The organism is Janthinobacterium sp. FW305-128 (assembly GCF_020858135.1).
In the GTDB taxonomy this organism is placed as follows: Bacteria; Pseudomonadota; Gammaproteobacteria; order Burkholderiales; family Burkholderiaceae_D; genus Janthinobacterium.
In genome coordinates, this window is record NZ_JACYMK010000010.1 from 229,497 (window position 1) to 287,167 (window position 57,671).

Genomic DNA, 57,671 nt, shown 5'->3' on the forward strand with positions numbered 1-57,671 from the left:
TGCGCAACTTTTGGCCAGCGCCGAAACGGAAACCCTGGCCTTTCCCACCAGTATCAACACGGCCCTGCTCCTGCAAAAGGAACTGGCCAACCCGGATTGCCACTCGGCCGACATCAGCCGGCTGCTGCTGTGCGAACCCACCTTGTCGGCGCGCGCCGTGGCGCTGGCCAATTCGGCCATGTTCGCGTCCGGCCACACGCCCGCCATCACCAGCGTGCGCGCCGCCGTCGAGCGGCTGGGCCACCGCAACCTGTATGCGCTGGCGACGGCGGCCGTCATCCGCCAGCTGAACGCGGGCATCCGCGACGAAGCCTTGCGCGCCCGCGCCACCCAGCTGTGGGCGCACACCGTGCATGTGGCGGCGCTGGCGCATGCGCTGGCAGGCGCCGTCACGCAGACGGATGCCGATACGGCGCTGTTCGCCGGTATCGTGCATGAAGTAGCCGGATTTTATTTGCTGGCCCAAGCCGACAAGACCCCGGGCCTGTACGCCGAGCTGGAAACGCAGATGGCCTCCACGCTGGAAGTGATCGGCCGCGCGCTGATGCGCCAGCTGGGCGTGCCGCTGTCGGTGGCCGATGCCGTCAACGCCTTGCCCGGCTCCACCATCATGTTGCCGCCCGAAGGCTTGCGCGACACCCTGCTGCTGGCCAAGGCGCTGGCGCCCGTGCCTTCGCCGCTGCCGCAGGCCTACGTCACCATCAGCGCGCCGCTGCAGGCCTACCTGGAGCACGACCCCGTGCTGCAGGCCCTGCGCACGCAGCCGTCGGCCGAAGCGAAGGCCCTGATCAAGGTGCTGCTCAGCTGACGGCCGATCTGCTATGATGGCGCAGGCCCGGACGGACCCGGCCCGCTTTCATTGACGTGCACTGGAAAACTGCCTTGACTACCTCCCTACGCATGCTCGGCCTGGCCGCAGCTCTGACCATGGCGTGCAACGCCAACGCCGACAGTTTCGTTTCCTCGGCCTCCAGCGCCGGCTCCCAGTCGAGCGGCAGCATATCCGATTCGCTCAACGGTTCGAGCAACAGCTCCTCGCGCGACAACAAGGTGGCCAATGGCCCCTACCGCATCATCGACGTGGCCGCCGTGCCGGGCCGCGACGGCATGACGCGCTTGACCATGCAGGCCGAGGCCACAGCGACGCCGCTGGTGCTGGACTTGCCGCAGGCGGCGCTCGACAAACAGCAGCTGGCGCAAGGCGACATGGTGCATGCGCAAAACCGCGCCTACGGCATCGAATTCTCGCGCAACGACACGCGCGCCGCCTTCTTCCTCGTGCTGGCCGACGACTGGTACGGCGAACTGGCCACGCGTCCCGTCAGCCTTTGATTCGTTTTCTCCCGCACCGCCCGGCACTGCTGCTGGGCGTTTGCGCCATCTTCAGCGCTGGCGCCGCCCAGGCAGGCACCTCGCTGGCCTCGTCGCGCTTTTGCGACCGCGCGCAGGAACTCACGGCCACGGAACAGGACCGGCTGCTGCGCTTTGCCGCCGTCGTGCGCGAGGAACTGGCCGCCAGCGAAGGCAGCGTGGCCCTGATCAGCCGCTCCGGCCTGGACCTGGCGCGCTTCGGCATCCGCTATTCGCACGCGGCGCTGGCCTGGCGCCACGACAACGACAGCGGCTGGTCCGCGCGCCAGCTGTACTACGCCTGCGACGAGGGCCGTCCGCGCATCTTCGACCAGGGCACGGCCGGTTTCGCCATGGGCACGGCCAATCCATCGCTCGGCTACATCGCGCTCGTGAAACTGCCGGCCGAAACCGTGCCGCCCCTGCGCCGCGCCCTGCTCGACCCCGTGCGCGTGCAAGAACTGCTGGCAGGCCGCTACAGCGCCAACGCGTATGCCTTCAATTTGAAATACCAGAACTGCAATCAGTGGGTGGCGGAAATGCTGGCCGCCGCCTGGGGGGAGCTGGCCGCAGGCAGCGACTTGCGCGCGCGCGCCCAGGACTGGCTGCGCGCCGCCCCGTATCAACCAGCGCCCGTCGACGTGGGCGCCCGCTGGCTGATGCTCGGTTCCATCTTCGTGCCCCTGGTGCACATGGACGACCATCCGCCCGAAGCCATCGGCACGATGCGGCTGGCAGTGAGCCTGCCGGCCAGCCTGGAAGCGTTCGCGCGCCAGCGCCTGCCGGCCAGCGAGCGCGTGGAAATCTGCCACGACGGCAAACAGGTGGTGGTGCACCGGGGCTGGGAACCGGTCGCCGACGGCTGCGTGCCCGGCCCGCACGACCGCGTCATCGCCCTCGACGATACGCCGCACGACACGCCCTAAGCAGTCAAGACGGCCAGCGCCGCTTCGACCTGATCGAGCAAGTGCGCCGGCTGCGGCCCCTGCCCCATCCGGCGGGCCACCTCGCCGCACGCCAATTGAACCTCGGGCGCGGCCAGCAAACGTGCCAGCTGGCGCCGCATGCGCCCGGCCGACAAACGCCTGGCCAGCAAGACATCCCCCACGCCGAGCCGCTTGATCCGCCAGCCATTGTCGAACTGGTCGTAGGCGAACGGCACGATCAGTTGCGGGATGCCCGCGCGGAAGGCATCCGCGCTGGTGCCGATGCCGCCATGGTGCACCACGGCCGCCACGCGCGGCAGCAGGGCCGCGAACGGCGCGTACGCCTGCCACATGACGCTGGGGGGCAAGTGCTGCGGCAGCTGCGCCGCATGGGACGTGAGGAACAAGCCGCGCCGCCCCAGCCGCCGCAACACGTCCAGGGCGATGCTGAAATAGCGCTGCGCGTGCTGGTGCCCGGTCCCGGGCGTAAAGACGATGGGCGGCTCGCCCTCGCCCAGAAAGCGTTCCAGCTCCGGCGGCAGCGCCGCGGCGCCATGCGGGGCGGCGCCGGCGAAACCGGCTTGCACGAAATGCGGCGGCCAGTCCGCCTGCGGGGCGGCGAACCAGGCGGGAAACAGCCCCAGCGAGGCATCGGGCGCGGCCAGCATGTGCGCGAAAAAATGCGCTTCGGGCGGCAGTCCGTGCTGCGCGCGCGCGCCGTTCAGGCCAGGCAGCAGCACCGGGTCGACCATGCCGCGGTGGATCAGCCGCCACAGGGCCTGGCGCCAGGCGAGCGGCACCCAGGCGGGAATGCGCAGCGAGCCGGCCGCCAGGAAATCATGGCTGCTGCACAGGTTCGATGGCGCCAGATAGGCCGCGACGATGCGCAGGTTCGGGCGTACCGAGCGTGCCAGGGCGGCCATCGGCACGAGGAAGGGATGGCACAGCACCACGCACTCTTCACCGTCCGGCAAGCCTTGCACGACGTCGCGCACGGCGCCCAGGTACGGCACGAGGCCGCGCCACACCACGCCCCAGCCCTTGCGCTCATCCCACAGGCCCGGGTCGCCCAGCATGGCCTGCCCCTCTTCCTGCGTGCCGAAGGTGCGATACGGCAGCCTTGACGCCTGCGCCGCCGCTTCCTGCCAGCCCGGCACCAGCAGCAGCACGCGCCGCCCCCGTTGCCGCAAGCCCTGCGCCAGCGCGATAAATGGTTGCATGTCGCCGCCGGTGCCGTTGCTGGCAACGATGACGAGCGGCGCCGGCGGGTGGCGGTCATCCGCCATGGAGGCCTCCGTGTCTGGCGGCGCTCATCGGTGCGCCCCACGCGCCGGCAGTTGCAACATCATGTCCCACTGGTCGATGCCGGGTCCGAAGCCATCGGGCGTCACCTTGACCGGCACGAAGCCGAAGCGCGCATAAAAGCCCTGCGTGTGCTGGCTGGTGTTCATGCTCACCCTGGCCACTTGCGGCACGGCGCGGATGGCGTCCAGGCGCGCCTGCGTCAGCGCGCGGCCCAGTCCCTGGCCGTGCACGTCCTGCGCCACCATGCCCCAGCACAGGCTGGCGACCGTGCCGCCCGCCTCGATCGCATGGCCGCCGCAGGCGACGATGCGCGTTGTTCCCTCGACCGCACGTTCGATGACCAGATACGGCTGCGTTGATGCTTCCAGCCAGGCGACGAAGGCCGCGCGCTCGGACGGGTCGAAAAAGCGCGGCGTATTGCCGTCGAAAAGAGCCAGGCAGGCGTCGCGGTCGCCGGCCCGGTAAGGACGTACTGTTTGCATTTTGCGTACTCAAAAGAACATGAACGCCGATTATACGGGCTGCGCGTTCAGGCCAGCTGTTCCGACCCGACGATATGCACGCCCGGCGCGGCGGCCAGCGCCGCTTCCAGCAGGGCGGCGGCGATGCGCGGCGCGGGATTGATGCGCCAGCGGCGCGGCAGCACGGGACCCAGCACGCGCAGCAGGCGCAAGGCGGCGCCCTCGCCCGCGCGCGCCACGTCGCGCTCGCCGCCGATCAGCCCGGGCCGCACGTGCGTGAGCGACGCAAAACCCAGTGCTTCCAGGTCGCGTTCCAGTTCGCCCTTGACGCGGTTGTAGAAGATACGCGAGCCGGGATTGGCGCCGGCGGCGGAATTGAGGGCGTACGCGCGCGTGCCGGCCGCCAGCGCCAGGCGCGCCACGGCCAGCGGATAGTCGTGGTCCACGCGCCGGAACGCCTGCCGCGTACCGGCCGCCTTCATGGTCGTGCCCAGGGTGCAGATGACGGCATCCATCTGCCACCAGGGCGCGCCGGGCGGCAAGCGGTCGAAATCGACCAGGGGCGCATCGAGTTTGGGATGCGCGGGCAAGGGCTTGCGCACGGGGGCGACGATCTGGCTGACGCGCGCGTCACTGAGCGCCAGGCGCAGCACTTCGCGGCCCACGAGGCCGGTGGCGCCCACAAGCAATAATTTCATGGCTTTCCCGTTAAAGTTGCTGTCAGCCACCACCATACACGGAACTCAGGACAGGCGCAGCGCCAGCGCCGCCAGGGTCGCCAGCAGCACGGGCACGGTCAGCACGATGCCGACGCGGAAGTAATATCCCCAGGAAATGTGGATATTCTTGCTGTCGAGCACATGCAGCCACAGCAAGGTAGCCAGGCTGCCGATGGGCGTGATCTTCGGGCCCAGGTCGCTGCCGATGACGTTGGCGTAAATCATCGCCTCGCGCACGGCGCCCTGCGCCGTCGTCGGGTCGATGGCCAGCGCGCCCACCAGCACCGTCGGCAGGTTGTTCATCACGGACGACAACAAGGCCGTCAATACGCCCGTGCCCATGGCCGCGCCCCACACGCCGTACTGGGCACTATGGTTCAGCAGTCCCGTCAGGTACGCCGTCAAGCCCGCATTGCGCAAGCCGTACACGACCAGATACATGCCCAGCGAAAAGACGACGATTTGCCATGGCGCATGACGCAGCACATGGCGCGTGGAAATCACGTGCCCCTTGCCCGCCACGCCCAGCAGCAGCGCGGCGCCCACGGCGGCGATCAGGCTGATGGGCACGCCCAGGGCTTCTTGCGAAAAAAATCCTACCAGCAGCAGCGCCAGCACCAGCCAGCCGGCGCGGAAGGTACCGAGGTCGCGGATGGCGGCGCGCGGGCGTTTCAGCTGCGCCACGTCATAGTCGCGCGGGATATCCTGGCGGAAAAAGATCAGCAAGGCCGCCAGGGTGGCGCCCACGGCGACGACGTTGACGGGCACCATCACGGACGCGTACTCGGCAAAGCCGATCTTGAAATAGTCGGCCGAGACGATATTGACCAGGTTCGACACCACCAGCGGCAGGCTGGCCGTGTCGGCGATGAAACCGGCCGCCATCACGTAGGCCAGGGTGGCTTTGGCGGAAAACTTCAATGCCCGCAGCATGGCGATGACGATGGGCGTGAGGATCAGCGCGGCGCCGTCGTTGGCGAACACGGCGGACACCAGCGCGCCCAGCAAGACCAGCAAGGTAAACAACTTGCGCCCGCTGCCGCCGCCCCAGCGCGCCACGTGCAGCGCCGCCCACTCGAAGAAGCCGGCCGCGTCGAGCAGCAGGCTGATGATGATGACGGCAATAAACGTGCCGGTGGCATTCCACACGATATGCCAGACGACGGGGATGTCGCCCCAGTGGATCACGCCGGCCAGCAGCGCCGCGCCGGCGCCGATAACGGCGCTCCAGCCGATGCCCAGGCCGCGCGGCTGCCAGATGACGAGGGTTAAGGTGGCGAGAAAGATCAGGAAGGCGGTGAGCATGGGGGCAGTGGTCCAGGAAAAAGCGCGAATAAATATTCAATATTTCAATAATACTGGAATTATCAAATAAATGTAAAGCGAGAAATGCCCATGCCCGTGCTATCACTGGCTATACTGGCCCAATGCGTGGCCCAATGCGTGGCCAGATGCGTGACCCGATGCAGCCCCGCTCCCTCTGACCAACCAGGAAAGCATGCACATGGCGCAATACAAGACTCCCGGCGTGTATATCGTGGAACAAAACGCGTTTCCCAATGCCGTCGTTCAAGTGGAGACGGCCGTGCCGGGCTTTGTCGGCTACACCGCCAGCGCCAGCCACGACGGCCGCTCCCTGCGCAAGCAACCATGGCGCATCAGCTCGATGGCGGAATTTAAAGCCTGCTTCGGCGGCGCGCCCGTGCCCGAATTCATGCTGGAGGCGGGCCGCACGGCTGGCGCGTCGTGCACGCTGCGCCAGGCCGCCGGCCGGTTCCTGCTGTATCACAGCATACTGCTCTTCTTCATGAATGGCGGCGGCGCCTGCTATATCGTCTCCGTCGGCGATTATCATGACACGCCGGACATCGGCGCATTGTGCGCCGGCATCGATGCGCTGCTGCGGGAGCCGGGCGCGACGCTGCTGGCCGTGCCCGACGCCATGCTGCTGGCGTTGGACGACTGCCATGCGCTGCAACGGCACATGCTCATGCATTGCGGCCAACAGATGCGGAACCGCTTCGCCATCCTCGACATCCACCATGGCGCGGCGCCGTTGACGGATGGACCCGTGACCGCTTTCCGGGATGCTATCGGCAGCGACTCGCTGGCCTTTGGCGCCGCCTACTATCCGTGGGTACAGGCCACGGTCGTTTCGCTGGAGGAACTCAATTTCACCCACATCCGCCGTAGCCAGTGGGGTGCGCTGCAAGACGTGCTGCTGCAGCCGCTGGACGCCGGCGGGCAGCGGCAAGTGTCGGCCCTGTTCGAGCAAATGGCCATCGCGCAGTCTTCAGAAAACGGTCAGGCCGGCCGCATCGCCGCCATCGATCGTGCACTGCGCGACGTGAGTCCCCTGTACCGGCAACTACTGCTGGCCATGCACGGCCAACTCAATCTGCTGCCGCCAGGCGCCGCGATGGCCGGCCTCTACACCATGACTGACAACGCGCGCGGCGTGTGGAAGGCGCCGGCCAACATCGGCCTGGTGGCAGTGAGCGCGCCGGCCGTCAACATCACGCACGAGGACCAGGAAGACCTCAACGTGAGCAGCAGCGGCAAGTCGGTCAACGCCATCCGCAGCTTCGAAGGCGAAGGCACCCTGGTGTGGGGCGCGCGCACCCTCGACGGCAACAGCCTCGACTGGCGCTACATCAACGTGCGCCGCACCATGATCATGCTCGAGGAGTCGCTGCGCCTGGCTATCAAGGCGTATGTGTTCGAGCCGAACGTGGCCGCTACCTGGGTCGCCGTGCACAGCATGGCGTGCAATTTCCTGACCGCCATCTGGAAGCGCGGCGGCCTGGCGGGCGCCACACCGGACGATGCCTTCAGCGTACACGTCGGCCTGGGTGAAACCATGACGCCCGACGACATCCTGGAAGGCATCTTGCGGGTCACCGTCCTGGTCGCCATCAGCCGCCCGGCCGAGTTCATCGAACTCACCTTCCAGCAGCAAATGCAGAAGTCGTGAGGCAGCGGGCGCAGCCTGCCGGGCTTACCCCGCTCACTTGAGGGCGATGGCGATATCTGTCAGTCAGCGAAATCGATCTGGAAAGCCATCCCGACGACATGCCGTCCGGTCAGTTCAAGCTGAACTTTAGGGAAATCCTCTGGAGCGACCACGTGCAGCAAGCGGGCTGAGCCTGACGCGCAAGCGCCCGATCGGGGCGTTTACGGCTTGACGCCGAGCACGGCTTCAACTTCAGCCTTGCACTGCAATAGCGCCGACAGCAGCTGTTCCCGCTGGGCGTGGAAACGCAGGGCCGGCACGCCCAGCGACAGCGCGTAGCGCTCGCTCGTCCCCGTGTTCAGGGCCACGCCGATGCCGCACACGCCCGGCGCGTGCTCTTCCATATCGACGGCGTAGCCCTGCGCGCGTACCTGTTCCAGGTGCGGCAGCAGTTGCGCAAGCGCCGTGATGGTCTGGTCCGTGCGCGCTTCCAGGCGCTCGCCGAACAGCCGGGCCAGCGCGTCTTCCGGCATCTGCGCCAGCAAGGCCTTGCCATGCGCGGTGCAGTGGATCGGGTAGGCCGTTCCCACGGTCGACACGACGCGCAGTTCATGGTCGGAACAATACTGGTCCACCGACACCGCATGCAGGCCGCGGTACACGCACACGTCCACCGTTTCGCGCGTGCGCCGGCCCAACGCTTCCGCATACGGCCGCAGGACCGCCACCACGTCCGTATGCGCCGACGCCGCCAGACGCGCGATGGCCGGACCCAGCTTCACCCCGCCGGCGCCGGAACTGACCAGTTGCTGGGCTTCCAGCGCGGCGACGATGCGGTGCACCGTAGTGCGCGGCAAGTCCGCGCCCTTGGCGATCTGCGCCAGGCTCAGGCCGCCCGTCTGGTTTTCCAGCGCGCGCAGCACCGCCGCCGCGCGCGCAATGACTTGCTTGCCGCTATTGCCTTCGTTTTCTTCACTCATTTCTTTACCCAATTGTGCATGACGATAGCTGCCGTGATGGCATTGACCGGCATTGTACATGGCCCTATAATTGTTCCATCATTCGGAACAGTGTTCCGATTAACGGTTTTTTAACATAAGCACCGGGGAGGCGCATGTCCAGCCGCAGTATATCGAAGACAGCAACGTGCACGCTCCTTTCCGTTGCCAGCCTGACCATCATGGTGGGATGCGTGCTGGTCCCGGGATTGCCGTCCATCGCCGCGCGGCTCGGCGTGGCCGACGCCGCCAGCTGGCTCGTCACGCTGCCCTCGCTGGGCGTGGTGCTGTCCGGCCCCTTCGCCGCCATGCTCATGCAGCGCCTGGGACTGCACCGCAGCCTGCTGGCGGGGCTGTTCCTGTACGGCTTGCTGGGCGTCTCGGGCATGTTTTTGCATGGCCACCTGGCCGTGTTCGCCAACCGTTTCCTGCTGGGCGCGCCGACGGCGCTGGTGATGGCATCGGGCACCGGGCTGATCTCGGCCCTGTTCAGCGGCCAGGCAAGGCTGCGCATGATCGCCAGGCAAGGCATGACGATCGAACTGGGCGGCGTGCTGTTCCTCGCGCTGGGCGGCCTGCTGGCCACAGCGGGCTGGCGCTATCCCTTCCTGCTGTATCTGGCTTCGTGGGTGCTGCTGGCATGCGCCTGGCGCTGCGTGCCGGCACCTGCCCCTGCCCCGGATGCCGGCATGGATGGCGCGCCGCCAGCGCCCGGCCCGTCGCGCGCCCTGCTCTTCGTCCATGCGCTGGCGGCGCTCTCCATGACGGTGTTTTTCGCCGCCATCATCATCCTGCCCCTGCGCCTGCAGCAGCTGGGCTGGAGCGAGGACCGGGCCGGGTATTTGCTGTCCTTCGTGTCGCTGGTGGCCGTGGCGGCCGCCTGGCTGATGCCCCAGGCGGTCCGGCGCCTGCATGAACACGGCACCCTGGGCGCCGCCTTCGCCTGTTATGCACTGGCACACCTGTTGTTTGCGGGGGCCGCCGCGCTGCCCATGCTGCTGGCCGGCGCCGTGGCGCTGGGGATGGGCTTTGGCCTGTCCGTGCCCCTGTGCACGCACATGACGGTCGAGCGCAGCCACTTGCCCAGCCGCAACCGCAACCTCGCCTATCTGTCGATGGCCATCTTCGGCGGGCAATTTCTCTCTTCCTTCATGACGTATCTGCCCGGCAGCCACGCCACGATGTTTGCCGCCACGGCCGCGCTGGCCCTGCTGGGCGCGGCCGTGGCGGCCGCCCCGCTGCTGCGCCGCCGCCCGGCCGGCACCACCGCTGTTTCCACCACCCACACTGAAAGGTAAGACCATGGATCTCAACGACGTCCACGCCCTGCTGCAGCCCGCTCCCCTGGCGCTGGAAACGGGCTTTGAACGGCTGCCCAGCGGCGTGCTGCACGTGGCGTGCCGCACCGACTTGCCAAATTGCACTGGCGAGATGTTTGAATGGTGGTTCCGCTCGCGGCCCGACACGGAGCGCTACCTGATGTGGCACCCGGTCGACCACCTGGCCAGCGGCTGGGCTGAAGGCAGCGCCGGGACGCACGTCGGCTCCATCCATCTGGCGGAAGAATTTTTCAGCGGCATGCCGGCCGAACAGCTGGCCATCCAGTTCCGCGATCCCCGTGAATTCTTCGAGGGAAGGCAATACGAGGCGGCGCGGGCCGAGGGCCGCATTTCTGCCGCCGTGTGCGCCAGGGTCGGCATGAGCTATGCGCCGCCCCGCACCGCGGACGGCGCCGTCATCGGCGGGCGCCTGCTGCACATGGGCCGCGACACGGCCTGGGGCATGACCTTGCGCAGCCATTTCTACATGGGCCAGGACTTGCCGGACGCCGGCCACAGCCCGCAAGAGATCGCCGCCCTCTTCCCCGATGCATTCGCCCGCGCCCTGCTCATGCATTGCTACAACGAATTCACCTTCCTGGCGCAATTCCTGCGTTCCCACTACCAGGCGAAGCACCGAGACAGCGTGCCCGTGACGCTGCCCTGGTAGACGGAGGTTTACTCCTCGAGGCCGCCGCCCAGCGCCTTGTACAGCGCCACGGCCGACTTGAACTGGTCGCGCCGCGCGTCGAGCAGGGCTTGCTGGGCCGCATACGACTGGCGCTGCGCGTCGAGCAATTCCAGGCGGCTGTCCTGGCCCGCGTCGTAGCGCAGCTGCGACAGGCGCTGGCGCTGCCGCGCCGCCGCCACCACGCGCTCCTGCGCGGCGATCTGCTGCGCAAACGTGGCGCTGCCGGCCAGGCCGTCGCGCACCTCGCGGAACGCCGCCTGGATCGCCTGTTCGTACTGCAACACGGCCACGTCCTTGCGCAGGCGCGACAGCTGCAGTTCCGCGCGCAGCTGGCCGCCCTGGAACAGCGGCTGCGTCACTTGCGGCGCGAACGACCAGCTGCGCGCGCTACCGCGGAACAGGTCGCCCAGCTCCGGGCTGGCAAAGCCCAGCGACGCCGTCAGCGACAGGCGGGGGAAGAAGGCGGCGCGCGCGGCGCCGATTTCCGCATTCGCCGCCGCCAGCGCATATTCGGCTTGCAGGATGTCGGGCCGGCGCGCCAGCAAGTCCGACGGCAGGCCGGGCGGCAGCTGCGTCAGCACGGGCTGGCCATCGAGCGCGCGGCCCGCCGGCAGATCGGCCGGCAGCGGCGCACCTAGCAGCAGTTCCAGGTTGTTGCGCGCCAATGAGCTGGCCCGGACGCGCGCCTGCACGTCCGCTTCCGCCGTGGCGGCCTGGCCTTCGGCTTGCGCCACGTCCAGGCCGCTGCCCTGCTGCGCGCCGTGCAGGCGCTGCGTCAGGACCAGCGCCTGGCGCCAGTCAAGCAGGGTTTGCCGGGCCAGCGCCAGCTGTTCCTCGGCCAGGCGCTGCTCCAGATAGGCGTCGGCCACGGCGCCGATCAAGGCCATATGCGCGGCGCGCTGGCCCTGCTGCGTGGCCAGATAGCGGGCAAACGCCGCGTCCGACAGCGAGCGCAGACGGCCGAACAGGTCGATCTCGAACGCGCTCATGGCGATGCCGGCAGTGAACTGATTCTGTGTCACAGCGTCGGCGCCGCGCTGGCGCACGCCGCCCGCATTCGCGCCGATGGCAGGATAGCGGCCCGCATCCTGGATCTGGTACTGCGCCCGCACGGCTTCCACATTGAGCGAAGCCACGCGCAAGTCGCGGTTGTTTTCCAGCGCGATATCGACCAGGCGCTGCAGGCGCGCATCGAGCAGCATCTGGCGCCAGCCCAGGTCGGCCGCGGTGTCGGCCGCGGCTGGCGCGGCAGATTCGGCATAGCTGGCCGGTATCGGTGCCGCCGGCTTGACCAGCGGCGGCGTCAGGGAACACGCCGACAAGGCCAGCGCGGCCAGGGGCGTGAGAAAAAAGAAACGCATTACAACTCTCCTTCCACCGCCTTGACGGCGATGCGATCACTGCGTTTGTTGAAGTACGTACCCATCTTGTCGACGGCGCCCAGCACCACGACAAAGAACACGGGCACGAAAAACACGGCCAGCACGGTGGCGGTAATCATGCCGCCGAACACGCCCGTGCCGATCGCGTGCTGCGTCTCGGCGCTGGCGCCCGTGGCCAGCATCAGCGGCACCACGCCCAGCGCGAACGCCAATGACGTCATCAAAATCGGGCGCAAGCGCAGGCGCGCCGCTTCCACCGTCGCCTCGACCAGTCCACGCCCTTGCGCCTGCAGCTGGCGCGCATATTCGACGATCAGAATCGCATTCTTCGCCGACAGGCCGATGATGGTGATCATGCCCACCTTGAAGAACACGTCGTTCGGCATGCCGCGCAGCATCACGGCCAGCACGGCGCCCAATAAGCCCAAAGGCACCACCAGCATCACGGAGACGGGAATCGACCAGCTTTCATACAGGGCCGCCAGCACGAGGAAGACCACCAGCATCGACAGCGCCATCAGCATGGGCGCCTGCGACGCCGATTCCTTCTCTTGCAGCGACTGGCCCGTCCACGCCAGCGCGAAGCCCGGCGGCAACTGCTTCACGAGCCGCTCCATTTCCAGCATGGCGTCGCCGCTGGACACGCCGGGCGCCGCGCTGCCGGAAATGCGCGCCGACGGGTAGCCCTGGTAGCGCACCAGCTGCAGCGGCGACTCGCTCCACACGGGACGCACGAGTTCGCCCAGGGCCACCATGCCGCCCGCGTTATTGCGGATGCGCAAGGCCAGCACGTCGTTCAGTTGCATGCGCGACGGCGCGTCGGCCTGGATGATCACCTGCTGCATGCGGCCCGCGTTCGGGAAATCGTTGACATAGGTCGACCCCATGGCCGCCGTCAGCATGTCGGCAATCGCCGTGAACGATACGCCCAGCGCTTCGGCCTTGGTGCGGTCGATATCGAGGCGCACGCTGGCGCCGGGCGGCAAGCCGTCCGGATACACGCCCGCCACCTTGCTGCTTTGCGCGGCCAGGCCCAGCAGCTGATTCTGCGCCGCCTGCAGGGCCGCGATGCCCTGGCTGGCGCGGTCTTGCAGGCGCATCGAAAAGCCGGACGAGTTGCCCAGTTCATCGATGGCGGGCGGCATCAGGCTCATGATCACGCCCTCCTTCGCCTGCGACATGGCCGCCTGCGCCAGCGCCACTTCTTCCTGCGCCGTGGCGCCGTTGCGCTGTTTCCAGTCCTTCAGCATGGTGAAGGCCAGGCCCGCGTTCGGTCCCGCGCCGGAAAAGCTGAAGCCGAGGATCGACTGGTTCACTTCGATGCCGGGGCGCGTGGCCACGTGCTGCTCGTACAGCTTGACGACATCGAGCGTGCGCTCCATGGTGGCGTCGGACGGCAGCTGGATCGAGGTGATGAAGTAGCCCTGGTCTTCCTCGGGCAGGAAGGCCGACGGCAGCTGCATGAAGGCTACGCCCAGCGCCGCGACGATGGCGCCGTACAGCACCATCGAGCGGCCCGCGCGTTTCAGCATCGCCACCACGCCTTTTTCGTAGCGCGCCGTCATGCGCTCAAACTGGCGGTCGAACCACAGGAAAAAGCCTTTTTTATCATGGTCATGCGGTCCGATCGGTTTCAACATCGTGGCGCACAGGGCCGGCGTCAGGGTCAAGGCCAGAAACGCCGAGAACAGGATCGACACGGCCATGGCCAGCGTGAACTGGCGGTAGATGGCGCCCACGGAACCGCTGGCCAGGGCCATCGGGATGAACACGGCCGTCAGCACCAGGGTGATGCCCACGACGGCCCCCGTGATTTCGCGCATCGCCTTCGACGTCGCTTCCTTCGGCGACAGGCCTTCGGTCGCCATCAGGCGCTCGACCGCTTCCACCACGACGATGGCATCATCGACGATGATGCCGATGGCCAGCACCATGCCGAACATGGTCAGCACGTTGACGGAGTAGCCGGCCAGCAGCATCACGGTAAATGTGCCCATCAGGGCGATCGGCGCGACGATGGCGGGAATCAGGGTGTAGCGTATCTTTTGCAGGAACAGGTACATGACGAGGAAGACCAGCACCATCGCCTCCAGCAAGGTGACGACGACCTTTTCGATCGATATCTTCACGAACGGCGCCGTATCGAACGGCACCGAGTACTTGATCCCGGCCGGCATGGTGTGCGCCAGTTCGGCCATGCGCGCACGCACGGCGGCCGCCGTCTGCACGGCGTTGGCACCGGGCGACAGCATGATGGCGGCGCCCGACGCGGCTTGGCCGTTTTCGCGTATGCTGAAATTGAAGCTTTGCGCCCCCAGCGACACTTTCGCCACGTCGCCGATGGTCACTTTCGAGCCATCCGCATTCGCGCGCAGCACGATGGCGGCAAATTCGGCCGGGGTTTGCAGCTGGCCCTGCACCGTCAGCGGAATCGTCACGCGCTGGCCGTGCACGGCGGGCGAATCGCCGAGGCGGCCCGGTGCGATCTGCGCATTTTGCTGCGCGATGGCGGCCGTCAGCTCGCCCATGGCGATGTTGTACGACACCAGCTTGGCCGGGTCGACCCAGATGCGCATGGCCCGCTCGGAACCGAACAGCTGCACCTTGCCCACGCCGGGAATGCGGCGCAGCTCTTCCGTCACGTTGCGCGCCAGGTAGTCGCCCAGCGCCACTTCATCGTGCTGGCCATTCTCGGAAATCAGGCTGACGATCATCAGGAAGCCGGACGACGCCGATTCCACCGTCAAGCCGTTTTGCCGCACGGCCTGCGGCAGGCGCGGCTCGATGGCTTTCAGGCGGTTTTGCACGTCCACCTGCGCCATTTCCGGGTCGGTGCCCGGCTGGAAGGTGACGCTGATCGAGGCCGAACCCGAGGTGTCGGTGGACGACTCGAAATACAGCAGGTGCTTGACGCCCGACAGTTCGCGTTCGATCAAGCCCACCACGGAATCGTTCATGGTTTGCGGCGTGGCACCCGGATACACGGCACTGATGCTGACGCTGGGCGGCGCCACGGAAGGAAAACGCGCAATCGGCAATTGCGGTATGGCGATCAGTCCGAACAGGACGATGAAGACCGCCACCACCCACGCAAAGACGGGGCGGTTGATGAAAAATTGAGGCATGTCGTTAGACTTTCATTGGATTCAAATGGCGCATCAATGCGCTTTGGCGGCAGCTGCGGCTGCCACGACGGCCGGCTTCCATGGCTGCGGCGCGGCGGTGGCGCCCGGCTGCAGGCGTTCCTGGCCTTCGATGACGACGGTGTCGCCCGCCTTCAGGCCGCCGCTGACCACATACTGGTGCTCGACCACGTCGCCCACGGCGATCGGTTTCAGGCTGGCTTTGTTCGTGCCGTCCAGCACCCAGGCCTGCGCCTGGCCGCCGCTGCTGCGCAAGACGGCTTGCTGCGGCAGCAGCACGCCGTTGGCCTGCACGGCGCGGGCGATGCGGGCGCGCACGAACATGCCAGGCAAGAGCTGGCGCTGCGGATTGTCGACCAGCACGCGGATGACGGCGTCGCCCGTGCCCGCATCGACGCTGATGCCCGAGAACAGGATGCGGCCCGTGACGGGATGCGGCTGGCCGTCGGCGCCCAGAATGGTCACGGGCAGCTTATCGGCACCGCCCGTACCCGAGGCTTGCAGCGCGGCCAGCGCGGCGGCCGGCTGGCGCACGTCGACATACACTTTGTCGATCTGCTGGATGCGCGCCATCGGCGCAGCATCGGCCACGCCTACGAGCGCGCCTTCGGTCACCAGTTCGGAACCGATGCGCCCGGCAATCGGCGCCTCGATGCTGGCAAAGGCCAGGTCCAGGCGGCGCCGCGCCAGGGTCGCGCGCGCCTGCGCCACGGTGGCCACGGCTTGCTCGCGCTGGGCCACGGCGTCGTCATACGCCTGGCGGCTGATGGCGTCCGCTTCCACCAGCGGTTTCAGCCTGTCTGCCTGGCTGCTGGCGCGGTTCGCCGTGGCCACCGCGTGCTGCAGGGCGGCGGCGGCCGAATCGACGTCCGCCTGGAATGGCGCCGGGTTCAGCTGGAACAGCTTCTGTCCCGCCGTCACGTCGGCGCCCTGCTCGAACTGGCGGCGCAGCACGATGCCGCCCACCTGCGGGCGGATATCGGCCGTGCGGAAGGCGGCCACCCGGCCCGGCAATTCGTCGCTGAGGACGACGGGCGCCGCCTGCAGCTTGAGCACGGTGACGGCGGCGGGCGGCGCGGCCGCCTCGTCCGGCGCGGGTTTGGAACAGGCGGCAAGGCTGAGCAGTGCCGCGGCGATCAACATGTTTTTCTTGGTGAAGTGGCTCGGATGCATGGTCTTTCTCTATGGCAGATCCCAACCGGCGGTCCGGTCGACAGATAAGCGCAGCATAAAAGGCCAAGGTGGACATTTCGTCAAAGAAATGTGGAGATTCGATGGAGAGAAAGAAGAATGCTAGACTATTTGCATGAACTATCATCACAGCGCCAGCCAGCCCTCTTTCCTTGCTACCACGCCCCCTTCCGCCCTCATCCTGATCGCCGAAGATGAACCGCAAATCGCCCGCATCCTCGCCGGTTATCTGGAGCGCGACGGCTACCGCACGGCCTTCGCCCTCGATGGACAGGAAGCGCTGCAGCAGCACCTGGCGCTGGCGCCGGACCTGCTGCTGCTCGACGTGCAAATGCCCCGCGTCGACGGCTGGGCCGTGCTGGCCGAAGTGCGGCGGCGCGGCGAAACGCCCGTCATCATGCTCACAGCCCGCGACCAGGATGCCGACAAGCTGGCCGCCCTGCGCGTGGGCGCCGACGACTACATCATCAAGCCCTTCAATCCGGCCGAAGTGGTGGCCCGCGTGGCGGCCGTGCTGCGCCGTTCGCGCGTGCGCCACCACCCGGTGGGCGGCCAGCGCCTGCGCTGCGGCCCCATCGAAATCGACCAGGAAACCTACGTGGCCAGCGTGCTGCGCGACGGCGCGCCCGTGCCCTTGAGCCTGACCTTGACGGAATTTCGCCTGCTGGCGCACCTGGCGCGCACGCCGCGCCGCGTCTGCAGCCGCCTGGAATTGCTGGAGTCGTGCATGCCCGAAAGCAATTCGATGGAACGCACGGTGGACAGCCACGTCAGCAAGCTGCGCAAGAAGCTCGAGGAAGCGGGCGTGATGAACATGCCGGCCAGCCTGCGCGGCGTGGGCTACCGGCTGGAAAGCGACGCCTGATGCGCTTTACAGGCCTGAACCGGCAGATCGTGCTGTCGATGTCCGTGCTGATGGTGTGCAGCATCCTGATCATCTGGATCGGCTCGTGGATCTTCTTCGCCGTCGCCTTCAAGATCGATCCCGGCATGCTGTCCGAGCCCGACGACTGGTCGCCCAGCACCGTCGAATGGCTGTGGATCTTTGCCATCACCATTTTCGGCCTGGGGCTGGCCGCCTTTTTCGCCTTCAAGCTGGCCGCGCGCATCTTAAAACCGATCAATTCCGTGATGGACAGCGTGCGCCGCGTGGCCCACGGCGACCTGTCCGCGCGCGCCTTCGCGGGCGACCGCAGCCTGGGCGAAACGGCCATGCTGGTCGATGACTTCAACAGCATGGCCGAGCGCCTGCAGCGGGGCGCCAAGGAAAGCGAAACGTGGAATGCCGCCATCGCGCACGAACTGCGCACGCCCGTGACCATCCTGCGCGGCACCTTGCAGGGCGTCGTCGATGGCGTCTTCAAGCCCGAGGAAGTGCCGTTTTCCAGCCTGCTGGCGCAAGTCGAGGATCTGGGCCGCCTGATCGAGGACTTGCGCACCCTGAGCCTGGCCGACAGCGGCCACATGCAGCTGCGCATGGCGTGGACGGACCTGACCCTGGAAATCGAGGAAGTGGGCCGCCTGCTGGCGCAGGAAATGGAGGCGGCCGGCTTTACGCTGCAGCTGCACCTGTCCGACCATCCCGTCTGCTGCGACGCGGCGCGCATCCGGCAAATCGTGCTGGCCCTGCTCGACAACGCGCGCCGCTATGCGCAGCCGGGCCTGCTGCGCGTGCGCACCCGCGTGCAGGCCGGCCAGTATTACCTGAGCGTCGAGGATGCGGGCCCCGGCATTGCAGAGGAACTGGCGCCGCACGTGTTCGAGGCTTTCCGCCGCGGCGACAGCGACGGCGGCGACCTGAACGCGGGCAGCGGCCTGGGCCTGGCCGTGGTCGAAGCCATCGCGCGCGCGCATGGCGGCAGCGCGGCCTGCACGCGCGGCAAGGCGGGCGGCAGCGTGTTTACCGTCAAGTGGCCGGTCGAGCACGGCGCGCCGCCGGCCGCCGCCTAGGCAAGACCGTCGGCGCGGACCATGTCGACAAAGGCGCGCAGCACGGCAGGCATCTGCCGCCGGCTCGGGTAGTACAGGAAGTAACGGGACGGCGGCGGCAGCCAGCGCTCCAGCACGCACGCCAGCCGGCCCGCCGCGATATCGGCGCGCGCGTCGGCTTCGTACACATAGGCCAGTCCCGCCCCGTCGCGGGCCGCTCGCAGCATCAGTTCATCGTCATCGAACACCAGCGGCCCGCCGACGGCGATGCTGACGGCTTCCCCATCCTGCCCGAACTCCCACACATACTGGCGCCCGCTGGGAAAGCGCCGGCCTATGCAGGCGTGCGCCAGCAAGTCGCGCGGCGTGCCCGGTGCGCCATGCACCGCCAGGTAGGCGGGCGACGCCACCACCACGAACGGTTGCGGCGCGCCCACGGGCACGGCGATCATGTCGGCCGCCACCTGTTCGCCGAAGCGGATGCCCGCGTCAAAACCGTCGCGCACGATATCGATCATGCTGTCATCGGTGACCACTTCGACCTGCACGCGCGGATAGCGCGCGACAAAACCGGCCAGCATGGGCGCCAGCAGCAGCCGGGCGGCGGGACGGGGCACGTTCAGGCGCAGCGTGCCTGCGGGCACATCCTGCAAGGCGCTCAAGTCTTGCAAGGCATCGTCGATCTCGCGCATGGCCGGCGCCAGCCGCGCCAGCAGCTGCTGCCCCGCCTCGGTCGGCGTGACGCTGCGCGTGGTGCGGTTCAGCAGGCGCACGCCCAGGCGCTCTTCCAGCGCGCGCAATGCATGGCTGAGGGCGGAGGCGGACACGCCCCGCTCCAATGCCGCCTTGCGGAAGCTGCGCAGGCGGGCGACGGCGGCAAAGGCCGTCAATTCGTTGAGGTCAGCCATTGTCGAGGAAAATATTCATGAAAAAACTTCAGTAATGCATGCAGGATTAGCCATCTTATCGCATGCTGTTCCGTCATCCATACTTCTTGCATCTTTTTTTGAAAGGAAATGACAATGGAACACAGAACACTGGGCAACTCCGGCTTGCGCGTCGCCCCCATCGGCCTGGGCTGCATGGGCATGAGCTTTGCCTATGGCGGCGCCGACGAGGCCGCCTCGCTGCGCGTGCTGCACCGGGCCGTGGAGCTGGGCGTGACCCTGATCGATACGGCCGAAGTGTACGGCCCCTACGCCAACGAGGACTTGGTAGGCCGCGCCCTGAAACAGCTGCGCGGCAAAGTCAGCATCGCTACCAAGTTCGGCTTCAAGATATTGCCGCACGGCCAGGGCGTCGAACGCATGGCCGGTGTCGACAGCCGCCCCGAACATATTCGCCAGGCGGTGGAAGGATCGCTGTCCCGGCTCGGCATCGAGTGCATCGACCTGTTGTACCAGCACCGCGTGGACCCGGCCGTGCCCATCGAAGACGTGGTCGGCGCCATGGCCGAACTGGTACGGGCGGGCAAGGTGCGCCACCTGGGCCTGTCGGAAGTGTCGGCCGCCACCCTGCGCCGCGCCCACGCCGTGCATCCGATTGCGGCCGTGCAGTCCGAATACTCGCTGTGGAGCCGCGACGTGGAAGCGGACGTGCTGCCCGCCTGCCGCGCGCTCGGCATCGGTTTCGTACCCTACAGCCCGCTGGGCCGGGGTTTCCTGACGGGCCGGCTCGCATCCAGCGCCATGCTGGCGCCAGACGATTACCGCCACAGCCTGCCCCGCTTCCACCCGCCGGCGATGGCGGCCAACGCGCACATGGTTGCCGAACTGCAGCGCCTGGCGGCGGCGCGCGGCGCCACGGCGGCCCAGCTGGCCCTGGCCTGGCTGCTGGCCCAAGGCACTGACATCGTGCCGATTCCCGGCGCCCGCAGCCTGGCCCACCTGGAAGAGAACGTGGCCGCCGCGCAACTCACCCTGAGCGGCGCCGAACTGGCCGCCATCGGCGCCGCCATCGCGCCCGCCAGCGTGCAAGGCGCGCGCTACCCGGCAGTGGAGCTGGCCATGGTGGGGCTGTAAAGGGCAAGAGACAGCTCATCTATACAACTCTCTTTGAGGGGCAGCACTTGAAATGGCTGAATCCGCTATCATTTCCAATCTGAACTATTCACTCTGAAAGGGATTCACATGTCCGATTTGCTCGAAACACTGCAATGGCGTTACGCCACCAAGAAAATGGACCCGACAAAAACGGTGCCGCAAGACAAGGTCGAGCGCATTCTGGAAGCCGTGCGCCTGACGGCCAGCTCCAGCGGACTGCATCCTTACGAAGTGTTCGTCGTGAAGAATCCGGCCCTGCGCGAGCAGATCAAGCCGCACGCGTGGAACCAGTCGCAAGTGACGGACGCCTCGCACCTGCTGGTGTTTGCCGCCTGGGACAATTACACGGTCGAACGCATCAACGCCCGCTTTGACCTGGTCAACACCGTGCGCGGCTTCAAGAATGAAGGCTGGGAAGCGTACCGCCAGCAGATCCTGGCCACGTATCCGCAGCGCGATGCCGAGACCAACTACCAGCACGCGGCGCGCCAGGCGTATATCGGCGTGGGCACGGCCCTGATCGCCGCGGCGCAGGAAAAAGTCGATTCGACGCCGATGGAAGGTTTTGATCCGGCCAAGGTCGACGAGATCCTGAAGCTGCGTGAAAAAGGCTTGCGCTCCGTCGTCATGCTGCCGCTCGGCTACCGCGCCGACGAGGGCGACTGGCTGGTGGACCTGAAAAAAGTGCGCCCCGCGCGCGAGCAATTCATCACCGAGCTGGCCTAAGCGCCTCGCGCGTGACTGAAAAGCGGATGCCCTCGCCGGCATCCGCTTTTTTTCGTTCAGGCCGCTTGCGGAAAGCGCACCGTCACCTGCAAGCCCCGCCCCGCCTCGCCGTCGGCCAGCGCAATGTCCGCCTGGTGGTGCTCGGCGATGTGGCGCACGATGGACAGGCCCAGGCCGCAGCCCCAGGCGTCGTTGCCGTCGGGGCGGAAGAAGCGGTCGAACAGCCGTGCATGGTGCTGGCGCGGCACGCCGGGGCCGTTGTCGGAGACGCGCAGCAGGGGCCTGCCCTCTTCCAGCGCCGCCTGCAGATCGACCCGGCCGCCCTGCTGCGTGTAGCGCAAGGCGTTGTCGATCAGGTTATTCAGCAAGACCTGCAAGCCGTCGGGATCGGCCTGTACCAGCACCGGGGCCGGCAGCGTTTCCACCACGCCCAGGTCGATCGCGCGGCTGTCGGCCAGCGCGCTGTGGTCGGCCACGGCCGCTTCCAGCAACTGCCCCAGGTCCACCGTGTGCAGCTGACTGGCCGTGAGCGCCGTTTCATGGCGCGCCAGGCTCAATAGCTGGCGCACCAGGTGCGTGCTGCGGTCCAGCCTTTCATGCAGCCGCGCCAGCGCCACGCGGCGTTCTTCCTCGCTGCCGGCCCGCTCGGCCACCTGCAGCTGCAGTTTCAGCGCCGTCAGCGGCGAACGCAATTCATGCGCGGCATCGGCAACAAAGGTGCGCTGCGCCGTCAGCGCCGCCTCGAACTGGCCCATCAAGCTGTTCAGCGCCAGCGCCACGGGCCGCAGTTCGGGCGGCATGTCGTCGGCCGCCAGCGGCGTGAGCGCTTCCGGCGAACGGCCGGCCACGGATTCGGCCAGCCGGTGCAGCGGCGCCAGCGCGCGCCCCACCACGGCGACGATCAGCAGCGCCAGGATCAGGGCGAACACCAGCAGGGGCGCGCCGGCGCGCATGGTCATCTGCCAGGCCAGCTGGTCGCGCACGGCCTGCGCCTGCGCCACCTGCACGTAGCGGCCGCGCCGCGTCTCGCCGTACAGGCGCCAGTCCTCGCCGTGCAATGTGACATCGGCAAAGCCGGCCAGCGCATAGCGCGGCAATGCCGGCTGGCCCTGCAGGACGGGCAATGGCTGGCCCTCCTCGTCCCACGCCTGCAGCACGAACGCCTCTTCCGGCTCCTGCGCGGCGGCCAGGCCCGCCTGCGGCTCGAACTCGTCGGGCAAGGCCACGGCCAGCTGGCGCAGCTGCAAGTCGGCCAGTTCATTGGTTTCTTCCAGCAGCGAGCGGAACAGCGAAATGCCGGCACCGAGCACGCACAGCAAGGTGGCGGCCAGCAAGCCGAGCAGTAATTGGCGGCGGATGGTCAGCAAGATGCCACCCGCATCTTGTAGCCCACGCCGCGCACGGTCTGGATGGCGTCCGCGCCCAGCTTCTTGCGCAGCTGGTAGACGTACACGTCGACGGTATTGCTTTCCACTTCGCAATCCCAGCCGTACAGCTTTTCGCTCAGCTGGCGCTTCGACACCACCTTGCCCGGATGGTCGAGCAAGGCGCGCAGCACGGAAAACTCGCGCGGCGGCAGCTTGATCTGCTCGCCCTCGAACGTGACGTCGTGGCTGGCCAGGTCGAGGATCAGCGCGCCATGCTCGATGACGGAGCGCGAACGGCTGACCCGGCGCCGCAGCAGCGCGCGGATACGCGCCAGCAGCTCGTCGAGGTCGAATGGTTTGACCAGGTAATCGTCGGCGCCGCTGTCGAGTCCTTCCACGCGGGCCGGTGTGCCGTCGCGCGCCGTGATGATCAGCACGGGCAACTCGGCGCCCCGCGCGCGCATGGCGCGCAGCACGTCCATGCCCTGCTTGCCGGGCAAGCCCAGGTCCAGCAGCATCAAATCGTAGGCGAAGCCGGCCAGCGCCAGCTCCGCATCGTGGCCGTCGCGCACCCAGTCCACGGCATAGCACTCGCCGCGCAAGCCTTCGACCAGACTTTCCCCGATCATCGGATCGTCTTCCACCAGCAACACGCGCACTTGGGCCCCTCGCAGTCTTGAAAATACCGCTATCTTAACGTGGCTGGGGAAAGTGGGCTTGCGCCAGTCGAAGTCTCACAGGCTCCGCGGACTGCGGGCTGCGTCATGTCCGGGTGCGCATCGCGCAGGCCGGGATGTGATGATCGTGGACGAACGGTTCGGCGCTGCCAGGCATGCCTTTCGACACGGGCCTGGCAGGCCTGCGACAGGCCCTGGCGGATGCAGGGCCTGTGCGGGTGCAGCAGGACGCTTACTGCGCCAGGTAGCGTTCCGAACGCGGGCCGTACAGCAAGCCGTTCGGCACGCCGGCCGACAGCAGGCGCGCATTCGCCGTGCCGGCGATAGGATGGCTGGCATCGGTGCTGGTGTTGATGATCTGCTTGACCGCCGCCGTCACCAGGGCGCCGATCAGGCCGCCGCCACCGCTGTTGTTGCCTTCATTGCTCGATGCGCTGGCAGCGCCCTGCCACAGCAAGGCGCCCGTCTTCAGGTCGACCAGCTTGGCATCGACCGCCACCACCGTCACGCTGTCGATCACGGCGTACGTCGTGCCGTATTTGGAAATCGTCACGTACAGGCCCGCGTCGGCGCCAAAGATCTCGTTGAGCTTCTTGGCATCGACGCCGTGGATATCGGCCGCGTTCGTCAAGCCGTTCTGCTTGAAGGTTTCACCGACCACGGCCACCGGCAGCACGTAGTAGCCCGCTTCGGCCAGCGGATAGGTCACTTGCGCATAGACGCTGTTGCCGGCATTGACTTCCGGCGAGTTGTTCAACGGCGGCAAGACCACGATGGAACGGGGCTTGGCCGCCTTGAAGGCGGTGTAATCGTATGCCGCCTGCTTGGTGGCGCAACCGACCATGAAGATGGCGGGACCCAGGCACAGGGCCATTTTCAACATGCGCGACATCATAATTTCTCGCCTTTTTTCAATTTACCCAACAGGAAATCCATGTACGGCGTCGATTCCGGGAACAGTTTTTTCTCGTCTTCGAACTGTGCGGCGACCTGCTCCGGCTTGCCGGCGATCGAGTACAGCATGCCCAGGTGGGCGTGGAAGCCCGGCGGCGCATGATTACCCTTGGCAGCGATCACTTGCAGGTCTTTTTCCATGGCGGCCATCTGCTGCTCCGGGCTTTCGCCCTTCAGGTATTCGTACACTTGCGGCTGGTAGCCTTCCCATTGGTACAGGGTCTTCGATTGCGTGGCGCAACCGGTCAGGGCGGCACAGGCGAGCATGGCCAGCAGGGCAGCGCCCTTGTTCATCATTGTTGTCATGGGATACCTTATTGTTTGCGCAATGCGCCCGCTTCGACGCCGGCCACCAGGCGCTCGACCGCTTCGCGCATGGCCAGGTCCAGGACTTTGCCGTTGAGGGTGGCGTCATAGCTGGCGGTGCCGCCAAAGCCCAGCACTTCGCGGTTCGACAGGCTGTATTCACCGGCGCCGCCGGCTGAATACACGACTTCCGAGGTGGCGATATTGACGACGTTCAAGGTGACCTTGGCATATGCCACCTGCGTCTTGCCGCGGCCCATGATGCCGAACAATTGCTTGTCGCCCACTTCCTTGCGGCCGAATTCGGTCACGTCGCCCGTGACGACAAAGTCCGCGCCCTTGATGTTCTGGCCCTGCTTCTTGAAGTCAGCTTCCTGCTTGAGCTCGGCCATATTGTCGCGGTCGAGGACGTTGAAGCGGTTGGATGTTTGCAGGTGTGCAATCAGAATTGTCTTCGACTGGCTGCCCAGACGATCGACACCATCGGAAAAGATGCCGCGCATGAAGTTGGAGCGGTTGTCGAACTTGCCGACAGCGATCAGTGTGCGTGGACCGACGTAAGGTCGGGCCGCGCTGGCGACTGTGGGAACAGCCAGGGCTTGCGACGATTCGGAAGCGCAGCCAGCCAACGCCGCACCAATCAGCGCTGCCATCAACAACGCGCCAGGTTTATTCTTGTTCATAGTGCCCTTAAGATATGGAGGATCAGGAGCAACCCGCAAAATTGAATTTTGGCAAGTTAATTTCCTAATTGCAATTATATGAGATTGCATGTCTCACAATTCTCTCCAAAAGTAACGATGACAGAATTTGCATTGTTGACTGCCATGACAGGCGCGGCCCTGCTTGACTTCCAGGCTCCTGTTCATTAACTTGGCAGTAAAAAAGCGTGTCGTCAGCGCCACAGCCGCTGTCCCGCACAGACCTTGCCCGCCGATTGCCCCCGCCCGGCGCCCACTCCACGCTCTCACATAAACGAGTATTGAGGCCATGCCGACACACGATCCTTCCCCGTCCCATCCGCTGGCCACGGCGCTGGCGCTCTCGCTGGGTGCCGCAGTCGCCCTGGGCCTGTCGCGCTTTTCCTATGGCTTGCTGCTGCCGCCCATGCGTGACGATCTGGGCTGGTCCTACCTGCTGGCCGGGGCCATGAACACCTTCAATGCGCTCGGCTATTTTCTCGGCGCGCTGGCCACGCCGGCGCTGATGCGCCGCCTGGGCGTGTGGCGCCTGCTGATCGCAGGGTCCCTGCTGGCCAGCGTCTTCATGCTGATGTCGGGCCTGGTCAGCGATACGACCGCCCTGTTTCTGCAGCGCGTGTGCGCGGGCGTGGCCAGCGCCTTCATTTTCATCGCCGGCGGCGTGCTGGCGGCGCGGCTCGGTTCCATGCACAGCCAGCGCGCGGGCTTCTACATCGGTTTGTACTACGGCGGCACGGGCTTCGGCATCGCGCTGTCGGCCCTGCTGGTGCCGGCCGCATTGGCCGCCGCGCAAGACCACGGCGCCGCGCATGCCTGGCAATGGCCGTGGCTGGCCCTGGGACTCGCCTGCCTGGCCGCCACCGCCCTCATGGCCCTGCCGGCCAAAACGATCGGCGAAACGCCGCGCGCCGTCGACACGCCGCGGCGTTTCGCCTGGCGCGACTTTTCTCCCAGCCTGGCTGGCTATTTCATGTTCGGCGTCGGCTACATCGGCTACATGACCTTCGTCATCGCCCTGCTCAAGCAGCAAGGCATGCGTGCCAACTTGATCACCGTGTTCTATACGGTATTGGGGCTGGCGGTGGTGGCCTCGTCGCGCATCTGGGCGCGCATGCTCGACCGCTACAAGGGCGGCGAATCGCTGGCGATATTAAATGGCGTGCTGGGCGTGGTCACCATCCTGCCCGCGCTGACGAGCTTCGTGCCCGTCGTCTTCCTCTCCGGCCTGGTCTTCGGCGCCGTGTTCCTGTCGGTGGTGGCGTCGACCACGGCCCTCGTGCGGCACAACCTGCCGCAACAATCCTGGACGGCCGGCATCAGCGCCTACACGACCGTGTTCGCGCTGGGCCAGATCGCCGGCCCCATCGTGGTCGGCTGGATCGCCGACGGCCCGGCCGGACTGGAGCGGGGCTTGATCGCCTCGGCCATCGCCCTCTTCATCGGTGCAGCGCTGGCTGCGCGGCAAAAGGCGCTGGTGCCAGCCGCATAGTAGACTGCAAGCCTGGCCCAACCTCACAGAAAGCACACGATGACCGCCGATGCTCGAAAACTCCCGCCAACGATGGATGCCGAAACCCTGGCATTCATCCAGAGCCTGTTCGCCCTGGTGCGCGAAGGCGATACGCAGCAACTGGGCCCCATGCTTGCCCAGGGCGTCCCGGTCAACTTCCGCAACGAAAAAGGCGACAGCCTGATCATGCTGGCCAGCTACCATGGCCACCTGGAAACATCGCGCCTGCTGCTGGCAGCTGGCGCCGACGCCAACGTGCCCAACGACCAGGGCCAGACGCCGCTGGCCGGCGTGGCCTACAAGGGCTATCTGGAGATCGCCGAACTGCTGCTCCAGCATGGCGCGCATGTGGAAGGCGCCAGCCCTGACGGCAAGACCCCGTTGATGATGGCCGCCATGTTCAACCGCCTGGCCATCCTCGACCTGCTGCTGCAACACGGTGCCCGCATCGACGCCGTGGACAGCCGCGGCATGAGCGCCGTTTCACTGGCCAGTAGCATGAATGCGCAGAAGACTTTGGCGCGCCTGGCCAGCCTGGGGCAGACCACGTAGCCGGCTTGGGAAGTTTCCAAGTCGCCACACCGGCGACGGTGGCAGTGGCCGTGGCCTGACACCGCCCGGGGCAAGAGGTATGACGCGGCCAATTCATTCATGCCGCACAGCCTTTACCGCCGCCGTCATTCAAATCCATCTCGCAATTCGCCCCGCCAAATCCATAAAAGCGGGGGCATCAATAATATCGCACCACATGCCGTTATTAAATCCTCTTTTTTCTCAAGCGACACATCGATAAGCAAGAAAAATCCGGAAAACAAAACAAGCCAAACAAATAGCGTCATGTTTCTTGCAAATCTCATGCAACTCCAAAAAAAGGCGCGTTCTCCGCAATAAGCATTCAGAGGCATCAATAGCAGGCTGTCCTCAATGCGTAGCAAACTATGTACGTGCAAGACGTCACCTCTCCTTGTCACGACCAATTTGACGATATCGCCATCCTTGATTTTGTCCGCATCGTCAAAAGTACCACACACGACTTCTCCATTGACCAGTCCGGCAAAGTTATGCATATCTTCGCCATCGTACAAACTTAGCATGGCTGAAGTTGCCAATGTTCCAGGCATGCCATGGATGGCGGCGACGACGCCACCTGCCAGATTCTTTTCCGCAAGGCTGTTTTCAATTTTACTGAGTAAATTTACGGTTGTTGCCGCCATATGAAATTCCGTGAGTATCCCTTCCACAGTAAAAAAAACCTCTTCGGAACAAGTATGTACATTACTCTTTTCAACCGTCATGCGCGTCCTGATAAGGATGACTGAATTTTTTTATTTTCTGCGTTTTCATTACATTAAACAAGGTGAGGATGCGGCACTATTTTTCTCAAAACAATTCATTTTTGGATCAACAATATAAAATTTAAAATTTAATTGAAATTTATCAGGCAGATTGAATATTGTATTTCGACCTGTGCCTCCTCAAAGCCAAATCACAATTCACGCCACCATATACATAGCTTTGATCTTTATACATGGTAATGCCGCCGCGTATATCCAAATCATCCGGCTTTGGAAAACCATATGCAGTGAAAATCGCTGATGCATATTCTGAATAATAACGCATGGACTTGTAGGTCCAGTATTCAAATGGAAAAATGATCAGCAAAGGAAGCAGCAATATAATACTGCAGGCTATCAAGGGCTTTACCAGGTCATCCATGGAAATATCGACGCTGTAAAAAAACCCGCCAAACATCACGATCCAGATGAATAAGGTAAAACGCCAAGCGACCTTCATACAGGCCCTGAAAAATGCCCGCTCTCCGCAATAGGTATTCAATGGCATTAATAACAAACTATCGCCGATGCGCAGCAGACTGTGTACATGCAGTATCTCCCGCCGTTCAGTCACAACCAGCTTGACAACATCGCCATCCTTGAGCTTATTAGCATTATCAAAGACACCACACACCACTTTGCCGTTAACTAGGCCGGCAAAGTTGTACATATCTTCACCATCGTAAAAACTCAGCATGGCTGCGTTTGCCAATGCCCCTGGCATGCCATTGATGACGGCCGTGACACCACCTGCCAGATTCTTTTCCGCAAGGCTGCTTTCAATTTTACCAAGTAAATTTACATTTGTTGCAGCCATATGAAATTCTGTGAGTTTTCCTTCCACTATGAAAAAATCCTCGTCGGAAGATGCATTTTCATTATTCTCTTCAGCCACCATGCGCTTCCTAACAATTATAGTTGAACCGTCTTTAATGCCTTCTGCAATTGCATTAATTTTTCAACAGAATCAAACGACTATTCGCTAAGCTACTCTCATATTTTCCTCAAGCTGCATACTTGAAACCGGTTCGTCAATTTGTCATTCCTGATCTACACCAGATATACATCTTCAATAAATTATGGACAGCCTGGGCGTATCGGTTGAGCATTCATCGATCAACAAGTAGGCGATTCGATTCCTGTCGCTCATTCCAGTCGCTCATAGAAAAGATGGCTTGCAAGCACAAGCGTCAAATCGTCTAGAAATATCTCTATAGAGCGTCTCCTTCGCGCCTAAAGATAATACACACCCATCGGCAAAGCGGGCTTTCCTGAATTTCTTGATTTTCTCGTACTTTTAAAAAGATCAATTTTTTTCGGCTCAGCGATTCCTAGTGCCTTCCCCACTCTATTCATTTCCTTTGATAACTCCATGAAATCTTTCCAACTCAAGCCAACGGTTAGAGATAGAATAATTGGAGTACTAAAAGTAGCGCAAACTAACATGAACCAGACCGGAATTCCACCAAAAAGTGACGCCAAAATTGCTAAAATATATAATGCAATAAAAGCATAGCCACAACATTTTAATAGATGATATTTTTTGGCAATTGTTCCACGTTCAGAATGTGGCTGCATCCATATCTTGTTTTGCTTTACATCAACTACTGCTACAGCAATAAATTCATTGTTTTTTTGATACCCAACCACTTGAACCGAATCCCCATCCTTAAAACCAACCTTCCAAAAACTCCCAATAATCAATTTTCCATTGACATTCATGGTGAACCCTGTAACGGGATCACCATCACTTGTCGCTGCCTGTGCGTTGTGAACAGCGCCAGGCTCCACCGTCGCAGCATGAACGACCGCCGCCAAACCGGACATGTTCTTGGATTGCTGGGAATTCTGCAAATAATTCACGTGAGTGTCGCGAATTATTAAATTCACAACAATTCCTTGTGTTAATTGATAGGATAATTCATGCATATATTTTCTTCAATCCCTGAGCTGGCAATATTTCTCTCGCAATGCCATCAATTTCGTGCAGGAAGCGGCTTAGATCGAACTTTAAAATCAATAGAAAATTTATCAAGATAATTGCCAGGAAGATTAAATTTTGTATTTTGATTTGTGTTTTTTCAAGGCCAATTCACAACTGTATCCGATAAAGCCATAACTGTGATCCTTGAATAAAGTAGCACCCTTTCGTATATCAAAGTCACTTGGCCTTGGAAAACCATGGGCAGCGAAAATTTCTGTCGCACATATTGAATAGTCACGCATGGTTCTGAAGGTCCAATATTCGAAAGGGAACCAAAAAATTAAAGGCGCAAAGAATATAATTCCACATGCCACAATTAAATATTCTTTTTTTTCTACAGATACATCAACATATGAAAAAAGTGCAGCAAAAGCCATAATCCACATAAACAATATCATATTCCGCGCAAATTTCATGCAACTCCAAAAAAAAGCACGCTCCCCGCAATAGGTATTCAGAGGCATTAGCAACAAGCTATCGTCAATACGGAGCAAACTATGCACGTACAGCACATCCTTTTTCTTTGTGACTACCAATTTAATAAAATCGCCATCCTTGATCTTGTCAGCGTCTCTAAAAACCCCACAGACTACTTTCCCGTTAACCAACCCGGCAAAATTGAACATATCTTCGCCATCGTAAAAACTTAGCATGGCTGAATTTGCCAATGCCCCTGGCATGCCATTTATTACGGCGGCAATACCACCTGCCAGATTCTTTTCCGCAAGACTGTTTTCAATTTTACTGAGTAAATTGACATTGGTTTCAGCCACATGAAATTCTGTGATTTTTCCTTCCACAGTAAAAAAAACCTCTTCGGAAGAAGTATTTTCAATATTCTCGTTTCTCATCAGGCTATTCCTAAGAATTATGATTGAATAGTTTTTAATGCCTTCTGCAATTCCATTAATTCTTTCTCAACAGAATCAAACGGAATTTCACTAAATAACCCTCTTTTTTTCCTAAAACTACATGCTTGAAACCAATTCTCTAGATCATCATCCATAATCCATACTCGATACCCGACTTCGACAACAGTTATTCCTACACCAATAAGATTAAACCGTGCCAATCTTATTAATAAAACAGTTCTACCATCGCCCACCTTTTTAGCAAGGGCAGCAGTTCCTACAAAAAATTTTGCCAGCGTTAAGGAAAGACTTGAATTTTTTGCCAATAATGATCCGGCTAATCGCGAAATCAAAGGAGAGGAATACGAAAATGCCGCAACCACCCCTAGGCCAATGTTGCCCAGGCCAAAAAACGCCCGCCCAGCATAAATACCTACTAGAATTCTATCAGTCCTTTCCTTTTTACTCTCTTCATTAGCGGAAATAACATCCAACCAAAATATAATTCCGCCAGAAAGTGCCCCAAGAAACCCAGCAGCCATTTTGAAGCCACCACGAATAATATCTGCGGCTTTATTTATTCCCACAATTTTACTGTAAGGATAAATTTCCCTTATAGACTTTGTCACAGAATAAACCAGATCAAAAGACATACTGCTCAATGACAATATTGAGGCTGCCACCTCAGCCTTCAGCCTGGGGGAATCGTTGAAATGAGGCAATTTTGTCGCCAGAGAAAGGCTTTCAATTGACATTAAAAGAACACCCATGCGCGCATGGCGAAAATTATTGGTCTCTGGCCTTTTCCCCACGTCCAATTCATCCAGTGCAATCTTTACCTTGTTTTTTACCTTTACCTGCTCATCCTCCATCAGATTTTGTATGCTTCCTTCCACTTTTGCCGCATCTGCCTGAGCGATTCTGGTGGCCTCTCTTCGGGCCATGCGCTCCGCCTTCTTTTCGATCCCCTGCTCTAACTTTGTTTTTTCATTTTCCGTTTTCAGCGTCTCAGCATATTTCTTTGTTTTTTCTCTTAATTCTTCAATATTTTTCTTCTTCAGAGGAAGCATCAATTCCTCGAAGGTTATTTTTTCAGCCAGGTCGGCCAATTTTGAATACAGCAATACACCGACAACGCTGGAAATTGCCTTGTCCAGCCTCCCGCTTTTGGTAGACATTGCTTGCGTCCACTCCGAGATTTTTGCAAATGCCATCCCCTCCGCAGTTCGATGGTATTTTGACAAATTTACTATCGCCTTTTTCGTGCTGGCTGATGGATCCTTGTTGTGAATTTTAAGCACTCCGCCATCACGCAACCATTCATCCCATGCGGAGTCAATTTTTTTAAAGGAATCAATCAATCCTTTGCATGCTTTTAACCAAGGTGCCGCCTGTACTTTTGAAATATCCCCTGCAGCATCGACTTGTTCTTTTGCATCTTTAAAAGCCTTTTCTGAAAGATCATACAAAGATTTATGGTTGTAGAAATTTGACCGCATGTACAAATTTTTTCTTTCAATTGAATTTACATTCATCCAATTCTTAAGAACAGGTTCATTTTCCTTGCCGGAAAACATGCCAAACACACACCGGGAATATTCAAAAGTAAAGCAAAATCCGCTACCGATATTTTCCTCGTCATAACTATCAAATGCCTCAACCAGCTCCGTGGAGGTTACCCACTTGACATGATCGGCAGTTCTCTTCCTCGATCTTACCTCGGCTTCCTGCGACAATTTATCCAGCGTCTTGCGCAGCAAATCGATTTCCGCGACAGAGATCAGCGACTCATATTTCTTCTCGAAGTTTGCGCGTGCGTCCTGCTCACTTGTCGCAAGGATCTGCTCGCGCCTTTTCTCGCGCGCGTCAGCAATTTTCCTCATTCTCTCTTCGATTATTTCAGCTTCTTTTACACGGTTCAATTTCCTGAGCATTTCGGCATTATTCTTATTAATGTCCGGAAGCGCCCTCGAATCCATGTCATCGAGGTTTTTCTTTCTGATTTCCACGCCATATTTGATGACACAGTCCTTGATATCATCAATGCCGACCATGACGTCCATCTTCCGCCGATTGCTGACTTTTTCCTTGTCCTCGCTATCGAGAAAATTTTCAAGCGGCTGCAGGGCGGCATTACGGAAATCATTCAATTCCTGCGTAATGCCGATCGGGTCAAACAGAACAAATGCTGCCGCCTTCGTCGCCACCATTTTCTCTTCCAGCGTCCCCATCCGCCCGCCCGGCGTCGCCAGTGGAAAATTTGCCGTGCCTACATAAGCATCGTAACTTCCCATATAGAGCTGCTGCATGAGATTCTTCCCCAAGGGGCTCTTCCAGGCATTCTGATACTGCCTGGCGAGTACGGCTTCGGGAACATACTTGCCAAGCTCTTCAGGTTTCAGGCTGTGCGGCTGCTCGGTACTGCCTGCAGCCCACTCCTTTGGCAGGAAAACCTGCATCTGTCCCTTTTCAGCTCTGGCGTCGGCATTGGCCGCATACGCGTCGAGCCTGTTTTGCGTCATGGCAGTTGGGGTAAACAACAGGTAGATTTTTTCGACAAACTCGATCTTGTCGATCGCGATCATGCTGGCATTGATGCCGCAGGTGGTGCGGTCACAGGAAAAATTCACTGCCGCCGAGGGGGGCGTATCGACGGAAAATTTGGACAGAAACGCGTCGTCGTCGGCAAAATAACCTTCCCAGTACAACAGTCCGGCGCGCTTGATCAGCACGTACAGAAATCCCGAGCGCAGCAGACGCGGCGCATAGCCAGCGTTCTCCAGCGTGATGTGCTTGACCTTGTCGCCCAACTTGCCTGGCAGTGCGGGCACGTTGCCGGCCGCGCCCTCGCCCACCACTGCCGCATAACGCAAGGGCAAAATGAACAAGCCGTTTTTATCGCAAAATTTACAGTCTTTCATCGCTCTTCCTGTTGGGTGGGCGGCACGCGGTCATCCTGCTGGGCATCAGCCCAGGGGATGCAGACGGGCGTTCAATACTATGTCCAGTGGCAAGCCCTGCGTACTTGCCATTCGCATCAGTTCCCCGAGGGCGGGGTGCAAGGTGAAGGCCTGGCCGTGTTCGACGGCGCGCCAGGCATAGGCGATCTGATCGTCCGCCTGCGCCAGGCCCGCATTTGCGCTGTCGACAAGATAGCGGTCGATCTGCGCATCGATGCCGGCGCCGATTGGCGTTTGCCTTGCGCGCAGGATGCGCACGACCAGGTTGATCTGCTCGATGCGGTCCATCGCCTGCGTGGTTGGCTCATCGATGCGCAGGGGAACGTCTTGTACTGCCGACACCAGCTGCGCATGGCCATGCCGGATCAGCTGCCCATCGCGATCGAGCTGGCACCAGGTCTCCACAGGACCGAGCAGATCGGCAAAACTGCTGTACCCCGGCGTGCCTGCCGCGATAGACGGCGGCAACAGTCTTGCCAGATGCGGCATGACGCGGGGGTCGAAATAGCGCAGGTAGACGGCTTCGCCGGACGGATAGCGCACATTCAGGCGCGCCAGCATGGCGCTGTGCAGGCGCGCCAGGGGCGCATGGCTAAATAGCCAGGCGCAGATGCCGGGCACCGCGCCCGGTTCGGCATGCTGCTCTTGCGCCAGCTTCAGGCTGTGCTCGACCAGCGCATAGTGCTCGGGCAGCTGGTTGGACAAGGCGAGCAGCATCGGCGCGCGCTGCAGGTCATCCTCGAAGATCGGGTCATCGAGCAGCACGCTGGCCGCGGGCGGCGACAGGGCCGCAATCGCCTCGCGCAAAGGATTGTCGATGAACTGGTCGATCAGGACGACGGTCCTGTCATAGCCGCGGGACACGTTGTAGAGCACTTCATCGGGGCGCGCCGTCGGTACCGCGGCCGAAGACGGTGCCGGCGATGGCGCTTTATCGTTTGACACTGGCCGCTCCCGCCTGCGTGGCATCGAGAAGTTTCAGTGCACAGCCTTTCAATTGTCCTGTCGGCAAGGCCAAGGGTGCAGGACTGGCGCTGGCCGGCCCCGTCAACTCCTTCATGCCAGCCTTGAATTCCATCTTGCCGGGGCCGTGAATCTCGATATTGCCGCCTTCGAGCTTGATGTAGGCGCCCTGCACCGTCAGCAGCACATGCTGCTTGCCGCTCACGTTGACGCTCTTGCTGACGCTGGCCACGGTCACGGCCTTGTCTGCGGTTAATTTTGTTTCATCGGACTGGCTCTGGGTGCTGACTTTGCCGCTGGCCGCGTGCAGGCGGATGCCGGTTTCCTGATTCGGTTTGTCGGCCTTGCTGGCCTTGCCGTAGGTAAACAGGCTGATGCCGGAACTGATCGCATGAAAATGGTTGCCTTGCGCGCCGAAGTTGATGTCCTGGCCAGCCGCGATGCTGCTGGTATTGCCGGCGGCAAAGAGCGCATTGAGCGGCGTGGTGGCGGCGATACCGGCCGGACTGGACAATTGCAGCTGCGGCGCGCCATAGGCCGTGGCCTGGCTGTCGCCAGCGCCTTCCGCGCCCTTGAGCATTTCTATGCTGTGCGCCAATTGTTTCAGCGCCGGCAAGGTGTCGGGCGCCGCGTCGGCCTGCCCTTGCCCGCCGTCCAGCACCGCCTTGTGCTTTTGCGCCGTCTCGGCAAGCGAGGTCAGCAGGGCCAGGCTTTGCTCGATCTGGGCCGTCGCCTCCTTGCTATCCATCTGCGTGCCGCTGGCGTTGCTGCGCCCGTCGGTCGACAGCAGCAACCCCTGCCCCGCGCGCAGCGCGGCGCTGTGCTCGGTTTTCAGCTCGGCGCCGAAGCCGGCGGCGGCCAGCCGCTGGTTGTCCGTCTGATGGCGCAGGTGCCCCAGGTTCAGCTCGGCAGTGCCCTGGTGTGCGCCGGCATGGCGCTGCAGGGCCACGCGCGGCTGGCCCGGGCTGTCGTCGAACACCAGCTGGCTGTACGCAGCACCGCCCTGCTGGCTGGCCTGCATGGCCTGGCTCTTGATGCCGGACAACGCGGCCGGGTGGGCATGCGCGCCCGCTTCGCCGGGAAACCAGGCTGGCGCGTTGCCGGTGGCCGGTCCCGCGCCATGCGCCACGCGGTTATTCTGGGCATCGGCCGTGCCCTGGCCGTTGTAGACGGCGCCGATGACGACAGGCCGGTCGATATTGCCCTCAAGAAAATCGATCAATACTTCCTGGCCGATGCGCGGCAGCGCATGGCCGCCCCAGTTGGCGCCCGCCACCGGCGCCATGGTCGAGGCCACGCGCACCCAGGTACCGGCGCTGTCGTCGCCCGGCGCGCCCGTATGCCCGCCGCCTTGCGGATGCTCGAGGCGGCTGTGGCTCATGACGCCGCGCTGCCAGTGAAATTGCACCTTGATGCGGTGGTCGCGGTCGGTGTGAATCACGGCGCCGGCCGGCCCCACCACGACGGCCGTCTGCTGGCCATGCACGGTCGGGCGCGGATGCAGCAAGCAGCCATGCTGGTCCTTGCCGCTGGCGCGATAGGGAGTATTGCTGCGGATGGCGTCGATGCGGTTGCGGTACAGGGGCCGCTCGGCAATGGCGCCCAGCAGCGCGGGCATGCGATGCAGGCTGCCGGCGTGCTCCTTGCGGATGGCCGCATCGAGCAGGCCCGTCTTGAGCGTTTGCAGGATCGACGACTGCAGATCCGCGCTCAGGTTGTTGTGCATCAAGTGGACCGTGCGCACGACCAGGAAAGTGCGGTCGGCGTCGCTGCCGGCCTGGTCGCACACCGGCTGTCCCTGCAGGACAAACGTGGTGCCCGGCGACAAGGTACGCACGGTACCGGCCGCCACGTGGATCTCCTTGCCCGCTTCCAGCGCCTGCAACTGGTTGCGCGCGATGCGCTGGCCCTGTTCGCGCGAGGCGTAGGCATAGGCGCCGGGCGCGTCGCGGCTGAGCAGCTCCACGCCCTGCGCCGCCCCCCCTGCTCCCGCCGCGCTGGCAACGCGCTGGTCGAGCGAGCGGTAATCCCAGCTGCCCATTTCGATGGCATTGGTCTGCTGGCGCAATTCGGTGCGCCAGCGGTCGATGCTGTCGACCTTCATAACGGCGCCCGGCTGCGTAAAATTGATACTGCCCTGGGCATTGGGCTTGAATGCGCCGTTATGGTCCGCGATCACCAGACAGTGGCTGCCCAGGCTGTGGCTGCCGGGATCGCCGCTGTGTTCATAGTAGTAAAACAGGCCTTCCTCGTACATCAGCCGCTGGGCGTAGGCCCAGTCGCTTTCCTGATACTGGGTGCTCAGACTGCGCTTCGGATATGCCGCGCGGTCGAGAATATCGAAACGCCAGGCCGGCGCCAGCTTGCCCTGTCCCTGGTAGGCGGCAAACAGCGCGTCGAGGATGTCGAATACCGTCATGTCCTGGAACACGCGGCTATCGCGGCCGTGCGCGAGAAAGGTGCTCCACGGTTCGATGGTCAGGTGATAGCGCGCCATGCCACCGTTCGCCCCGGCCAGCTCGACACCCGTGATATGGCCGTGGAACGGGCGCAGCGCGGCGGCGCTGGTGGAGGTCAGCAATTGCAGCAAGGCCGGCTGGCCAATCAGGGTACGCAGCGAAATGCCCGCGTCGGTCGACAGGGCCGCGATCTGGAACACGAAGCCCGTACTCAAGCCTTCCTCGCCGCGCACGCATTCGGCCAGCAGGCGGTCGGCGCCGAGGGGCGTGGTCAGCTGCAACAATCTGTTCGCTTGCGTGAAACTGGCGGGCAAGGACATCGACATCCGTAAACTCCATCACGCGGCTTCCCGCAAAAAATTAGTAAATAAGCACTTTTATCAAGGCATTACACCCTAGAAATTTCGTTATAGCAAGAGTGATTTGATTGAAATCGGGACCGCATCCATCACTGCGCGCCCTGCAGACCGCGTAATTCCGGCATGGCCGGTTCGGTCGGCCGCAAATGCGTACTCTTCAACAAGGTTTCCAGGCGCGCGTAGCTGGTTTTGAACGGCGGCGGATTCTGCTTCAGTTCCGGCGCCTGCTTCATGCTGCGGCTGCCAAGTTCGATCAGAATGTAGGGCAGCACCGCCGTGCCCAGCCATCCCGCGTAACCGGTAAATACCGCATAGGTTTCAAACGGCGCGCTGCCCGACCGGCTCACCTTCAGCGCCACGCCGCCCTGCTGCGCCGTCAGCGCGCCGATGCGGGCGCTACGGGGCGCGATGCGTTCGACGATGAAAGGCTGGGCTTCCTGTTCGCCGCGGCTGCCGAACTGGCCGATGCCGCCGGTGGCGGCCGCCTGGACCAGCGGCACTTTCAAGGCGCGCGGGTCGACGTTGCCGGTGCTGATCGTATACAGCACGCCCGGCGCATCCGGCCAGCGCAGCGACTGCTTGATGCTGCTGATGGTCTTGCCGTCGTCGGCGATGAAGCCATGCGGGATGCACAAGCCCAGCTCTTTCGGCACCTCGCCGGCGGCGCGCGGGCGAAAGCTTTTCAGGAAGCGGGTAAAGCGCTGGCCGTGGAGCGCCACGCTGTCCTGGCCGCGTATTTCCTCCATGGATTCAAACACATAGACATAGTCGCCGCGTTTCAGGTGGCTGCGATAGATGGAATAGCGCGTCGGATTGATCGTTCCCGAACCTTCGCTGGTGCGGTAGCCTTCGCTGTCGGGCAGGCCGGAATCAAATGTCTGGTAGTTGCTTTGCAGTTCCTTGAGCTGCGCCTGCCGGCCTGTGACGGACTTCTGCGCCAGGTAGCTCGCCTGGCGGGTCCTGGCATCGGCGGGCTGGCCTTTCAATTCGGCCAGTTCTGCCACATCGTCCCTGAGCAGCGCCTGCAGGCTGTCGATCCTGGGTTGCGGCAAGGCTTCCCGCAAGGCTGCCAGGTCTTCCTTGCTCAACGGACCCAGCACGCCGATGCGGACATTGCCGACCCGTATCTCATCACCCTGGTGAAATACCTGTTCGCTGAACGAGCGGTAAAAGATGCCCGTGTCGGACGCGTCCTTGTAGCGGGTCGGCCACTGTACCGGCGCATGCACGTCGAACACCAGCCGCCCCAGGCATTCGCGCGCCATGCCGGCCGGCGTCACGTACCCGGGCGCCGTCGCTTGCGCCAGCTCCTGCGCGGTGGGCTTGCGCGACGGCGCCGCCGGATCGGCCTGCTTGGCGGCCATGCCTTCGCCATGCGCTCCGGCACACAGCAGGAGAGCGGCGAGATGGCGTGCGGAAAAATGCGGAAGACCAACTATCGTCATGGGTATCACTCAAAAAATACAGCGTTCGTCAAGCCGAGCTTTCGCGCTGCCCGGCTGGCAGGCGCCTGCCTGATTCAACCTGGGCATAGGTTTCTTGCGGCAAGGAATGGTCGGCATCGTGCAGCGGTTTCTTCTCCTGATGGGCCAGCAGGGTCAGATTCATGCCTGAAATATTGTTTTCGCCCGCCGTCCAGGTGACCGGCAAGGCCACGATGAAACCCTGCACGCCCACGGGAGCCGATTCGGGCGCGCGCGATTGCGTCTCCCAGGAATGCGATTCATCGCGCAAGATATCGGCATCGCGCCAGAAACGCTCGTGGAACGGCATGTAGTGCTGCAGGCTGCGCGTCCTGGCGTTCCACGTGGGCCAGATCGAACTGGGCTTGCCGCTTGGACGCGCCAGGAAGGCGAAGGCCTTGGCATACGCTTCCGCATTGGCCAGCGCCACTTTTTGGATCGCTTCCCAGGTGTCCGGGGCCGCCGGATGCAGCAGGTGCTTGATCAAGTCCTTGGCCGGGGTGGCGCCATCGGTCAGGCCAAAGAGTTTCTTCCACAGGCGCACCCGCAAGTCATGCACGTTGACGCTGACCTTGTCGCTATCGACACCGTCGAGCGCGACGTCGGTCTGATGGTCATCCCTGACGACGACCGCCAGTTCCGAATCGCGTCCGCCCAGCTGGCTGCGGTCGTTGATATTGGCGCTGCCCAGGATCGCCACCCGGTCGTCGGCGATCAGCAGCTTGGAGTGCACATAGATCTGCTCCGTCACATGGCGCTTGCCCAGCGTTTCCCACGAGCGCAGATTGAGCAAGGTCAAATAGCTGGTCCACTTGTCGCCGGCCAATTCGGCAAGCCGGTCCGTCGCATAGCCCGCGACGGTTTTCTTGGCCTCGTCCGCATCCAGTTTCTTGCTCTTGCGCAGGTCCCGCACCAGGATGGCGCGCCTGATCCGGTTGACCAGGCTATCCTTGCCGAACACCAGCGACTGCATCGTCAGATGCAGCTGTGTCATGATGTTGAGGGTGTCGAGCGTGCCTTCCGGGTGTACCGGCAGCACCATGTACACATGGAAGGGCAAGCCATCGTTGATGGCGCGTTCGATGCGCTGGGACAATGCCAGTCCGATCGGATTCAGAATGCCCGGCTCCTCCTTGCCCATCATGCGGGTCGAGGTGATATCGGCGTAGTTGCTCATCACATTGAACAGATCGGCCATGAAATCGCTGCCGCCGCCGGCAATGTCGGCCTTGACATCGTCGATCTGCGACCAGACCAGCTTGTCGATCATCTGTGCCGGCGGCACGCCATAGACGCCGAGCTGCTTCGCATACTTTTCATAGGCCGGCGACTTGCTGATGTCGAGCAGGGCCGCCATCGGACCGGACAGCGGCCTGGTCTTGCTTTCATCGCTGCCATATTCAGACTGGAAAAACTGGCCCTCGATATACATGAATTTCTGCGCGCCGTTAATCGCCGTCAACATCGCCTTCAGACAATTGTTCTGCGGCCATGCCGGCCTGGCCGCCTGCTGCCCCTTGCGCGCATGCGCCGCCATTTCGTCCTTGAGCAAGGTCATCGGCGCGCTGCGCAGCACTTGCACCCAGGCGTCGCCCGGCTGCGCATGCGTATTCGGCGGCGGCGCGGCGGCGATGCGCTGCAAGACCAGCCTGGGCGTGCCGGACATGCCCAGCGCCTGGAACATCTTGACCAGCGCCGGCGGCACGCTGGCCTGGTACGATTTTTCATAGCGCTGGGCAATGCCATTCCAGCGCTCGATGAAATTGCGGCTCAAGTCGCTGACCGAGGGCCCGACGATCGCCGCATGCACATCGTGCCACGGCATGCGCGGCTGCGTGGCGGCGAAGGTCTTGGCCCCGGTCGGCATGATCTTGCGCAGTTTTTTCAGGTTTTCATAGCGCGTGGGGCGCGCGTCGGCCAGGGTCGACAGATAAGTGAGGACGCCGATCACGAACGTTTCGATCAGCCTGGCCGTGCCGCTGCGCAATTCGGGCGGCAGCTTGTTCAGCGAGCCCGCGTTCAGCCACGACATCAGCGCCGTGCCGCCGTCGATCACATGCGCGCTGCCCGTGGTGCGCACGCCATCGACCTTGTCGCGCAAGCCCTTGTCGAGCTGGCCGTAAGCCCAGCGCGACATATCCTGCGCGACGTCGATCGGTATGTCCTGCAGCTTGCCGATAAAATCGGGCATCAGGTCGATCGCCTTCCATTTCGCGGAAAGATTCTTCGATACCCGGGCGATGCCATCCTTGGCGCCCTGCACCACGTCGAGCGCGACGGCGATCGGCGCGGCCGTGGCCGAGGTGGCAAACGCGGCCGCGCCACCGACTTTTCCGCCGATGCAGCCGGCCAGCAGTTCCGCGCGCGTCAGGTACGCCGTTTGCGCTTCATTGCTCATGGGCTCGATGGCCGGGATGCAGGTGTTGTAGACCTCATTGCCCTTGCGCGTGCCGTGGCTGAGGGCGAACTTGCCATTGTCGCGCCGGCCATAGGCAAGGTCGATGCCGCCGACAAACGCGCGTTCATCGTCGATCACCACCAGTTTCTGGTGATGCGAAAAGCCGATGCCCAGCATCCCTTCCATGTCGCTCTGGGCGATCGCCGGCAAGGCGAATGCCTTGGCGGGGCCGCCGACGCCGGCATTGAGCTGGAAGATGGCCAGCACGGTTTCGAAGTCGCCCGTGTCGACCCCGACCTTGGGCGAAAGCCACGGCATGACATACACTGTCGGCGCGGCGGGGCTACTGATGGCCGTTTCCAGGCATTCGAACAGGGTCTTGCTCGCCGTCAGTTCCACATCGAAATTTACTTGCCAGCCTGTAATGAAAATCGATTTCTTGGCGCCTTCGATGGCCTTCGCCACGGCCGTGAAATACTCTTCGCCAGTCACATAGAACTCAACGCGGTTGCCCTTTTGCTGTTCGGAAAAGATACTGCCCCACTTTTGCTTGGGAAAATTGGGCAGCTCCTCGCCATCGTGCACGAAACAGCCGGGCGCCGAGGTCGCCGGCGCGCTCGGCGTACCGTCCTTGGCCGTCAGTTGGGAGATATTTTTATGTGTCATGACGCATGTCGCTGTCGATCGCCGAGGTGGCGTGCCGGGAATGAAATCGTCACCATCAGACTTTCACCTTCGGCAAGATGTTTTTCAGGGTAAGCGAGGCCAGCGCTTCTTTCGCATAGCGCGCCTGCGGCGCCGCGGCCGCCTCGAAGATGGTGCCGTAGCGCCCGGCGCTGAAGTCCGCCGCCTGCATCGCATGGAACAGCTTTTCCTTGTCGGTCCAGTCGGGCGATTCGGTTTCCACGTTCAGCCGCACGCTGTGGCCCGGATACACGATCCACGTATGGTCCGGATTGCTCGCATAGACGGCGGCGAGCTTTTTTTCCTCTTCATCGCTGAGCTTGATGTTGCCGGATGCATCGGTCTTGCCCTGCGCGACGAGCTTGTCGCCGTCGATGAAATCCATGCCGTCGGGCTGCGCGCCATGGGTGATCTTCCACGGCGTGTGCGCCAGCGCATGGCCTTTCAGCCCTGGCGTGTCGGCCAGGCGCAGCATGAATTTCAAGGGCCGCAACGCCAGCTCGGAACGGGGCAAGCGCGGCAAGGGATAGCCGAGCCCTTGCGGCCCAAGAAAACTTTTCTTGCCCGCAAACACGGTCATCTTGCCCGGGCACTGGATCGTGATATTGCCGCCCTCGATGGTGATGTTGGCCCCGCCCGCCGTCGACAGGCGGATGCTTTTCGCCGCCGCCCAATCGATGTGCGCGTTGGCACTGACGACGTTGACCTCTTCGCGCGCCTGCACCTTGATCTCGTCGGACTGGGCCTGTACCTCGATCGGCTGGCTGGCCGCCACCAGCTGCATGCCCAGCTCGCCCTCGCCCGGCTTGACCACGCCGCCCAGCAAGCCGATCGCCTGGCCCGTGTGCAATCGCCATGTGCCGCCGCTGGTGAACTGCGTGTCGAGCCCGCTCATCAGGGATACCGTTTCGCCGTTGGCCAGCTGGATATCCTGGCCGGCCACCACGCCCAGCCCCGCCTTGGCCGCCACGGCGAGGATGGCGTCGCTGCTGTGCGGCAGCTTGTCGTCGGCCGGCGCAGTGGGCTTGCCGGCCGCGTCGCTTCGGGCGGCGGCCACGCTCTCGCGGCTCAGCATGCCCGAGGCGCTGGCGAGAAAAGCCGGCAACGGCGCGGCCTTGGCGTCGAGCGCGCTGCTGCCCGGCGCCGTCGCCCCCAGGTGCGCCGCATAGGCGACGCCCTGGTGCGTGACGGCCGCCTGGCTGAAGGTCTCGCCCAGCTTGGCCGCCTGCTTGAGCAGCGCCATGCCGGGCGCATTGTCGCCGGCCGGGTCGCGCGCGCCAGCATTGTGATTGATGACATAACTCGACACCAGCAGGCCGGCACCCGCCCGCACGGCGCCATACGCGTCGGTGCGCAACTCGGCGCCGGCGCCGCGCAGGCTGCCCCGGTAATTGTCGGCGCCGTGGATCAGGTGGCCCAGGTTCAGTTCGCTGGCCGCGTGGCTGCTTTTCAGCTGGATGCGTCCCTGCTGGTCGGTGTCGTCGAACAGCAGCTGGTTATAGCCGGCCGCGCTGCCCGCCTTGCCGAATTCCTTGCTGCGGATGCCCCATTGCGCCGCGCCATTGCGGTGCGCCGCGCTGGCCCCTGCGGCGCCATGCCACAGCGGACTGTTGCCGCCCGCCACATTCCCCTGGCCCGCGATGGCGTGGTCGTGCGCCGGCTGGAACACGCCGGCGTCGCTCTGATCGCGCGCCATGCCGCCCGGCGTCGGTACGCTGCCGCCCTCGCCCTGGCCGTTGTACAGGGCGCCGACGATGACGGGCCGGTCGATATCGTTTTCCAGAAATTGCACCAGCACTTCCTGGCCGATGCGCGGCAGGAACTGGCTGCCCATGCCGCCGCCGGCCGCGCGCTGCGCCACCCGCACCCAGCAGGTTGCGCCAGTCTCTTGCTGCCAGTGAAAGCGGATGCGCACCCGGCCCAGCTTGTCGCAGTAAATCTCATCGGCACCGCTGGCCACGTCATTGCCGTCGGCGCCGACGACGATGGCGCTCTGGCTGCCCAGGGTGGTCGGTGTGGCATGCTGGCGCGCCTCGTTGCCATCGTGCAGCGGACGCCATGGCGTGCTTGCCTCGATCATTTCGATGCAGTTGGCGTAGCCGCTGGCTTGCGCCTGGGCGATCGTGGCGGCGACATCGGGAAACCCTGCGCCCCACTGCGCCACTGTTTCTTCCAGCAATTCCGGTATCGGGCCGAACAGTTCCGCCAGTCCTTCCAGCGCCGGCAGCGGCAGGTTGTTGACGCCGATGCTGGCCACGCGCAGCACGACATACTCGGGCGCGGCCCCGTCGGCTGGCTGCAATGGTCCCTGCGTCAGGCTAAAGCGCGTGCCGGCGCGCAGGGTACGCACGGTCGAGCGTGCCTGCCACAGCTGGGCGCGCGCTTCGTGGGCCTGCATCTGCAGCTGCGCGTAGCGCTGCGCCTGGGCGCCATTCGCATACCAGTACTGGCCCGGTGTGTCGTAGCTTTCCAGCAGCGGCGCGTTCTTGCCGCCAAGCACCATATTCGTCGGCACGCTGGCGGCGACCGCCTTTTTCGCCTTGTAATCGTAGCTGAGCACGCTACTCAGCCCGACGTGCAGGCTGCGCCGCGCGCGCAAGGCCTGCACGCTGTCGCCCGGCTCGCCGACACGCGCACCATGAAAGCGCAGCCCGCCGCCTTGCGCGCTGCTGGCGTCCTCGGGTGGGGCGCAAACCTGGCTGCTGTCGGCAAAAACGATCAGGGTCTGACCGTCAAACCGCCAGGCCAGCCCCTCTTCGGTCAGCAGGCGGCGGATAAAATCGAAATCCGACTCACGGTACTGGCAGCAATAGCTGCGTTCGCCCGCGTCCTGCATGAATGAGGCGACCTCGTCGCTCCAGCGCCACCGCGCCGCCGGGGCATAAGACTGGAACACGGACTCGACGATCTCGATCACGGACTTGTCTTGCCAGACGCGGCTGTTACGCACCTGGCCCAGCCGCCACAGCCAAGGCGTCAGGCGCAGCCGGTAGCGCGCCAGGCCGCCATTGCTGCCCAGCATGGCCGCTGCGCTGATGTAGCCGGAAAATGGCGTGCGCGTGCCGTCGGCCAGGCTGACCTGCAGGCTGGCAGGCTGGCCCAGCAGGGATGCCAGCGGCACATGGGCGCTGGTGGACAAGGCGATGATGTCGCGCGCGCCGACTTCCTGCAGCCGCTCGTCGCTGGCGAACGCTTCCACCAGCAGGGGCGCAGTCTCTTGCGCGCTGTCGTCTTCAAACTTGAGCTCGTACAAGCGCGTGATGCTGGAGAACGCGCCCAGCGCGGCGCCCACCTGATCCAGCAGCGCTGCGCTCATCGCGCGCCTTTCGCCGCAACCCTGGCCACCTTGCACAGGGGCTTGTCGACGCGGCCGGCGCAGGTTCTCTGGCGGCAGCTATCGGCCGCCGCCGGTTTCAATTTGCTGCATTGTTGTAACTGGGTTTGCAGGCTGGGCGGTGCTTTCCTGGGCGGCGTGCCCGCCTGGGCATGCGATACCAGCGCGGCCAGCAGGGCCACGTCGCTCTCCTGTTCCGGCGTGGCGGCGGGCTTGGCCGGATCAGCCGGCTTGAGCGTTTTGGCGGGCGGTTTTTTCTGCGGTGCGCGCGCCGGCCTGGGCGCGCTCTTCTGCGGGCTTTCCAGCGCCTTGCTCAGCACATCCCTGGGGCCGGGCACGGGCGAAGGGACTGGCATGCCGGCGCCCAGCATTTCGCTCAAGCTCTGCTGCGGCAGTGCCTGCTGCTCCTCCTCGCGTATGCTGGCCGCGGCGGCGGCGGGTGCGGCGGCCACCGCCGGTGCGTCCGGCACTGGCGCCGTGCTGGCCAGCGCCGGTTCGGCCTGCGCCGCCGTGTCGCGCTGCCCCAGCCAGGCGCCGGTGGCCAGCAACAGCAAGGCGCCGGCCACCATGCCGCCCCAGACGGTCCAGCGGCCGGTGCGACGGCCGCCATGCGGCACTGGCGCGGGCCGACGGCCACCTTCGAGATGGTTCAGGATACGGCTACGGTCGGCCTCGGCCTGCTGCGCGGGCGTCAATAAGCTGGGCCGTGTCGATGGCCTTGGGCTGTCGTCATTGCTTCGCAAAATTTTAACTCCTGTCAATATTTACAATACCTTACGACAATAAAAAAAAGCGTGACGCATGTTAGGAAATCAACAGTACCGACCCGGCGCACAATTGAAACATAGCCCCTGTACTTAGCAAGTTAGTAAGATATACTCCGAGGCAATATTAGCGCAAACGCTGGCACCGCGGCATTCCACTGCCCATGCATGGCGCCTTTTTTCGAACGGAGCGGGCGTGTTTTTACTGGCGGTGGCACTCTATTTTTTACTCGCATGCCTGATCAGCTGGCTGGCGCTGTTTCCATCCGGTCGCGAACTGGTGCTGCGGGCGCTTGCGACGGCTGAACAAGGCCTAGCGGCGCGGCGCGATCGGCTGGCCCGGCGCACGAACGCCGGCCTCGACACCTTGCGCCGTGGCGGCGCCAGCACCTTGCTCGGCAGCGCTGCATTCGTGCGCCGCCATTACCTGCTGTTCCTGGGCGGCGCGGCGGTGGTCTGCCTGCCGCCGGCAATCGCCTTGCTTGCAGGCAGCAAGAACATGCTGGGCGGCTACGAGGTCTCGACGCGCGAAATGAATACGCAGGTGTCGGCACTGCTGCAAGGCGAACAGCTGGTGCCGCCGGTAGACCTGCCGCCGCTGGTGTTCGCCACCGAGGAAGTGCAGCAGGTGCGGCCGATGCTGGTATCGGCCAGCCGCAACTGGACGCTGCTCAATGCCGAATACGCGCAAAGGCTGTTGCTGGTGTTCAAGATCATGAAGGAAAAACATGGCTACGACATGGCCATACTGGAAGGCTACCGCAGCCCGGAGCGGCAAAACATGCTGGCCGGCATGGGCAGCAATGTCACCAATGCGGCCGCGTTCCAGAGCTGGCATCAGTATGGCCTGGCCGCCGATTGCGCATTTTTACGCGACGGCAAACTGGTGATCTCGGAAAAAGATCCCTGGGCCATGCGCGGCTACCAGCTGTATGGCGAAGTGGCCGAATCGGTCGGCATGACCTGGGGCGGCCGCTGGAAAATGATGGATTTCGGCCACACCGAACTGCGCATGCCGGGTGTCATGAAAAAACAACGATGACTGGAAGGAGCACATATGGCTGGTCCCGTAATCAGATTGGGCGATAAAACATCGCATGGCGGCAGCGTCCTGGAGGCCTCGGCGATGTCGGACAGCGGCGGCATCGGCATCGCGCGCGTGGGCGACAAAGTCTCGTGCCCGCTGCCAGGCCATGGCACCTGCCCCATCGTCAGCGGCGACGCCAGCTGGATCGTCGACGGCAAGCCGGTAGCCCGCCACGGCGACAAGACCAGCTGCGGCGCGATGCTGATCGCCAGCCAGCAAGCCACCACGGATCAGCTATGACGTCCCGCCGCCACTGCAAGGGAGCGCGCTGATGCGCCCGTGGCTGCGGCGCAGCCTGCTGATACTGGCCGTGTTCGCCTTATGCTGGGGCGGCGCAATCTGGTACTGGCGCACCAGCACGCGCATGCCGTCGACGGCCGACCTGGCCGGCACCATGCTGGCGTTGCCGCTGGTGCTGCTCATAAGCTGGTGGCTGGGCAAGAAACTGCTGCTCAGGCTGGCCACGCCGGCAGCGGCGCCGGCCGATGCCGCCGATGGCGGCGTCCACGCGGCCGCTAATGAAGCTGCGCCGCGCGCGCCGCTGCACCTGGCCGGCGCCGCGCTGCGCATGCCCGGTGGCGACTCGGCGTCGGAATTGGCGGCCGCGCTGCTGGACAAGCAGCAGCGCCCCGAACTCGATCCGGAACTGACCGACGCGCAGGGCTACCCCGTGATGAGCGCCCGCGTGGCCGACCTCGATGAACACGGCCAGAAGGAACTGCTGGACGACTGGCTGCGGACCCGGCCGGCTGATACGGCGCAGGATGGCGCGCCGCATTTCGAGGCTGAACACTTGCGCGCACTGGCGCTGGGCGCCGGCGTATTGAACGAACTGATGCAGGAAGCGGCGATGCACACGGCGCTCGACGGCTACAAGCCGGCGCAAACGGGCGCGCGCGCCGCGCTGCCGACCCTGCAACTGCATCTGCTGTTGCCGTCCGATTGGGACAAGCCGCAGCGCGACACGGGCGCCGCCTGGCTGCACGCGCAGGCGGAACAGCAAGGCTGGCCGTCCGACAAGCTCAGTACACACCTGGCCGGCGACAGCGGTCCGCTGGCGCTGATCGAACAGCTGGCCGCGCAGGCGGCCTTGCAAGAACTGCCTTGCCTGGCCATCGTGCTGGCTTGCGCTTCCCATATCGGCGAGCTGACCGTGCATGACTGGACCGCGCGCGAGCTGCTGTTCAATATCAGCCAGCCGGGCGGGCAGATTCCCGGCGAAGGCGCGGCCGGCCTGTTGCTGGCCGACGCGGCCCAGGCGGCGGCGCTGCAGGTGGACACGCCGGTACTGCTGCACCAGGCCAGCATGGCCGTGCGCGGCCGGTCGGCGGACAGCCGCGGCCATGGCGATGCCAGCTTGCTGGCCGAGCTGGGCGGCAAGGCGATGGCGGCGGCGTCTGTCGCCCCGGCCACGATCACCCGGCTCTACGCCGATGCCGACCAGCGCTCGAGCCGCATGATCGAATTGATGAACAATGCCGGCACGCTGCTGCCCGATATCGATCTCAGCAATGACGTACAGAGCGTGGCGGCGGCCTGCGGCCAGAGTGGCCATGTAGCCACCCTCGCGGCGCTGGTGCTGGCGCGGCACGAGGCGGCCAAGAATGCCAGCCAGGTGCTCTGCCTGAGCAACCTCGACGCCTTCCACCGGGCCGCCGTGGTGGTGGGCCCGGAAGCCCTTGCCCTTGAATCCCTCGCCGCGACATGACTCCTTCCTCCACCATGCCTATCAACCTCTCGCCCCTCATACTATGATGCAACGATTCTGGCATTCCATTACTACCCGTTTCAGCCTGTTCGCCATCGGCTTCGTGGCGCTGGCCGCGCTGCTGGTCAGTTGCGCCGTCATCTTTGAATGGCCGCTGGTATGGATCGTGCCGCCGCTGGCGCTGGTCCTGCTGGTCGCCAGCGCGGTATGGTGGCTGCAGCGCAGGCGCCGCCAGCGCGACGCCGCCAGCTTCGGCGGCATGCTGGAACAGCAGACGGCCGGCGCGGTACCCAAGGCGGGGCCCACGCAGCGCGAGGAAACCGAAGCCATCCGCAAACGCATGCTCGAGGCGATCGGCACCATCAAGACGTCCAAACTGGGCCAGCTATCGGGCGACGCGGCCCTGTATGAATTACCCTGGTATATGATCATCGGCAATCCGGCAGCCGGCAAAAGCACGGCGATCGCCAATTCCGGCTTGCAGTTTCCTTTTGCCGACAGCAAGATCGTGCAAGGCATCGGCGGCACCCGCAATTGCGACTGGTTCTTCACCACCGACGGCATCCTGCTCGACACGGCGGGCCGCTATTCGGTCAACGACGAAGACCGCGCCGAATGGTTCGGCTTTCTGTCGCTGCTGAAAAAACACCGCAAGCGCGCGCCGATCAACGGCATCATCATCGCCGTCAGCATTGCCGAACTGACCGGCAGCCGGCCCGAATTCGCCATCAACCTGGCCAAGAACCTGCGCCAGCGGGTACAGGAACTGACGGAAAAACTGGAAGTGCACGCGCCCGTCTACGTGGTGTTCACCAAAGCCGACCTGATTACCGGTTTCAACGAATTTTTCCAGGACACGGAACGCGGCGAACGCGACCGGGTATGGGGCGCCACCCTGCCCTACAGCCAGACCAGTTCCAGGCAAGACGTGCTGGAGCAGTTCGACCAGCGTTTCGACGAGCTGTATGACGGCTTGAAAGAGCTGAGCCTGGCCAGCATGGCGCTGCAGCAGAACGAACGCATGCCTCCGGGCGTATTCACCTTCCCGCTCGAATTCAGCGCGATCAAGGGTACGTTGCGGGCCTTCATCGCCACCCTGTTCGAGGAAAACCCGTTCCAGTTCAAGCCCGTCATGCGCGGCTTTTATTTTACCAGCGCGCTGCAGGAAGGCGTGTCCGTATCGGCCTCGTCGGAACGCGTGGCGCAGCGCTTCGACTTGAAACTGCAGCCGCAGCAACACAACGCGGTGCAGGACCAGCATGGCTATTTCCTGCTCAATCTGTTCCGCAAGGTGATCTTCGCCGACAAGGAACTCGTCGCCCAGTACGCCAGTCCAGCCAAGACCCGCGTGCGCTACGCCACCTTCTTTGCCGCCACCGCGCTGGTGGGCCTGGCGCTGGCTGGCTGGAGCTGGTCCTACATGGCCAACCGCCAGCTGGTGGCCAATGTACAGGCCGACCTGGACCAGGCGATCAAGGTGCAGGACAAGCGGCTCGACCTGCAATCGCGCTTCGAAGCACTGGAAATCCTGCAGGACCGGATCGAGCAGCTCGATTCCTACCGCAACAGCCGACCCCTCTCGCTGGGCCTGGGGCTGTATCAGGGGGATCTGCTGGAGCGCAAACTGCGCGAGGAGTATTTCTCGGGCGTGCGTGAAGTGATGCTCAGCCCGGTCGCGCAATCGCTGGAAGCCTTCCTGGCCGAAGTCAACGCCGGCGCCAGCCGCTTGCAGCCGATGGCCAGCACGCCGCAGTCGGGCGCGGTATCGGCCGGCGCGGCAGCCACCCTGCCCGCGCCGGCCGGCACCTTGGCCACGCCCGTGGCCGCCACGCCGACGCCGGCCCTGGCCAGCGCCCCTGCCGCCGCGCCGCCCGCCACGGCCGCCGCCGTCAACCTGGGCGCGCAGCAGTTCAAGGATGCCTCGCCGGCGAATGTGGAAGATGCGTATAACGCGCTGAAAACCTATTTGATGCTGAGCGACAAGTCGCGCGCCGAAGCGAGCCACTTGAATGACCAGCTGACCCGTTTCTGGCGTGTCTGGCTCGACAGCAACCGCGGCAGCATGCCGCGCGAGCAGATGATACGCAGCGCCGAACGCATGATTTCGTTTTATCTGACCCAGATCAATGACCCGTCCTGGCCGCAGGTCGACAGCAAGCTGGCGCTGGTCGAGCAGTCGCGCGACAGCCTGCGCCGCGTGGTGCGGGGCATGCCGGCGCGCGAGCGCGTGTACGCCGACGTCAAGGCGCGCGCCGCCACACGCTTCGCCTCGATGACGGTGGCGCGCATCGTCGGCGAGCAGGACAAGGAACTGGTGCTGGGCAGCTACGCCATTCCCGGCACCTTCACGCGCGACGCCTGGGAACAATTCATCCAGCAAGCCTTCCAGGAAGCAGCCAACCGCGAACTGCAAAGCGCCGACTGGGTGCTGAAAACCGCCTCGAAGGACGACCTGACTCTCGAAGGCAGCCCCGAGCAGATCCAGAAAGCGCTGGTCGAACTGTACAAGACGGACTACGCCAGGGAATGGCAGAAATTCATCCAGGGCGTCAGCATCCGCGAGTTGAACGGCTTCGACAACGCGGCGGCGGCCATGAACCGGCTCGGCGATCCGCAAACCTCGCCGATCAACAAACTGATCGAAACGGTGTACAAGGAAACCTCATGGGACAACCCGTCACTGCTGGGCCAGGGCTTGCAGCGTGCCCAGCGCGGCATGATGGGCTGGTTCAAGGAAACCATCCTGCGCCAGAAACCCTCGGGCATCACCGTCAACGTCAGCACGGGCGCGCCCGCCGCCGGCGCCTTGCCGATGGGGCCGGTGGGCCGCGAGTTTTCCGGCGTGGCCCGCCTCGTGGTTACCAAGGACAAGGACGCTTCGCTGATGCGCGGCTACATGGAAGCGCTATCGAAGCTGCGCGCCCGCTTCAACCAGATCAAGAACCAGGGCGATACGGGTCCCGGCGCCAAGCAGTTCATGCAGCAGACGCTGGACGGCACCGGCTCCGAACTGGCCGATGCGCTCAAATACGTGGATGAACAGATGCTCACCGGCATGACCGATGCGCAAAAGCAGGCGATCCGGCCGCTGCTGGTGCGCCCGCTGATGCAGACGTTTGCCGTCATCATCAAGCCGACCGAGACGGAAATCAACAAGGTCTGGCTGGCGCAGGTGCTCGAACCGTTCCAGAAAACCCTGGCGCCCAAATATCCGTTCTCGCCGGCCTCCGGTAGCGAGGCCAGCAATGCCGACATCGGCCAGGTGTTCGGACCGGAAGGCAGCATCGCCAAGTTCTTCAATACCACCATCGGCCCGCTGGTGGTGCGCCGTGGCGACTCACTCAGCGCCAAGACCTGGGCCAACATGGGCATCGGCCTGGCGCCGTCCGTCGTGGCCAGCTTCCCCGGCTGGATCGCGCCGCTCAGCGCCAACGGCGTGGCCACGGCGGCCGGCGCCGGCGAAGCGCAAACGCGTTTCGACCTGCAGGCGCTGGCCGCCACCGGCGCCACCGAGTACACGATCGAGATCGATGGGCAAGCCCTGCGCTGGCGCGGCCAGCCGCAGCCGTGGATCCATATGGTCTGGCCGAATCCGCAAGGCACGCCCGGCGCGCGCATCAGCGCCATCACGCCGGAAGGCCGCACGATCGTGTTGCTCAACGAACCTGGCCATTTCGGCCTGAAGAAAATGATCGATTCGGCCAAGCGCAAGCGCAAGGATGGCGGCGTGTTCGAACTGAGCTGGGAAAACAGCGGCGTGACCGTCGCGGCCAACCTGAAGATCGTCGCCACGCCGGCGCCGCCCGTCGCGCCAGCCACCGCCTCGGGCGCCGCGGGCTTCCGCGGCCTGAAGCTGCCGGAAATCGTGGCCCAGAGCGTGCCGGCCGTCAATACTCCCGCGCCGGCAGGCGCTGCCGCGGCCAATGCCGCCGTCGCGCCATGAACCGCACCACCGCCACCCCCATCGGCTATTTCGGCAAACTGCCCAGCCGCGGCGACTTCGTCAAGGCCAGCGACAACCCGGCCCTGCTGAAGATCCTCGACGACTGGCTGGCGCAGGCGATGGACCTGCTCAGCGCCGACGCGCGCTGGAAGCTGACCTATGATGCGCTGCCGCCCATGCACTTCGCCTTCATCGGCCCGCGCCGCGGACGCGCCATCGCCGGCCATATCGCCGCCAGCAGCGATGCCTCGTCGCGCCGTTTTCCCTTCCTGATGATGAGCACCATGGAAGTGGACCAGCCGGCCGCGTTTGTCGCCAACAGCCCGCTGGTGCTGTCGCGCCTGTGGAACCGCTTCGAAGCGCTCAGCAACGACATGCGCGGTCCCGATGCGGGCAGCGCGCTGCACGCGGCCAGCCATGCCAGTATCGACCTCGACCTGCGCGCCGCCGCCTATGAAGCCGCCTTCAACGATTTCCTCGACATGCAGACCGTGGGTGAACTCGACGCGCTGCTGGCGCCCACCGGTTTCACGGGCACGGTGCGGCAGGTGCTGCTGGCGCTGGGCCTGCTGCTGCAGCCGGTGATGGCCAGCAGTTCCAGCCGGTTGGAAAAGAGCCTGGAACTGCCGCTGCCGGCCGACCCGCTGTACCGCAACATGGTGGCGGCGTTCTGGATGCACCTGATCACGCCCTTCCTGGCGCGTGCCGACTTCGAGCTGGCGCTGTTCATCACGCGGCTGCGCGGCCGCCAGACGCTGGTGCTGGGATTTTCCGGCGCGTCGGCGCAGACCCTGCATGTACTGATGAACCCGCAGGCGGCACTGGAACACCATATCGCGTTCGACGACCTGGACTGGGTCGAGGAACACGTCGGCAACGACTACGCGATCAAGAAAGTGTCGACCTATCTGGCGCAAGCCAACCTCTCGCTCAAATCGGCGCACGATTCCTTGCGCGCCGCCTTTATCGGAACCTGACCATGCGCGTATCCCGGATCGTTCTCCTCCTCGGCATGGCGCTAGCCGCCCTGTCCGCTTCAGCGCAAGCGCCCATATCGATACCCACGGCCGCCACGCCGCAGCCAGGCCAGGTGCTGGCCAGCGGCACCGTACCCGACGAAACGAGCAAGGCCGCCGTGCTGGCGCGCCTGCGCGAACTGTACGGCGCCGACAAGGTGGTCGACCAGATCGCCGTGGGCCAGGTGGTGTTGCCCGCCAATTGGAATGCGTATGTGCAAAAGCTGCTGTCGCCCAACCTCAAGCAGATCAGCCGCGGCCAGCTGAAGATCGACGGCAGCGTCGTCAGCGTGCGCGGCGAAGTGGCCAACGAGGCGCAGCGGCAAAAGATCGCCAGCGACATCGCCACCAGCCTCAATCCCACCTACACCGTCAACAATGGACTGCGCGTGTCGGCCAGCGAGCAAGGCGTGCTCGACAACACCCTGGCCAACCGCACCATCGAGTTTGAAAGCGGCAAGGCCGCGCTGACGCCATCGGGCCGCGCCATCCTCGATGAAATGGCGGCGGCCATGCAAAAGCTGGCCGGACGCAAAGTGGACATCATCGGCCATACCGACAACCAGGGCTTGCGCGCCAGTAACCAGAGCCTGAGCCAGGCGCGGGCCGAGGCCGTCAAATTCTACCTGTCGTCGAAAGGCATCCACGGCGAACTGCTGACGGCGTCTGGCCAGGGCTCCGACCGGCCGATCGCCAGCAATGACACGGTGGACGGGCGCGCCCGCAACCGGCGCATTGAATTTCGCATGGCGCAATAATCATCCATCAGGGGACCACATGTTTTCAGCCGAACAGTTATTACTTCCGATTAGCAATGAACAACCGGCAGGCGCGGACCTGGCGTTTTCGCCCGAACTCGACGCTATCACTCTGGCGCGCAAGTTCGACGACCCCACGCTCGACCAAGGTGAATGGGTCGCCGACCTGAAAGAGGCCGACTGGGAGTTCGTCGTGCGCAGCTGCGCCGGCCTGCTTGCCGGCAGCAGCAAGGACCTGCGCCTGGCGGTCTGGCTGACCGAAGCGGGCGCCAAGCGCCACCACCTGCGCGGCATGGCCGAAGGCTTGCTGGTGCTGGCCGGGCTGTGCGAAAAATTCTGGGACCGGGGCCTGTTCCCGGATGCGGAAGACGGCGACCAGGAGCAGCGCATCGGCAACCTGAGCTGGATACTCTCGCGCATTCCTGCGCTGCTGCGCGAGGTGCCCATCACGGGCGGCCCGGGCGGCGCCTTTTCCACCATCGATTTCGAAACGGCGCGGCGCCAGGCCGCCCCGGGTGATTCCGCCAGACAGCATGATGGCGTCAAGTTGTCCGATATGGAAGCGGCGCGCCGCAACAACTCGGCCGCCTTTTGCGCCAGCTTCGCCGTCGACGCGCAAGATTGCCTGGAAGCGCTGCGCAAGCTCGAACGAGTCGTCGACGCCCGGCTGGGGAACGACAGCCCGGCCTTCTCCACGGCGCGCGAAGCCGTCGAAGCGATGCTGCGCGTGATGCCAGTCAGCGCTGGCGCGGCGAGCACCACCCTCCCCGCTACCACTGAGGCCAGCGTGGCCGCTGCCGACAGCGCGATAGCGCCAGCCGTGCAGGTGATCCCGGCCGGCCCACCGGGCGCCATCAACACGCGCGCGCAGGCGATCGAACAATTGCGCGCCGTGGCGCAGTTCTTCCGCCGCACCGAACCACACAGCCCCGTCTCGTATTTTGCCGACAAGGCGGCCGATGCCGCCAACCAAGACCTGCACTCCTGGCTGCGTTCGGTGGTCAAGGATTCCAGCTCGCTGGCGCATATCGAAGAGCTGCTGGGCGTGCAGCCCCCCGAGAACAGCTGAAACCGCTGCTCACACTCTGGCGGCGCGCCTGCCGCCAGAGTGTTCAAGTTTTTGCCTATTTCGCTTTTTCCCGCTCTTCCTCGCGCCAGCGCTTTTCCAGCTGCGCCTTCCACTCGGCCTCTGCATTGGCATATTTCAAGATGACCTTTTTTTCGGCCTGATAATAAAGCCGGGCTTCCTGGCTGGCTTGCTGCATGGCGTTTTTTGCGGTCTTGACTGCGCGGTCCATTTTTTTTTCCGCCTCGACCCCGGCATCATGCACGCCGTGACCGGCGCGGGTAGCGCCATCGACGATCATCCGGCTCGTTTCCTTGTACGTTGCCACCGCCTGCCGCTCCAGCCGTTTTTCAGCCTCGGCCACCGCCTTCGCGGTCGCGCCAACCTTTCTGCGCGCTGCCCGGTAAGTGCTGACGGTGTAGCCATACAACTTCTGGAAGTAGGTCACGGCCGCGTCGCCTGCTGCCTTGACGGCCTTCAAAGATTCATTGGCGATATTCGACATATTCGAATAATCATCGCTTTGCACGAAAACGTTGCGGAAGCGGCCATAGCCGCCGGTCAGCCATACCGGCTCGTGCTTGCCGAGGATGCGAAAGCCGGCGCGCGAATCGTGCACATAGTCTTCAAACAACGTGACACAGGCAGGCGGTGGTGTCGCGCCTTCCGTCATGATTTTCAAAAACCGCTCTTCCCAGTCGCTTAAGGGGTCTTTTCCGTCTTCGACAAACAGCATGCCAGCCGGGCTGACGCGATTCAAGACAGTCTTGGCACGTTCATTGAGCCACCCCGCCACGGTTGCGTTGGCCTTCTTTCGTTCGCGCCAGGAGCGCAGATAAATCCCCAGATCGGTATCGGCCTCCAGCAAGTCTTTCTGGCCCGGCTGGTCCGACTCCCTGAAAAAGCGCTTGTTCTTCAACTGCGCTTTTCCCTGCGCGTGCAACATGCCGCGCCAGCGCAGATATTGTTTTGTATGCGCCTCAGTAAAGGTCTTCACGTCCGCGCCCTTGATGCCGTTATGCGTCAGCCAGTTGTTGTAGGAGGCGATCAGTCTTGGGTCGGTGGAGAATGCATCCTGAATTCTCTTAAAACCTTTTTGTTTTATTTCGTTGATCGTTAACAATGGAACTCCCGCTTTCAGAGCTGCAAAATGCATGTCAATCAACGGAATCTGCGACAGATGTGGGGAAGCTCCCCAGGCCGGCATTGATCTGCCCTGCTCGCCTGGATAGTAGCCTCCGCCTACATCGGAGTGCATACCAGGATATCCTACATTGCCTCTACCAGTTGCCGATTCGAGCGGAAAGCTCGCGCGCTGCTCGTGCAAAGCGATAAAATGAGCGCACTCCTCCACGACAGGATGGATACTCTGTGTTCCATTCCCCCATGCCATGTGACCAAAAGTGACTGGCGTTACATCACCCACCCCGACTGCGGCAACGGTATCGAAAATCCCCAGAAAACCTATCCGAATCGGCACGCCTGCAAGCTCAAATGCACCAGTTTCCCGTTCAAATATCTGATGTAACCAATGAGCACTCGCACGTGCCTCCGCCGCACCACGGGAAAAACCAAAGATCGAAACGTTAATTTGTTTTAATTTACGTGGATGATTTTTTACAACCTTCGCGAGTTTTTCTTCGAGGGCTGTCAACATTGTCCAACGCTTAACATTTTCCCGCCCAAGAAGCATCTGGGAGCTCATCAAATTTACCAATATTTTCTGCGCCTTCGCTTCAAACAGAAAGGTACCGGTCAAATATTGATGCACTGCGTTAATCAGGGAAGTTATACCCCAATTAATGCGGTCAGCGCCCATATAACCAAAACCCCCGCCTGCATTATCAGTCAAAATATTGATCATATCGCCAATTTTCTCGAATGGGATAC

The 57,671-nt window shown here is 63.3% G+C and carries 45 protein-coding genes (1 of these 45 only partly in view); 19 read left to right on the plus strand and 26 right to left on the minus strand.

The features are described from left to right. The first annotated feature begins 10 nt into the window (after positions 1–10). The 3 genes from IGS60_RS21090 (at position 11) to IGS60_RS21100 (ending at position 2,276) form a co-directional block, all read left to right on the plus strand. Positions 11–808: an HDOD domain-containing protein gene (locus IGS60_RS21090; protein ID WP_227741955.1), complete on the plus strand. Its 798-nt coding sequence runs from the start codon at positions 11–13 to the stop codon at positions 806–808. A gap of 92 nt (positions 809–900) precedes the next feature. Further along, a complete protein-coding gene (locus tag IGS60_RS21095; protein ID WP_070224319.1) occupies positions 901–1,332 on the plus strand; it encodes a hypothetical protein in 432 nt (143 codons plus the stop codon). Then, positions 1,329–2,276 carry a DUF2145 domain-containing protein gene (locus IGS60_RS21100; protein ID WP_230506092.1) on the plus strand — a complete coding sequence of 316 codons (948 nt, stop codon included), beginning with the start codon at positions 1,329–1,331 and terminating at the stop codon, positions 2,274–2,276. The genes IGS60_RS21095 and IGS60_RS21100 overlap by 4 nt, the downstream gene beginning before the upstream one ends. Here IGS60_RS21100 and IGS60_RS21105 read toward each other — a convergent pair. Genes IGS60_RS21105 through IGS60_RS21120 form a run of 4 tightly spaced genes read right to left on the minus strand, consistent with a single transcriptional unit; the run spans position 2,273 to position 6,066 of the window. Continuing rightward, complete coding sequence (locus IGS60_RS21105) at positions 2,273–3,562, minus strand: nucleotide disphospho-sugar-binding domain-containing protein (protein WP_230506093.1); 1,290 nt, start codon at positions 3,560–3,562, stop codon at positions 2,273–2,275. The genes IGS60_RS21100 and IGS60_RS21105 overlap by 4 nt on opposite strands. Before the next feature lie 24 nt (positions 3,563–3,586). After that, positions 3,587–4,063, minus strand: a complete 477-nt coding sequence (locus tag IGS60_RS21110) for a GNAT family N-acetyltransferase (RefSeq protein ID WP_230506094.1) — start codon at positions 4,061–4,063, stop codon at positions 3,587–3,589. A gap of 47 nt (positions 4,064–4,110) precedes the next feature. Then, complete coding sequence (locus IGS60_RS21115) at positions 4,111–4,740, minus strand: NAD-dependent dehydratase (RefSeq protein WP_230506095.1); 630 nt, start codon at positions 4,738–4,740, stop codon at positions 4,111–4,113. A gap of 45 nt (positions 4,741–4,785) precedes the next feature. Continuing rightward, complete coding sequence (locus IGS60_RS21120; RefSeq protein WP_230506096.1) at positions 4,786–6,066, minus strand: arsenic transporter; 1,281 nt, start codon at positions 6,064–6,066, stop codon at positions 4,786–4,788. Between the two features lie 193 nt (positions 6,067–6,259). Here IGS60_RS21120 and IGS60_RS21125 point away from each other — a divergent pair, with 193 nt between their 5' ends. Further along, complete coding sequence (locus tag IGS60_RS21125; protein ID WP_230506097.1) at positions 6,260–7,735, plus strand: phage tail sheath C-terminal domain-containing protein; 1,476 nt, start codon at positions 6,260–6,262, stop codon at positions 7,733–7,735. A gap of 200 nt (positions 7,736–7,935) precedes the next feature. Here IGS60_RS21125 and IGS60_RS21130 read toward each other — a convergent pair whose 3' ends face one another. Beyond that, complete coding sequence (locus IGS60_RS21130; protein ID WP_230506098.1) at positions 7,936–8,694, minus strand: IclR family transcriptional regulator; 759 nt, start codon at positions 8,692–8,694, stop codon at positions 7,936–7,938. Between the two features lie 134 nt (positions 8,695–8,828). On the opposite strand from IGS60_RS21130, the gene IGS60_RS21135 reads away from it, so the two are divergent. After that, entirely contained in the window at positions 8,829–10,010 is a 1,182-nt protein-coding gene (locus IGS60_RS21135) for an MFS transporter (RefSeq protein ID WP_230506099.1), read from the plus strand. 4 nt (positions 10,011–10,014) lie between these two features. After that, positions 10,015–10,701: a hydrolase gene (locus IGS60_RS21140; RefSeq protein ID WP_230506100.1), complete on the plus strand. Its 687-nt coding sequence runs from the start codon at positions 10,015–10,017 to the stop codon at positions 10,699–10,701. Positions 10,702–10,709: 8 nt separating this feature from the next. On the opposite strand, the gene IGS60_RS21145 is transcribed toward IGS60_RS21140, so the two are convergent. The 3 genes from IGS60_RS21145 to IGS60_RS21155 are packed head-to-tail and all read right to left on the minus strand — an operon-like array spanning position 10,710 to position 16,420. Further along, the gene (locus IGS60_RS21145; protein ID WP_230506101.1) at positions 10,710–12,083 is read right to left on the minus strand and encodes an efflux transporter outer membrane subunit; all 1,374 of its coding nucleotides are present in this window, start codon (positions 12,081–12,083) and stop codon (positions 10,710–10,712) included. Next, positions 12,083–15,229: an efflux RND transporter permease subunit gene (locus IGS60_RS21150; protein WP_230506102.1), complete on the minus strand. Its 3,147-nt coding sequence runs from the start codon at positions 15,227–15,229 to the stop codon at positions 12,083–12,085. Before IGS60_RS21150 ends, IGS60_RS21145 begins: the two co-directional genes overlap by 1 nt. 33 nt (positions 15,230–15,262) lie before the next feature. Next, positions 15,263–16,420, minus strand: a complete 1,158-nt coding sequence (locus tag IGS60_RS21155) for an efflux RND transporter periplasmic adaptor subunit (RefSeq protein WP_230506103.1) — start codon at positions 16,418–16,420, stop codon at positions 15,263–15,265. A 133-nt stretch (positions 16,421–16,553) separates the two neighbouring features. On the opposite strand from IGS60_RS21155, the gene IGS60_RS21160 reads away from it, so the two are divergent. Then, positions 16,554–17,303 carry a response regulator gene (locus IGS60_RS21160; protein ID WP_121669237.1) on the plus strand — a complete coding sequence of 250 codons (750 nt, stop codon included), beginning with the start codon at positions 16,554–16,556 and terminating at the stop codon, positions 17,301–17,303. Continuing rightward, on the plus strand, positions 17,303–18,388 hold the full coding sequence (locus tag IGS60_RS21165) for an ATP-binding protein (RefSeq protein WP_070313146.1): 1,086 nt from the start codon (positions 17,303–17,305) through the stop codon (positions 18,386–18,388). Before IGS60_RS21160 ends, IGS60_RS21165 begins: the two co-directional genes overlap by 1 nt. Here IGS60_RS21165 and IGS60_RS21170 read toward each other — a convergent pair. Further along, positions 18,385–19,275 (minus strand): LysR family transcriptional regulator, encoded by an 891-nt coding sequence (locus IGS60_RS21170; RefSeq protein WP_230506104.1) that lies wholly within the window; start codon positions 19,273–19,275, stop codon positions 18,385–18,387. The two genes, IGS60_RS21165 and IGS60_RS21170, sit on opposite strands and share 4 nt — an antisense overlap. Positions 19,276–19,389: 114 nt before the next feature. On the opposite strand from IGS60_RS21170, the gene IGS60_RS21175 reads away from it, so the two are divergent. Continuing rightward, entirely contained in the window at positions 19,390–20,388 is a 999-nt protein-coding gene (locus tag IGS60_RS21175) for an aldo/keto reductase (protein ID WP_230506105.1), read from the plus strand. Between the two features lie 108 nt (positions 20,389–20,496). Then, entirely contained in the window at positions 20,497–21,135 is a 639-nt protein-coding gene (locus IGS60_RS21180) for an NAD(P)H-dependent oxidoreductase (RefSeq protein WP_230506106.1), read from the plus strand. Positions 21,136–21,191: 56 nt separating this feature from the next. Here the strand turns inward: IGS60_RS21180 and IGS60_RS21185 are convergent, their stop codons facing one another. The 5 genes from IGS60_RS21185 to IGS60_RS21205 all read right to left on the minus strand — a co-directional run bounded on the left by IGS60_RS21185 (position 21,192) and on the right by IGS60_RS21205 (position 25,122). After that, complete coding sequence (locus tag IGS60_RS21185; protein ID WP_070221496.1) at positions 21,192–22,502, minus strand: ATP-binding protein; 1,311 nt, start codon at positions 22,500–22,502, stop codon at positions 21,192–21,194. Next, positions 22,496–23,161, minus strand: coding sequence for a response regulator transcription factor (locus IGS60_RS21190; protein ID WP_070221497.1), 666 nt, complete (start codon positions 23,159–23,161; stop codon positions 22,496–22,498). The genes IGS60_RS21185 and IGS60_RS21190 overlap by 7 nt, the downstream gene beginning before the upstream one ends. Before the next feature lie 250 nt (positions 23,162–23,411). Further along, on the minus strand, positions 23,412–24,023 hold the full coding sequence (locus tag IGS60_RS21195) for a DUF799 domain-containing protein (RefSeq protein WP_227742175.1): 612 nt from the start codon (positions 24,021–24,023) through the stop codon (positions 23,412–23,414). A 47-nt stretch (positions 24,024–24,070) separates the two neighbouring features. Continuing rightward, positions 24,071–24,430, minus strand: coding sequence for a DUF4810 domain-containing protein (locus IGS60_RS21200; RefSeq protein ID WP_205602385.1), 360 nt, complete (start codon positions 24,428–24,430; stop codon positions 24,071–24,073). A gap of 17 nt (positions 24,431–24,447) precedes the next feature. Further along, on the minus strand, positions 24,448–25,122 hold the full coding sequence (locus IGS60_RS21205; RefSeq protein ID WP_070313143.1) for a CsgG/HfaB family protein: 675 nt from the start codon (positions 25,120–25,122) through the stop codon (positions 24,448–24,450). A 307-nt stretch (positions 25,123–25,429) separates the two neighbouring features. Here IGS60_RS21205 and IGS60_RS21210 point away from each other — a divergent pair, with 307 nt between their 5' ends. Then, positions 25,430–26,629: a YbfB/YjiJ family MFS transporter gene (locus IGS60_RS21210; RefSeq protein ID WP_230506107.1), complete on the plus strand. Its 1,200-nt coding sequence runs from the start codon at positions 25,430–25,432 to the stop codon at positions 26,627–26,629. A 39-nt stretch (positions 26,630–26,668) separates the two neighbouring features. After that, a complete protein-coding gene (locus IGS60_RS21215) occupies positions 26,669–27,202 on the plus strand; it encodes an ankyrin repeat domain-containing protein (RefSeq protein WP_230506108.1) in 534 nt (177 codons plus the stop codon). A 125-nt stretch (positions 27,203–27,327) separates the two neighbouring features. Here IGS60_RS21215 and IGS60_RS21220 read toward each other — a convergent pair whose 3' ends face one another. From IGS60_RS21220 to IGS60_RS21270, 11 genes are all read right to left on the minus strand, one after another. Beyond that, positions 27,328–27,945, minus strand: a complete 618-nt coding sequence (locus tag IGS60_RS21220) for a hypothetical protein (RefSeq protein ID WP_230506109.1) — start codon at positions 27,943–27,945, stop codon at positions 27,328–27,330. A 142-nt stretch (positions 27,946–28,087) separates the two neighbouring features. Beyond that, positions 28,088–28,882, minus strand: a complete 795-nt coding sequence (locus IGS60_RS21225; RefSeq protein ID WP_230506110.1) for a hypothetical protein — start codon at positions 28,880–28,882, stop codon at positions 28,088–28,090. Between the two features lie 335 nt (positions 28,883–29,217). Then, positions 29,218–29,913 carry a putative type VI secretion system effector gene (locus IGS60_RS21230; RefSeq protein ID WP_230506111.1) on the minus strand — a complete coding sequence of 232 codons (696 nt, stop codon included), beginning with the start codon at positions 29,911–29,913 and terminating at the stop codon, positions 29,218–29,220. A gap of 123 nt (positions 29,914–30,036) precedes the next feature. Continuing rightward, complete coding sequence (locus IGS60_RS21235) at positions 30,037–30,819, minus strand: hypothetical protein (protein ID WP_230506112.1); 783 nt, start codon at positions 30,817–30,819, stop codon at positions 30,037–30,039. A gap of 17 nt (positions 30,820–30,836) precedes the next feature. Beyond that, entirely contained in the window at positions 30,837–33,740 is a 2,904-nt protein-coding gene (locus tag IGS60_RS21240; RefSeq protein ID WP_230506113.1) for a T6SS effector BTH_I2691 family protein, read from the minus strand. 45 nt (positions 33,741–33,785) lie between these two features. Continuing rightward, complete coding sequence (locus tag IGS60_RS21245; protein WP_230506114.1) at positions 33,786–34,724, minus strand: DUF4123 domain-containing protein; 939 nt, start codon at positions 34,722–34,724, stop codon at positions 33,786–33,788. Continuing rightward, the gene (locus IGS60_RS21250) at positions 34,711–37,527 is read right to left on the minus strand and encodes a type VI secretion system Vgr family protein (RefSeq protein WP_230506115.1); all 2,817 of its coding nucleotides are present in this window, start codon (positions 37,525–37,527) and stop codon (positions 34,711–34,713) included. Before IGS60_RS21250 ends, IGS60_RS21245 begins: the two co-directional genes overlap by 14 nt. A gap of 122 nt (positions 37,528–37,649) precedes the next feature. Next, entirely contained in the window at positions 37,650–38,924 is a 1,275-nt protein-coding gene (locus IGS60_RS21255; RefSeq protein ID WP_230506116.1) for a T6SS immunity protein Tli4 family protein, read from the minus strand. A 109-nt stretch (positions 38,925–39,033) separates the two neighbouring features. After that, positions 39,034–42,087, minus strand: a complete 3,054-nt coding sequence (locus IGS60_RS21260; protein ID WP_230506117.1) for a phospholipase — start codon at positions 42,085–42,087, stop codon at positions 39,034–39,036. 55 nt (positions 42,088–42,142) lie between these two features. Continuing rightward, on the minus strand, positions 42,143–45,421 hold the full coding sequence (locus tag IGS60_RS21265) for a type VI secretion system Vgr family protein (RefSeq protein WP_230506118.1): 3,279 nt from the start codon (positions 45,419–45,421) through the stop codon (positions 42,143–42,145). After that, complete coding sequence (locus IGS60_RS21270; protein ID WP_230506119.1) at positions 45,418–46,182, minus strand: hypothetical protein; 765 nt, start codon at positions 46,180–46,182, stop codon at positions 45,418–45,420. The genes IGS60_RS21265 and IGS60_RS21270 overlap by 4 nt, the downstream gene beginning before the upstream one ends. Positions 46,183–46,399: 217 nt before the next feature. Here IGS60_RS21270 and IGS60_RS21275 point away from each other — a divergent pair, with 217 nt between their 5' ends. The 7 genes from IGS60_RS21275 to tssA are packed head-to-tail and all read left to right on the plus strand — an operon-like array spanning position 46,400 to position 55,784. Continuing rightward, entirely contained in the window at positions 46,400–47,245 is an 846-nt protein-coding gene (locus tag IGS60_RS21275) for a M15 family metallopeptidase (RefSeq protein ID WP_230506120.1), read from the plus strand. 15 nt (positions 47,246–47,260) lie between these two features. Continuing rightward, a complete protein-coding gene (locus IGS60_RS21280) occupies positions 47,261–47,530 on the plus strand; it encodes a PAAR domain-containing protein (protein WP_230506121.1) in 270 nt (89 codons plus the stop codon). A gap of 31 nt (positions 47,531–47,561) precedes the next feature. Then, positions 47,562–48,998, plus strand: a complete 1,437-nt coding sequence (locus tag IGS60_RS21285) for a hypothetical protein (protein WP_230506122.1) — start codon at positions 47,562–47,564, stop codon at positions 48,996–48,998. A 46-nt stretch (positions 48,999–49,044) separates the two neighbouring features. Continuing rightward, positions 49,045–52,941 carry a type VI secretion system membrane subunit TssM gene (tssM, locus tag IGS60_RS21290; protein WP_230506146.1) on the plus strand — a complete coding sequence of 1,299 codons (3,897 nt, stop codon included), beginning with the start codon at positions 49,045–49,047 and terminating at the stop codon, positions 52,939–52,941. Next, complete coding sequence (tagF, locus tag IGS60_RS21295) at positions 52,938–53,918, plus strand: type VI secretion system-associated protein TagF (protein ID WP_230506123.1); 981 nt, start codon at positions 52,938–52,940, stop codon at positions 53,916–53,918. Before tssM ends, tagF begins: the two co-directional genes overlap by 4 nt. 2 nt (positions 53,919–53,920) lie before the next feature. Then, positions 53,921–54,715, plus strand: coding sequence for an OmpA family protein (locus IGS60_RS21300; RefSeq protein ID WP_230506124.1), 795 nt, complete (start codon positions 53,921–53,923; stop codon positions 54,713–54,715). A 19-nt stretch (positions 54,716–54,734) separates the two neighbouring features. Further along, positions 54,735–55,784, plus strand: a complete 1,050-nt coding sequence (tssA, locus tag IGS60_RS21305) for a type VI secretion system protein TssA (RefSeq protein ID WP_230506125.1) — start codon at positions 54,735–54,737, stop codon at positions 55,782–55,784. Between the two features lie 55 nt (positions 55,785–55,839). Here the strand turns inward: tssA and IGS60_RS21310 are convergent, their stop codons facing one another. Further along, on the minus strand, positions 55,840–57,671 hold the 3' portion of the coding sequence (locus IGS60_RS21310) for a DUF2235 domain-containing protein (protein ID WP_230506126.1). The gene runs 268 nt beyond the window's last position; the window shows 1,832 of its 2,100 coding nt (coding positions 269–2,100); its start codon lies off the right edge, out of view; its stop codon occupies positions 55,840–55,842.

Bases quoted from the DNA above. Each gene is read 5' to 3' on its own strand.
- IGS60_RS21165 (WP_070313146.1), top strand. From the start codon at position 17,303: ATGCGCTTTACAGGCCTGAACCGGCAGATCGTGCTGTCGATGTCCGTG.
- IGS60_RS21095 (WP_070224319.1), top strand. From the start codon at position 901: ATGCTCGGCCTGGCCGCAGCTCTGACCATGGCGTGCAACGCCAACGCC.
- IGS60_RS21125 (WP_230506097.1), top strand. From the start codon at position 6,260: ATGCACATGGCGCAATACAAGACTCCCGGCGTGTATATCGTGGAACAA.
- IGS60_RS21215 (WP_230506108.1), top strand. From the start codon at position 26,669: ATGACCGCCGATGCTCGAAAACTCCCGCCAACGATGGATGCCGAAACC.
- tagF (WP_230506123.1), top strand. From the start codon at position 52,938: ATGAACCGCACCACCGCCACCCCCATCGGCTATTTCGGCAAACTGCCC.
- IGS60_RS21230 (WP_230506111.1), bottom strand. From the start codon at position 29,913: ATGCATGAATTATCCTATCAATTAACACAAGGAATTGTTGTGAATTTA.
- IGS60_RS21255 (WP_230506116.1), bottom strand. From the start codon at position 38,924: ATGGCCGCCAAGCAGGCCGATCCGGCGGCGCCGTCGCGCAAGCCCACC.
- tssA (WP_230506125.1), top strand. From the start codon at position 54,735: ATGTTTTCAGCCGAACAGTTATTACTTCCGATTAGCAATGAACAACCG.
- IGS60_RS21285 (WP_230506122.1), top strand. From the start codon at position 47,562: ATGCGCCCGTGGCTGCGGCGCAGCCTGCTGATACTGGCCGTGTTCGCC.
- IGS60_RS21145 (WP_230506101.1), bottom strand. From the start codon at position 12,083: ATGCGTTTCTTTTTTCTCACGCCCCTGGCCGCGCTGGCCTTGTCGGCG.
- IGS60_RS21195 (WP_227742175.1), bottom strand. From the start codon at position 24,023: ATGGTCGGTTGCGCCACCAAGCAGGCGGCATACGATTACACCGCCTTC.
- IGS60_RS21150 (WP_230506102.1), bottom strand. From the start codon at position 15,229: ATGCCTCAATTTTTCATCAACCGCCCCGTCTTTGCGTGGGTGGTGGCG.
- IGS60_RS21140 (WP_230506100.1), top strand. From the start codon at position 10,015: ATGGATCTCAACGACGTCCACGCCCTGCTGCAGCCCGCTCCCCTGGCG.
- IGS60_RS21240 (WP_230506113.1), bottom strand. From the start codon at position 33,740: ATGAAAGACTGTAAATTTTGCGATAAAAACGGCTTGTTCATTTTGCCC.
- IGS60_RS21260 (WP_230506117.1), bottom strand. From the start codon at position 42,087: ATGACACATAAAAATATCTCCCAACTGACGGCCAAGGACGGTACGCCG.
- IGS60_RS21300 (WP_230506124.1), top strand. From the start codon at position 53,921: ATGCGCGTATCCCGGATCGTTCTCCTCCTCGGCATGGCGCTAGCCGCC.
- tssM (WP_230506146.1), top strand. From the start codon at position 49,045: ATGCAACGATTCTGGCATTCCATTACTACCCGTTTCAGCCTGTTCGCC.
- IGS60_RS21115 (WP_230506095.1), bottom strand. From the start codon at position 4,740: ATGAAATTATTGCTTGTGGGCGCCACCGGCCTCGTGGGCCGCGAAGTG.
- IGS60_RS21130 (WP_230506098.1), bottom strand. From the start codon at position 8,694: ATGAGTGAAGAAAACGAAGGCAATAGCGGCAAGCAAGTCATTGCGCGC.
- IGS60_RS21180 (WP_230506106.1), top strand. From the start codon at position 20,497: ATGTCCGATTTGCTCGAAACACTGCAATGGCGTTACGCCACCAAGAAA.
- IGS60_RS21170 (WP_230506104.1), bottom strand. From the start codon at position 19,275: ATGGCTGACCTCAACGAATTGACGGCCTTTGCCGCCGTCGCCCGCCTG.
- IGS60_RS21250 (WP_230506115.1), bottom strand. From the start codon at position 37,527: ATGTCGATGTCCTTGCCCGCCAGTTTCACGCAAGCGAACAGATTGTTG.
- IGS60_RS21120 (WP_230506096.1), bottom strand. From the start codon at position 6,066: ATGCTCACCGCCTTCCTGATCTTTCTCGCCACCTTAACCCTCGTCATC.
- IGS60_RS21155 (WP_230506103.1), bottom strand. From the start codon at position 16,420: ATGCATCCGAGCCACTTCACCAAGAAAAACATGTTGATCGCCGCGGCA.
- IGS60_RS21210 (WP_230506107.1), top strand. From the start codon at position 25,430: ATGCCGACACACGATCCTTCCCCGTCCCATCCGCTGGCCACGGCGCTG.
- IGS60_RS21175 (WP_230506105.1), top strand. From the start codon at position 19,390: ATGGAACACAGAACACTGGGCAACTCCGGCTTGCGCGTCGCCCCCATC.
- IGS60_RS21220 (WP_230506109.1), bottom strand. From the start codon at position 27,945: ATGACGGTTGAAAAGAGTAATGTACATACTTGTTCCGAAGAGGTTTTT.
- IGS60_RS21225 (WP_230506110.1), bottom strand. From the start codon at position 28,882: ATGGTGGCTGAAGAGAATAATGAAAATGCATCTTCCGACGAGGATTTT.
- IGS60_RS21105 (WP_230506093.1), bottom strand. From the start codon at position 3,562: ATGGCGGATGACCGCCACCCGCCGGCGCCGCTCGTCATCGTTGCCAGC.
- IGS60_RS21280 (WP_230506121.1), top strand. From the start codon at position 47,261: ATGGCTGGTCCCGTAATCAGATTGGGCGATAAAACATCGCATGGCGGC.
- IGS60_RS21235 (WP_230506112.1), bottom strand. From the start codon at position 30,819: ATGAGAAACGAGAATATTGAAAATACTTCTTCCGAAGAGGTTTTTTTT.
- IGS60_RS21135 (WP_230506099.1), top strand. From the start codon at position 8,829: ATGTCCAGCCGCAGTATATCGAAGACAGCAACGTGCACGCTCCTTTCC.
- IGS60_RS21265 (WP_230506118.1), bottom strand. From the start codon at position 45,421: ATGAGCGCAGCGCTGCTGGATCAGGTGGGCGCCGCGCTGGGCGCGTTC.
- IGS60_RS21160 (WP_121669237.1), top strand. From the start codon at position 16,554: ATGAACTATCATCACAGCGCCAGCCAGCCCTCTTTCCTTGCTACCACG.
- IGS60_RS21205 (WP_070313143.1), bottom strand. From the start codon at position 25,122: ATGAACAAGAATAAACCTGGCGCGTTGTTGATGGCAGCGCTGATTGGT.
- IGS60_RS21200 (WP_205602385.1), bottom strand. From the start codon at position 24,430: ATGATGAACAAGGGCGCTGCCCTGCTGGCCATGCTCGCCTGTGCCGCC.
- IGS60_RS21110 (WP_230506094.1), bottom strand. From the start codon at position 4,063: ATGCAAACAGTACGTCCTTACCGGGCCGGCGACCGCGACGCCTGCCTG.